We start from the raw sequence: 55,576 nt of genomic DNA on the forward strand, positions 1-55,576 counted from the left end.
TGCGTCGCTGCGCTCGCACGGCGCTGTCGCGGGCGAGCCCAAAGGACTTCTCCCTTCCGCCTGTTTGCTTCCCTCGTCCGCTTGCGGGAGAGGGCCGTGGGAGAGGGCCGGAGCATCCACGAAGTCACCCGCATCAATCCCCACCCCTCACATCCCCCGCCTCCCACCTTCAGGGAAAACGAATGTTGACAATCACAAATCCGTGATCTACAACATCGTCTACACACTCAATCAATTTTGTAGACAATTTAGTAGACACATAAACACCCTCCCGCACAGAGCCCCGAAGGGCCGCGCGTCGCCTATCGTCAAGACACACATCTGCCAGGAGACTCAGATGCTGCAAACCACCGCAACACCCGCCGACGCAGCGCAGGCGCAGGCCGGGCATGCCGCACACGGCAACGCCCTGATCAAGCCCAGCTATGACGAACGCCTGACCAACGAGGACCTGGCGCCGCTGCGCAAGCAGACCTGGGGCACCTACAACATCTTTGCGTTCTGGATGTCCGATGTGCACAGCGTCGGTGGCTATATCACCGCGGGCAGCCTGTTCGCGCTGGGGCTGACCAGCTGGCAGGTGCTGGTGTCGCTGCTGGTGGGCATTGTCATCGTGCAATATTTCTGCAACCTGGTGGCCAAGCCCAGCCAGGTGACCGGCACGCCTTATCCGGTGATCTGCCGGGCCTCCTTCGGCGTGCTCGGCGCCAATATCCCGGCCATCATCCGCGGGCTGATCGCGGTGGCGTGGTACGGCATCCAGACCTACCTGGCATCCAGCGCATTCCTGGTGCTGGCGCTGCACTTCTTCCCGTCGCTGGCGCCGTATGCCGACGTCAAGCTGCACGGCTTCGCCGGGCTGTCGACACTGGGCTGGGCCGCGTTCATGGTGCTGTGGGTGCTGCAGGCGCTGGTGTTCTGGACCGGCATGGAGACCATCCGCAAGTTCATCGACTGGGCCGGCCCGGCGGTGTACGTGGTGATGATCGCGCTGGCGATCTGGCTGGTGAACAAGGCCGGCTGGGAGAACGTCAACTTCACGCTGAGCTTCGTCAAGTACACCGGCTGGGAAGCGGTGCCGGTGATGCTGAGCGCGATCGCGCTGGTGGTGTCGTACTTCTCCGGGCCGATGCTGAACTTCGGCGACTTCTCGCGCTATGCCAAGGATTTCAAGTCGGTCAAGCGCGGCAACTTCTGGGGCCTGCCGGTCAACTTCCTGGGCTTCTCGCTGCTGACCGTGATCACCACCTCGGCCACGCTGCCGGTGTTCGGCAAGCTGATCACCGATCCGGTGGAGACGGTGAGCCATATCGACAGCACCTTCGCCATGCTGCTGGGCGCGTTCACCTTCATGACCGCGACCATCGGCATCAACATCGTCGCCAACTTCGTGTCGCCGGCGTTCGACTTCTCCAACGTGTCGCCCAAGCACATCAGCTGGCGCACCGGCGGCATGATTGCCGCGGTGGCCTCGATCTTCATCACGCCCTGGAACCTGTACAACAACCCGCAGGTGATCCACTACACGCTGGATGTGCTGGGCGCCTTCATCGGCCCGCTGTTCGGCATCCTGATCGCCGACTATTACCTGGTGCGGCGCCAGCACGTGGAAGTCGACGACCTGTACACGCTGAACCCGCGCGGCCGCTACTGGTACCGCAATGGCTTCAACCCGGCGGCGGTGGCCACCATGATTCCCGCGGCCATCATCCCGATCCTGTGCGTGGTGGTGCCGGCCTGGCAGGCAGCGGCGAACTACAGCTGGTTTATCGGCATGGGCATTGCGCTGGTGCTGTACCGGCAGCTGGCGCCGCGCATGATGCCCGGGCACCTGGGCAGCCGCGCCGCCACCCAGGCGTGATGCCGCCCATCCTTGAACCGACCCACGATTCCGACCGCACCGAACCGAGCCGTGTCCATGAAGCTGAAGATTATCAATCCCAATACCACCCAGAGCATGACCGACAAGATCGGGCAGTGCGCCGCCGCCGTGGCGGCCCCCGGCACGCGCATCAGCGCGGTCAGCCCGCGCATGGGCCCGGCTTCGATCGAAAGCCACTATGACGAAGCGCTGTCGGTGCCGGGCATCCTCGACGAGATCCTGGCCGGCGAGCAGGAAGGCGTGGATGGCTACGTCATCGCCTGCTTCGGCGACCCGGGCCTGTACGCCGCGCGCGAAGTGGCGCGCGGGCCGGTGATCGGCATCGCCGAGGCCGCCATGCACATGGCCAGCGTGGTCGGCAGCAGCTTCAGCGTGGTCACCACGCTGGCGCGCACCTGCAATATCGCCTGGCACCTGGCCGAGCGCTACGGCATGAAGCGCTTCTGCAACAACGTGCGCGCCTGCGACCTGCCGGTGCTGGAGCTGGAGCGCCCCGGCTCGGACGCGCGTCGCATCATCACCGAGGCCTGTCGCCGCGCGCTGGTGGAAGACCGCAGCGAATGCATCGTGCTCGGCTGCGCCGGCATGACCGACCTGTGCGACGAGATCGCCGACGCCATCGGCGCGCCGGTGATCGACGGCGTCTCGTGCGCGGTCAAGCTGGCCGAGGCGCTGGTCTCGGTGCGCCTGGGCACCAGCAAGCGCGGCGACTGGGCGCGGCCGCTGCCCAAGGCGTATGCCGGCATGCTGGCGCCCTATGCACTGAACTGAGCACTGAACTGAGCACTGAACTGAGCGCTGAACTGATGTTTCCAGACCCACTTACCTTATCGCGCAACATGCTCCACACACGTTATCCCCGCGACCTGACCGGATACGGTGCCCAGCCGCCCCACGCACGCTGGCCTGGCGGCGCGCGCATCGCCGTGCAGTTCGTCCTCAATTACGAAGAAGGCGGCGAAAACTGCGTGCTGCACGGCGACGCCGGCTCCGAGCAGTTCCTCTCCGAGATCGTCGGCGCCGCGGCCTACCCGGACCGCCACATGAGCATGGAGGGCATCTACGAATACGGCTCGCGCGCCGGCGTCTGGCGCATCCTGCGCGAATTCGAAAAACGCGGCCTGCCGCTGACCATCTTCGGCGTGTCGATGGCGCTGCAGCGCCATCCGGAACTGACCCGGGCCTTCGTCGAACTGGGCCACGAGATCGCCTGCCACGGCTGGCGCTGGATCCACTACCAGAACATCGACGAAGCCACCGAGCGCGAGCACATGCGCATCGGCATGCAGATCATCAAGGACCTGACCGGCGCGCTGCCGCTGGGCTGGTACACCGGCCGCGACAGTCCCAACACGCGCCGGCTGGTGGTCGAGCATGGCGGCTTCCTGTACGACTCGGACTACTACGGCGACGACCTGCCGTTCTGGACCGAGGTCGAAGTCAGCGGCGGCGAGAGGAAGCCGCACCTGGTGGTGCCGTACACGCTGGATTCGAACGACATGCGCTTCGCCACGCCGCAGGGCTTCAACACCGGCGAGCAGTTCTTCCAGTACCTGAAGGATGCGTTCGACGTGCTGTATGAAGAAGGCGATCCCGCGGGACAGGACAGCCCCAAGATGCTGTCGGTCGGCATGCACTGCCGCCTGCTCGGCCGCCCGGGCCGCTTCCGCGCGCTGCAGCGTTTCCTCGATTACGTGCAGGGACACGACAAGGTGTGGATCTGCCGCCGTGTCGATATCGCCCGGCACTGGGCGCAGGTGCATCCGTTCCAGGCGCGGGACGCGGCTGCCCAGGCGCGCACCGCCTGCCAGGAAACCGCCGCCGCCTGACCCCCGCGGCCTCGCTGTCGCCATAGTTGTGTACGATATAGCCGTGTTTCGTCGCCAGTTCCGGCGACGGGCTCAATGTCCGTACCCTGATATGGCAACCACATCGAAAAAGGCGGCGTCCGGCGCCGCCGCCAAAACCCCGCGCCGCGCCGCCGCCAAGGCTGCCCCCGGAGCCTCGCAGAAGACCATGCAAAAGGCCTCGGCCAATACCGCCCCGGACGACGAGAGCGGCCAGGAAGGCGCCGGCAGCGAGGCCTCTGCCACCGAGGCGATCTACCTGAGCCTGCTCTACGCCATCATGGAGCACCGCCTGCTGGCGGGCACCAAGCTGGTCGAGGAGCGGCTGTGCGAAGTGACCGGCGCCAGCCGGGCGCGCATCCGCCAGGTGTTCGCGCGCCTGGCGCACGAGAAGCTGGTCACGCTGGTGCCCAACCGCGGCGCCTTTGTCTCCAGCCCGACTGTGGACGAAGCGCGCGAGGTGTTCCAGGCGCGCCGCGTGGTCGAGCCCGCGCTGGCCGCCGAACTCGCCCAACGCGCCACGCCGGCCAAGGTGCGCAGCCTGCGCCGCCATGCCATGGAAGAAGACAACGCGCGCGCCCGCGGCGACCGCGCGGCGATGATCCGCCTGTCGGGCGAGTTCCATATCCTGCTGGCCGAGATGGCCGGCAACGCCATCCTGGAAAAGCTGATCCGCGAGATGGTGTCGCTGACCTGCCTGATCATCACGCTGTACGACCGCCCCGGCGCCCCCGCCTGCGCCGAGCACGAGCACCGGCAGCTGATCGACGCCATCGAACAGCGCGATGCCGCGCGCGCCAGCGCGCTGATGGCGGAACACCTGGAACACATCGAAGGCTCGCTCGACCTGAGCATGCCGGACAGCGGCGCTCCGGACTTCTACAGCATCTTCAGCAAGGGCTGAAGCGGGCCACGCCAGCCCGGGCCGGCATTGCACTCCGCGTCCGGCAGCCTAGACTGGCTGCATGACAAGGCGGCGCCCCTGCGCCGCAGGGAGGTCCATCATGGACACCATCGAGCCGCCCGCCGCGACCGGGCGAGCGCCGCTGGCGTTTGCGCGGCTGTATGCGGATGCGGCCGGCGAATCGCACTTCGCGCCGCTTGCCGTTGCCGTCACCGAGCGCCTGTTCGCGCCGCCTGCGCGCGCGTTCTGGGTATCGCCGCTGGAGGAAGCCGCCCGGCAAGGCTTCCTGGTCGTGCCCGCTGGCTGGGTCGGCGAACCACACCCGTCGCCACTGCGCATGTGGGTCTTCGTGCTGGGTGGCGCGATGGAATTCGAGGCGAGCGATGGCGAACGCCGCGCGCTGCCGACAGGCAGCGCACTGCTGCTCGAAGACACCACCGGCAAGGGCCACGCCAGCAAGGTGGTCGGCCCCGCCGACGCCACGCTGGCCGTGGTGCAGATGCCGGTGCCGCCGGCCTGAAGCCCATGACCGCGCCCGAGCCAGCGGCACCCTCCAAGCCAGCCCCGCAGGTGGTGCCGACCGGCTACCGCCAGGGCATCATCACCGCGATCACCGTGCTGCTGGGCTTCTCGCTGGGATTCTGGCGCTTCTGGGGCTTCGAAAGCCCGGGCGAATGGGACTGGCGCTCGCTGCTGGCGGCGGTGGCGCTGCTGGCCGCGGTGGTGCTGCAGATCGTCGCGCTGTTCCGCGCGCTGCGCGTCGAGGACGATGCGGTGCCGGAGTATCGCAAGACGGTGCGCTGCTTTATCGCCTCGGCCATTGCGCTGGTGATCGGCCTGGCCGCGGCGATGATCGATGCGGCGCTCGAAACCTAGGGTCCGATGATTTCGATGCTGTCGACACGGTCCGGATAGAACGCCAGGTACGCGCCGATGGCGGCAACGGCGGCATACGGCGCCTCATAGCTCCACACCGCATTGCGCCCGCGCTCGCCGCCGGCCGGAATGGAGAAGTAGCTGCAGTCGCCCTTGTACGGGCAGTAGGTGGCATGCGCGCTGCGCTCGAGCCGCGCCATGTCGACGTGCGCGCGGGGGATGTACTGCACCGGCGCATAGTTTGCCTCCTGCAGGGTCAGCGCCCCATCGCTGTCGGCAATCGTGATGCCGGCCACCTTGACCACCACCCTGCCGGCGGTCGGCGTGATGGAGATGGGATGGTCGGGGCCGGGGATCCTGACGGGCTTGCCTGGCATCATCGTGCTCCTGCATGGCGGGATGCAGGACATTCTAGGCGCTTGCCGGTCAATGTGCCGCGTGTGTCGTCGCCGGCCTATTCGACCTTTACGTTGGCCTTCTTCACCAGCGCGGCGTAGCGTGCGGCTTCGCTGCGGAAGAAGGCGGCGGCGGCCTCGGGCGTGCCGGGCTCGATCACCGTGCCCTGCTTCTTCATCGCTTCCAGCACTTCGGGAGACGTGAAGGCTTTGGCAAAGGCATCGTGCGTGCGTTTGACTTCGGCCGCCGGCATGCCGGCAGGGCCGATGACCGCGAACCAGCCGGCGACGTTGTAGCGCGGCAGGCCCTGTTCGGCGATGGTGGCAATGTCCGGCGCGGCGGCGCTGCGCTGGTCGCCGCACAGGCCGATGGCGCGCAGCGTGCCTGCCTTCAGGTGCGGCGCCACTGCGTTGAGCGCGACCACGCCCATTTCCACCTGTCCGGCCAGCAGGTCGTTGACCATCGGACCGGTGCCCTTGTACGGCACGTGACGTGCCGTCACGCCGGCCTCGTCCAGGAACATCTCGCCCGCCAGGTGGATGATGGTGCCGTTGCCCGACGAGGCGTAGTTGTAGCTGTCGGGCCTGGCCTTGAGCAACGCCACCAGTTCCTTCACGTTCTTCGCCGGCACCTTGGGGTTGACCACCAGCACCAGCGGCGTGGTGCCGATCACGCTGATCGGCGTAATGTCCTTGAGCGCGTCGAACGGCATCGCGCGGAACACGCTGGGGTTGATCACGTGGTTGTTCGATACCAGCCCGAGCGTGCTGCCGTCAGGCTGGGCCTTGACCACCGCGGCGGCTCCGGTGATGCCGCCGGCCCCTGGCAGGTTCTCGATCACCACCGGCTGGCCGAAGGCCTTGCCCAGCGCCGGCCCGGCCGCGCGCGCGATGTTGTCGACGCCGGAGCCGGCGCTGATCGGCAGGATCAGGCGCACGGGCTTGCCCGATCCGCCCTGGGCCAGCGCTTCGAGGCCGGGCACGGCGAGGATGACCGCCAGCATGGCGGGAAGCGCCAGCGCGGACTTGAGCAGGATGCGACGTTGCATGCTTTGTCTCCGTAATCGTTATCGTAGGGCGTGGCGGTTGCCGCTGTGCCGCGGCATACCCCTCAGGCGCTTGCGCGGCGTTCCGTGCAGAGCCGCGCCAGGATTTCTTCGTTGTGCTCGCCGGCGCGGGGCAGCGGGCTGCGCACCCCCGGGCGGCGGCCGCCCATCAGCAGCGGCAGCAGCACCGTGGGCGTGGTCGAGCCGTCGTCGGCCTGCATCGGCACCAGTCCGCCACTGGCGAGCAGGTGCGGATCGTCGAGCAGCTGGTCCGGGCGCACGATCGGCGCATAGGGAATGCCGGCCGCTTCGAGCTTCGGCGCCAGTTCCGCGCAGCGATGGTGGCGCAGGATCGCGCCCAGCTCTTCCAGCAGTTGCGGGCGCACCGCGACGCGCGCCGCGTTGCTGGCGTACTCGGGCTTGCCGATCAGTTCCGGATGCTCGAGCACGTGGCACAGCGTGACGAACTGCTTGTCGCTGACCGCGCCGATAAAGAGCTGCTCGTCCTGTGCCAGCATGAACACGTCATACACGCTCCACGCCGACACGCGCGACGGCATCGGCGGCGGCGGCTCGCCGGTCATCGCGTATTGCTGCATGTGCTGCGAGGCCAGGAACACGCAGTTCTCGAACAGCGCGCTCTGGATCTCCTGTCCCTTGCCGGTGCGGTCGCGTTCGCGCAGCGCGGCCAGCACGCCGATCGCGCCGAACATGCCGCCCATGATGTCGTTGACCGAGGTGCCGGCGCGCAGCGGCCGGCCGCTCGGACCGGTCATGTACGACAGGCCGCCCATCATCTGCACCACTTCATCGAGCGCCAGCCGGTGCTCGTAGGGACCGGGCAGGAAGCCCTTGTGCGACACGTAGATCAGGTGCGGGTAGTCGCGCGACAGCGTGGCGTAGTCCAGCCCCAGCTTCTGCATCAGGCCGGGACGGAAGTTCTCCAGCAGGATGTCGCTCTGGCCCGCCAGTTCGGCAGCGGCGGCGCGGCCTTCATCGGTGGTGATGTCGAGCACCACGCTTTTCTTGTTGCGGTTGAAGGCGCGGAAGAAGCCGATGCCCAGGCCCGGCAGGTTGCGCGTCTTGTCGCCGCCGGGCGGTTCGACCTTGATCACCTCGGCGCCCAGGTCGGCCAGGATCATGCCGCAGGTGGGGCCCATCACCATGTGCGTGAATTCGACCACGCGCACGCCGGCGAGCGGCAGGGAGTTGCTGTTGTCTTGGGTCATCTCTTGTCTCAGGCAGCGATGGCCGCGGGGCGCGCCGCGTAGGTCTTGGGCAGGCCGGCGCGCCACAGCGTGCCGTGCAGGGTCTCGTCGCGCAGCCAGCCGGCCACGTCTTCGCGCAGCGCCAGCAGGCGCCCGATGTCGATACCGGTCTCGATGCCCATGCTGCCGAGCAGGTAGGCCAGGTCTTCGGTGGCCACGTTGCCGCTGGCGCCGGGCGCATGCGGGCAGCCGCCGATGCCGGCCAGGCAGGCGTCGAAGCGGGTCACGCCGGCTTCGAGCGCGGCACAGACATTGGCCAGCCCGAGCCCGCGCGTGTCGTGGAAATGGCCGCACCAGAAGCGCTCGCCGGCGATGGCGATGGCGCGCGCAAACAGCTCGCGCACCATGGCCGGATCGGCATAGCCGACGGTGTCGGCGAGGCTGACGCGGTCGGCGCCGGCATCGAGCAGCGCCTGCATCAGCCGCAGCACTTCATCGGCCTCGACATGGCCCTGCAGCGTGCAGCCGAAGGCCGTGCCGACGCCGCCTTCGATCAGCGTCTTCGCGCCGCTGGCATCGCGCGCGGCGCGGATGCGCGCCACTTCGGCAACCACTTCATCGGGCGTCTTGCGCAGGTTGGCAAGGCTGTGCGCGTGGCTGGCCGAGAGCGGCACGATCATCAGGTCGGCGCCGCATTCCAGCGCGTCCTGCGCGCCGCGCAGGTTGGGCACCAGCACCGACGTGAACAGGCCCGGCAGCGTGCGCGCGAACGCGACCAGTTCGGCGGTATCGGCCAGTTGCGGCAACAGGCGCGCGGGGACGAACGAACCGACCTCCAGTTCGCGCAGCCCGGCAGCGTGGGCGCCGCGGATCCATGCAAGCTTGCTGGCGGTGGGCAGGATGGTGCGGAGGCTTTGCAGGCCATCGCGCAGACCGACTTCGCGGATCACGGCCTGGCTGGGAAAGGAGTGCGTCATGGCGGATTGATGAGGCTGGGGGGCGACCGTCCAACTCTATGAGTTTCTTCGGACAAGCTGAAGCGATGATTTGCGCATCCAGGCATGCCGAAACGGAAAGTCATCCGCGCCCGTCGTTCATGCTCGGGATTTCCCGGATGCGATGTCACCGGCCGACGCTGGCGGGTAACATTCCCGGCAGGAAAGCCAGCCGCCCCCGCCATGCGAGACCTCGACCTCACCACGCTGCGCCTGTTCGTCGCCGTCTGCGAAACCCGCAACATGGCGCGCGCGGGCGAACAGGAACACATCGTCGCTTCGGCCATCAGCAAGCGCCTGGCGCAACTGGAGGAAACCGTCGGCGCCACGCTGCTGGAACGCCGCCGCCACGGCGTCATCCCCACGCCCGCCGGCGAGATCGTGCTGGGGCATGCGCGCGCCATGCTGGCTGCGGCCGACCGCGTGACGCGCGACATGGCCGATTACGGCTCCGGCGTGCGCGGGCAGGTGCGCCTGCTCGCCACGGTGTCGACCATGGCGGAATCGCTGCCTGACGACATCGCCGCCTTCATGCAGTTGCCGGCGCACCGCGACGTGCGCGTGACCATCGAGGAGAGCCTGAGCAGCGAAGTGGTCAGCGCGCTGCGCGACGGCACCGCGCCGCTGGGCATCTGCTGGGACGCGGCCGACCTGGAAGGCTTCCAGACCCGCCCCTACCGCAGCGACCACCTCGCCGCCGTGGTCTACGCGGGGCATCCGCTGGCGCAGTCGGATAGCTGCCTGTTCGAAGACACGCTGGACTACGACCAGATCGCCATGCCGGCGCAGACCGCGGTGCAGATCATGCTGGCACGCTACGCCGCCATCCAGGGGCGGCGCATCGCGCACCGCGCCGTGGTGTCGACCTTCGACGCCGCGCTGCGCTGCGTGCGTGCGCAACTCGGCATCGTCATCATCCCGGCCGAGATCGCCACGCTGATTGCCACGGCCTTCGGCCTGCGCGTGATCCCGCTGCGCGACGACTGGGCGCGGCGGCGCTTTGCCATCTGCTGCCGCGACTTCTCGCTGCTGTCGCCCGCGGCGCAGCTGCTGGTGCAGTTCCTGGAAGACGCCGCGGCGAAGGAAGCGGCGGGTGCCGTGCCTGCGCCGGCCCGGTCACGGCGCAGGCGGTAAGTCGCCGCGCAACTTCCTGTTCGTTTCGAGGGTTAGCCCGAGGCGTTTTCGCAAGCTTATGTTGCGTGCCGTTGCGTAGACTGGCTTGCGTTTTTCGCCGCCGGCCACGATGGTTGGATAGGAAAGGCCGGGCGAAGCCTGAATCACGACAATGCGCGCCGGCACGGCGCAGGAGCACGCAAATGAACTTCAACGGCAAGAACGTACTGGTCACCGGCGCACGCGGCAACCTCGGGCGCGCGGTCGCGCACGCCTTCGCGCAGGCAGGCGCGCGCGTGGTACTGCTGGACCGTCACGACGCACCATTGCCGGAAATCGGCAGCGGCCACCTGGCGCTGCAGGCCGACCTGCTCGACGCGGACAGTCTCGGCAAGGCCATCGACCAGGCCGTGCAGGCATGCGGACGCATCGACGTGGTGTGCAACCTGGCCGGCGGCTTTGCCATGGGCACGGGCATCCACGAGACCAGCGCGGCCGACTGGAACCGCCTGTTCGACATGAACGTGGGCACGGTGCTGAACATGGCGCGCGCGGTGGTGCCGCATATGCTGTCCGCGGGCGGCGGCGCCATCGTCAACATCGGCGCCAATTCGGCGGCGCGCGGCCTGGCGCAGATGGGCGCCTACTGCGCATCGAAGGACGCGCTGGCGCGCGTGACCGAATCGATGTCGGCCGAGCTGCGCGACCAGGGCATCCGCGTCAACGCGGTGCTGCCCAGCATCCTCGACACGCCCGAGAACCGCCAGGCCATGCCGGATGCCGACACCTCCCGCTGGGTCGCCCTCGATGCGCTGGCCGACGTGATCCTGTTCCTCGCCTCCGACGCCGCGCGCGCGGTGCACGGCGCGCTGGTGCCGGTGGTCAACCGCGCCTGACGCGCGGCCGGCGCGCCGCGGGTGCGGCGGCGCCGATGGCGCTGGCCGCTTCCTGGATCTGCTGGCGCAGCCAGCGCCGCAGCCGGTCGGCATCGGTGCGCGCGTGCCAGATCTGCATCATGTCGACCCGCGGCAGCGCGAACGGCACCGGCAGCATCACCAGGTCCGGATCGCGCGCCACCGCTTCCTGCGCGACCGAGCGCAGGCAGGTCAGCAACAGCGCCGAACCGCGCACCAGCCGGCTCGGCGCCAGGAAGCTCGACAAACCCGCCACCACCGTGCGCCGGTGCCCCAGCCGCGCCAGCGCGCGATCGACCACGCCGTTGAGATCGCCGGTCAGCGTGGTCAGCAGGTGCTCGCACGCCAGGAACGCGTCCAGGTCCAGGCCATCCGCGATGCGTCGATTGGTGCGCGAGGCCAGCACCACGAAATCCTCGCTGCCCAGCCGCTGCTGGTGGAAGGTGTCGGGCAGGTTCTCATAGAAGCCGGCGATCGCCAGGTCGCAGGTGCCCTTCTCCAGTTCCTCGCGCGGCAGCTCGCCGCGCGTGTTGTGCGTGACCAGCACCACCCCCGGCGCGTCGCGGCGCAGCCGCGGCAACAGCGCCGGCAGCAGCAGCTGCTCCATGTAGTCGGTGGTGTAGATGTGGACGGCCTCGCTGCGTGCCAGGAAATCGCGGCCGTCGCAGGCGTCGTAGAACGCATCCAGGTCCGCCACCAGCCGCTGCACCTGCGGCGCCAGCACATGCGCGCGCGGCGTCGGCGTCAGGCCGCGCGGCGCGCGCACGAACAGCGGGTCGCCCAGTTCGTCGCGCAGCCGGTTGAGCTTGTGGCTCAGCGCCGGCTGGCTCAGCGCCATGCGCGCCGCCGCGCGCGAGGCGTTGCCTTCCTGGTACAGCACATGGAAGACGTAGAGCAGGTTCAGGTCCTTGCCGGCGATATTCATTTTTTGGATGGCAGGCATCGAAGATTCGAAGTTTTCGAATCATAGCCAGCTGCGTAGGATGTTGCCAATGCCGGGGCTGCCCCGGCCGACCGTGGACGCAAACCGGAGAACCAACATGAAAATCCTGATGGTGCTGACCTCGCACGACCAGCTTGGCAATACGGGCAAGAAGACCGGCTTCTGGCTGGAGGAATTCGCCGCGCCCTACTACGTCTTCAAGGACGCCGGCGTTGACCTGACGCTGGCCTCGCCCAAGGGCGGCCAGCCGCCGATCGATCCCAAGAGCGACGATCCGGATGCGCAGACCGATGCGACCCGCCGCTTCCGCGCCGACACCGCCGCGCAGCAGGCACTGGCCAGCACGCTGACGCTGGACCAGGTGAAGGCCGACGACTTCGACGCCGTGTTCTATCCCGGCGGCCATGGCCCGCTGTGGGACCTGGCGGAAGACAAGCGGTCGATCGCGCTGATCGAGCAGTTCGACCGGCTCGGCAAGCCGGTGGGCGCCGTGTGCCATGCGCCGGGGGTGCTGCGGCACGTCAAGGGCGCGGACGGGCAGCCGCTGGTCAAGGGCAAGGAAGTCACCGGCTTTACCAACAGCGAGGAAGAGGCGGTGCAGCTGACCGAGGTGGTGCCGTTCCTGGTGGAGGATGTGCTGAAGGCCAGCGGCGGGCGGTTTACGCGCGGGGATGACTGGGCCAGCCACGTTGCGGTGGCGGGACGGCTGGTGACGGGGCAGAACCCGGCGTCGTCGGAGGCGGGGGCCGAGGCGGTGTTGAGGTTGTTGAAGTAAGGTCTACGGCGAATCGCGGCGTTCGATCCGCTGCCGGTTTGCTCCCTCTCCCGCGCGCGGGAGAGGGAGTACACCAGCGGGAGTTACGAGGCTAGAGAATCACTGCGGCACCAGCTCCACCCTCTCCCTGCTCGCCTTCTCCACCGCCTTGCGCGTATAAACCAGCGGGAAATACTCCCCCTTGGCCCACAACGGCGCCAGGTCGCGGTAATGCGGGCTGGCCGGATTGCCAGACTGCCCCGGCGTGTTGATCACGCGCGAGGCATCCCAGTTGCCGACGTCCAGCACCATGCGGAACGACGCGCCCGCAGTCAGCCGGAAATCCGTATTGCGGTAGCTGGTGTTCATCGGCGTGAAGGCCGAGCCGCCGATCGGGCCCGCGTTGACGTTGAACTGCTGGCGTTCGGCATCGCTCAGGATCGGGTCCATCGGATGCGTGAACACGGCGGTGTGGAGCTTGCCCCATTGCCAGGCGCGCGGGTCGGGGCCGAGCTTGGCTTCGACCTCGGCCATCGCGGCCTTCAGCGATTCCAGCATGACGGCATTGCGGCGCTCCGGCGGCATCCATGGCCCGGGCTGCTCCAGCACCGCGACCACGCGCGCGGCATCGCCGGCGCCGACCAGGCGCGCGGCTTCGGGCGGCAGCGCGGCACGCACCACGGCCTGGCGCAGGTGCTTGCTGAACCAGACTTCGAACAACGCCGCGGCGGCGCTGTCGGCGCGTTCGTTGCCGTTCCAGCCGCGCAGCAGCTCCAGGCCGCGGGCCAGCTGCGGGTCGTCGCTGCGCAGGTCCTGCAGCAGCGCGACCACGCGCTGCGCCGGCAGCGACACGGTGTCGTTCTGCCACGCCATCGAATCCTGCACCGAGCTGCGCGGATTGGCGCCGACCACCGCCTTCAGCCGGCGCGCGCGCGAACTGTCGCTCCATTCATATCCCACGCCCAGCTTGGCGGCCGGGTGCTCGGGCGGGATGTTGTTTTCATTGGCGGTGACGATATAGCCCGGCGCGGGGTTATAGGCCCACGGCAGCTCGTCCATGTTGCGGTAGCCGGCCCATTCATAGCGGCCGTCGCCGGCCACCGGCGTCAGGCCGTCCCAGTTGGGACGCTTGACGGTCAGCCCGCCCGGGATCCAGCCGATATTGCCGCCGGTGTCGGCATAGACCTGGTTCTCGCCCGGCGCGCCCCAGCGGTTCATGGCGGCGCGGAACTGGTCCCAGTTGCGCGCGCGCATGTAGTCCATCGAACCGAAGTACGGCGCCATGCCGTGGTCCAGCCACGCCGCGCGCAGCGCCCAGGCGTGCCCGGCGCCGGACACCAGCACCGGGCCATGGCGGGTGAAGTCGAGGGTGACCTTGCGCGGCGCGGGCTCGCCCTTGACCGCGATCTCTTCGGTGATGGTCTCCATCGGCTCCCAGCGGCCCTTGTACTTGTACTCGCGCGGGTTGGCCGGGTTCAGCTCGTAGCCGTACAGGTCTTCCTGGTCCATGTAGAAGCGCGTCAGGCCAAAGGCAATGGTGCCGTTATGCCCGATCGAGATGCCCGGCAGGAACGGCTCGCCGGCGCCGATCACCGACATCCCGGGCGCGTTGAGATGGCTGATGTAGCGCAGGCTGGGCGCGCCATGCGAGCGGTGCGGGTCGTTGGCCAGGATCGGGCGGCCGGTGGTGGTGCGCTTGCCGCCGATGACCCAGTTGTTCGAGCCCAGGCTGCGGCCGGTATCACTGTTGGCATCGACCACGGCGTAGAGCTGGTCCAGCGGGATGCCGGCGGCCCGGGCGTCGCCCCAGGCTTCCTTCGGGAAGCGCGCGGGGGCGGTGGCCAGTTCGTAGGCGCGGCGCAGTTCGGCCGCGGGCACGGTGCAGGGGTCGATGCCGGGGTTGAGGCTGGGTTCGACCTGCGGGTCGAGCTCGCGCCGCAGCCAGTCGGCGCGCGCGGCGTGGGTCTTGGCCTCGCAGTAGAGGCGGGCGCGATCGATCTCGCCGGTGAAGTTCAGCGTCAGGCCGTGGTGGCGGATGCGCACGATGTCTTCGGCCTGCCAGCGCGACGGCTTGTAGTCGAGCTTGCGGAATTCAGGCGGCAGCAGCTCGGGCTTCTGCTCGGTCAGCGCGACGTAGGCGTTCACCCCCGCGACAAAGGCCTCGGCCACGCGCTTGGCGTCGGAGCCGTAGGCCAGCCATTCGCGGTACATGTCGCCGCGGAACAGCACCGCGCGCGCCATGCGGTCGCCCTCGGCATAGGCCGGGCCGAAGTCCCTGGCCATCTCGCCGAGCCCGCGCTTGCGCCACAGGTCGATCTGCCACAGGCGGTCACGCGCGGCCATGAAGCCCTGCGCATAGAAGGCGTCGTAGAGCGTGCCGGCATAGATATGCGGCACGCCCCAGCGGTCGACCAGCACGCTGGCGGGTTTTTCCAGGCCGGGCACGGCAAAGAGGTTCTGGCGGGCAGGCGCTTCGGCCATGGCGGCCGGGATGGCGACGGGGCTGGCGGTGGCGAGCAGGGCCAGCGCAGCGGCCAGGCGGCGGGGGGTGCGTAACATCAGGTCTCCTCGTGTTGTGATGGCTGCAGATGTCTTGCAGTTCACACCGAAGATAGTGCATGGCCGGCCCGGGCGCGAGCGTGGCGGCCGATCTCCGCACGCCGCGTGGTGGGCCGCGGGCTCAATAGACGTCGCGCCGGTAGCCGCCGTCGTCGGCCAGGCGGCGCAATGCCTCCTCGCCCAGGATCTCGGCCAGCGCGTCATGGACGCCGCCGGCCATGCCCTGCAGGCTGCCGCAGACATAAATGGCGGCGCCGTCGGCCACCCATTGCCGCACGCCATCCGCCTGCAGGCGCAGCGCGTCCTGCACGTAGCGCGGCGCGCCAACGTCGCGCGACCAGGCGTGGTCCACGCGGGCCAGCGTGCCGTCCGCGCGCCAGCGCGCCAGTTCCCCGGCGAAGAAGGCGTCATGCTGCGCCGAGCGCTCGCCGAACAGCAGCCAGTTGCGCCGCCGCCCGGCCGCAGCGCGGGCCTTGAGCTGGGCCCGCAGCCCGGCCAGCCCGGTGCCGTTGCCGACCAGGATCAGCGGCCGCTCGTCCGCCGGCGGATGGAAACCGCGATTGGCGCGGATGCGCAGCGCGATGCGGTTGCCAAGCGCGGCGTGTTCGGTCAGCCAGCCCGAGGCCAGGCCCAGGCGGCCATCGTCGTGACGGGTCTGGCGCACCAGCAACTCGAGCCGGCCGTCGCGCGGCAGCGAAGCGATCGAATATTCGCGATGCGGCAGCGGCGCCAGCGCATCCACCAGCTGCTGCGGCGCAACGCCCTGCATCGCGGCGAGATGCGGTGCGGGCAGCGGCATGCGCGTGGCCATGGCCGCGGCCAGGGTGGTGTCGGCGCCATCGCAGCGCACCGGGGTAGCGCCGTCCAGGCCAAGCTGCGCCAGCAACCGGTCGACTTCGGCCGGCGCGTGGCACGGGCCGATCTCGGCAATGTCGCCGGCCTGCCAGCCCGGCGCCGCGCCGTCCGGCGGCACCAGCACCAGATGGAAGGCCGGCGCGCCCTGGCTGCCGGGATTCAGGTGATGGCGCTGCGCCAGCCGCCAGTGTTCATAGCGCGGACGTTCCCAGTCGGCGATCTCGGCGCCGCCGCTGAGCGCCGACAGGTGGTTCTGCCAGTGGCGCAGCGCGCCGGCGTCGCCGTTGTCGACTTCGATCAGGTCGAACAGCGGCTGCGCGCGCTGGCGCTGCAGCCAGCCCTCCAGCGCATGGCCGAAGGCGCAGAAGCGCGCGTAGCTGCTGTCGCCGAGCGCGAGGATGCCGTAGCGCAACCGGTGCAGGCCATCGGCGCCCGCCAGCAGGCGGCGGGCGAAGCCCGACGCGCTGTCGGGTGCGTCGCCCTCGCCGGTGGTGCTGACCACGAACAGGGCCTGGCGGCATGCCCGCAGGCGGCGGCCATCGGCCTCGGCCAGCGACAGCAGCTGCACCGGCAGGCCCGCGCCCTGCAGCGCGGTAGCGGTCTGCAGCGCCAGCTGTTCGGCAAACCCGGTCTGGCTGGCATAGACCACCAGCGTCGCGCCGTCTTCCGAGCCGGCCAGCGCCGCCACCCGCGCGCGCCGCTGGCGGTGATGCGCCACCACCGCGCCGCAAAACCCCGCGTACGCGGCGACCACCCCAGCGGCCATGGCCATGCGCGACGGCCCCAGCACGGACAACGCCGCGCCGCCGGCCGCGGCAAGCCAGCCAGCGCCGGCGATGGCCCACGACCTGGTGCGGCCGCTCATGCCAGCATCGCGGCAAACGCCGGTGAAAGATGTTCGAGAAAACCGTTTGCGGTGCGCACCAGGAAGCGCGCGGCAATGCCGTGGCGGCGCGCGTGCGCCATGCCGGCGTCGGGGCCCAGCACGGTCAGCGCGGTGGACAGCGCATCGGCCAGCATGCACTGCGGGTGGATCACCGTGACCGAGGCCAGCGCGTGGCTGGCCGGATAGCCGGTGCGCGGATCGATGGTATGGGCAAAGCGGCGGCCCTCGCTGTCGAAGTAGCGCCGGTAGTCGCCGGAGGTGGCCACCGACAGCCCGTGCAGCGCCACCAGCGTTTGCTGCGCGGCATCGCTGCCAGGCCCCGGCGGCGCTTCCAGCGCGACCCACCACGGCATGCCGTCGGGCTTGACACCATGGCCGCGCAGTTCGCCGCCGATCTCGGTCAGGTGGTGCTCCAGGCCCTGTTCGCACAGGTAGCGCGCCACCGCGTCGACGGCGAAGCCCTTGGCGATGGCGCACAAGTCCAGCGCCACGCCGCCCGGCTGGCGGGCACGCCTGCCGGCTACATCGACTTCGATGCGGGCCCAGCCGCAACGGCCGCGCGCGGCCTGGACCTGGTCTGGCGACGGCGGTGCGCGGCGTGCCGGCCCCGGGGCCGGGCCGAAGCCCCACAGGTCGACCAGCGGCCCCGCGCTTGGGTCATAGGCGCCGCCGCTGTCGCGTGCCACCTGCAGCGCGGTCTGCAGCACCGCAAAGCAATCCCCCGGCAAGGCGTGCCAGCTGCCCGGCGGCGCGCGGTTGAACCGGCTCAGGTCCGAATCCGCGTCCCAGTTGCTCATCTGCGCGATCACGCGCGCGAGCACGGCCCGGATGCCGGCGCCGATGGCACCGATGGCGCCGGCATCCGCTTGCGGCGGCAGCAGCGCCGCCACCGACCAGCTGGTGCCCATGGTGGGCCCGCCCCAGCGCTGCAGGCGCGCCCCGGCGGCGGGCGGACTGGGCGGCGCGCTCAGCGCAACGGGTACCAGGACGCGATTCACCTCGTGCAACCGGCTTATTGCGGCAGCACTTCCACCGTCACCGCATAGACGGCGCGGCGCGACCTGGCCTGCTTGAAGGTGGTCTTGTCGTCCTTGACCTCGGCTTCCATCCAGTACATGCCCGCGGCCGGCCACTTGACGCTGAACTTGCCGTCGGCGTCGGTGGTGGCGCTGAATTCCTGCAGCTGGTCGCGGTAGCGGATGCCGCCCGGCACCACCGCCACCTTCAGGTTGCTGGCGGGCTTGCCGTCGAGCAGCAGGCGGAAGCTGGCGGTGTCGCCGGCGACCAGGTCGTTCGGGTGCGTGATCGGCGCCAGCTCCAGGCCGCGGCCGACGGTGCGCAGGCCCTTGTCGCTGGGCTTGCCGGCGGTGACGAAGGATTCGATGCGGCCCTCGGCCTGCGTGACCTGCAGGTCCTGCGCGTTGGCCGGGACTTCCCTGGCGAAGTTCTCGGCGCTGCCGCGCCAGCGCTTGGCCTGGCCGTCGATCTTGTAGCTGGCGAACAGGCCGTTGTTGACCACCGCCACGCGGTACGTGCCGGGCTGGGTCAGGTGCAGGTCGAAGGTGCTGCGGTACTTGCCGGTGGCCGCGTTCTCGGCCTTGACGGCGCTGCCGTCGGGGGCGGTCACCTGCAGGTTGTCGAGCCGCATCGGCACGTGCTCGAAGTAGAACAGGTCGTTGGAGACTGCGGCGTCGACGGTCACCCACGGATCGCTGCCGGACAGCACGGTCGCCGACGGCAGCAGCCACTGGCGGTGCGCGTGCGCGGCCAGCGGCGCGAGCGCGGCCAGCGCCAGGACAGCGGCGCGCACTGCCAGGCGGGAAGATGCGGCGGACATCAGGGAAGGTTTCATGGTCGGGCTCCGGGAAGGTTAAGGCTTCAGGTCGACGGTGACGCCGCCGAGTTCGTGTTCGCCCTTGGCGCGGGCGGTCTGTGCCGATTGCGGCGGCCACGTGAACGGCACGCGCAGCAGCTCGCGCCCGCCGACTTCACGCGCGGCCTCCACCACCAGCTGGTAGTTGCCCGCGGGCAGCTTGCCCAGCGGGGCCTTGCCGTCGCTGAAGCTGACGCTGTGCTCGCCCGGCGCGCGCGTGGCGCCGGAGATGCCGTCGGCCGGCATGTGCAGGTCGCGGCCGGCCTTGCGCCACCACTGGCGCATGTCCTTGAGCCACTTGGTGCCCTCGCCGTCCTTGAGCTTGCCGTCGTACCAGACCGCCAGCGTCTGCACCGGGCTCTGGTCGGCGCGCTCGACCCACAGCGCCACATAGGGCCGGTGGTATTCGGCCACGCTCAGGCGCGGGATATCGACCTTGACGTTCAGGTCCGCGGCCAGCGCGGGGCCGGCCAGCGGCACGGCGGCCATGCCGGTCAGGGAGACGGAGAGCAGTCGGCGCATATCGGAGAAACCTCGTCAGTGAGATGCAGGAAGAAGATCGGCGCGAGCGCGACCGATCAGTGGATAAACAGGATCGCCAGCAGCACCGGCACTACCAGCCCCAGCCCCACCAGCGGCCAGGTCGCCACGCGCCCGCCGGCATGCAGCTTGAGCAGGAACAGGCCGGTCACGCAGAACACCAGGCACGCCAGCGCGAACGCGTCCAGGAACAGGCTCCACGCCGCGCCGGTGTTGCGGCCCTTGTGCAGGTCGTTCAGGTACGAGATGGCCCCGCGCGAGGTGCTCTCGTACTGCGCCTCACCGCTGTCGAGGGCGATGCTGACCCAGGCGTCGCCGCCCGGGCGCGGCAGCGCCACGTAGATTTCATCGGCGGACCATTCCGCCTCGCGCCCGCTGGCGTCGATATCCAGCGCCTGCGCCAGCCAGTCGGCCAGCACCGCCGGCACCGGCGCCCTGGTCTCGCTTGCCTGGGCGGTCTCAGCCGGGGCCGCGCTCCGGACCTGTTCGAGCACGCGCATGGGCAGCGTCGCGTGACGGGTCTGCACTGCGGGCCTGGCCTCGATCTGGCCCGCGTGGTTCAGCGTGAAGCCGGTGACCGCGAACAGCATCATCCCGACCAGGCAGATCGCGGAACTGATCCAGTGCCACTGATGGAGATGCTTGAGCCAGAAGGCGCGGCGCTGCTGGCCGGCGGCCGGCTGGGTGTCGGTCATTGCGGTGGATGGGCGGCGCTGGCCGCCAAAGGCATTGTGACATTTAAGTCACAATAAGATCAAAAACAAAAGGATAATCGTTCTCATTTGAATTCGCAACGAGACGTCGGTCGCGACTGTTTACAGTCCGTTACAGCCCCCGGCTGAGGCACCGGGCTCGCAAATACTTACGATACGACTCGCACGTAACTCGTTTACCCCAATGCCCATTAACTTGCGGTGCGTACCGCTTGTAAATAGAATGCGCTGCATGATGAAAAAGTTTGCTGCTATCTCTTTGACCCAAGAGGCCGCAAATGCGTCCTCCCAGGCGAAGCGCCCACGTCGAACGCAGGCCGAACGCGTCGCGGAATCTGATCGCCGCCTCCTGGAAGCGGCAACCCGCCTGGTCGCCGAGCGTGGCTACACCCATACAACGCTCGAGGCCACAGGCATTGAAGCGGGCTATAGCCGAGGCCTGGTACAGCACCGCTTCGGTACCAAAGACGGTCTGCTCGAAGAGCTCATCAAGCACATCGCAGACACCCACCGCGAGCGCTTGCTGGCGCGCATGCGCGGGCTCAGGGGTCTGGATGCCATCTTTTGCGAAATCGACTGCTATCTGGAAGGCATGGACAACCCGTCCGTCAATTCCCGCGCGTTCTTTGTGCTGATGCTCGAATCCATCGGGCCGGCGCCACATATCCGACCGACTTTCGCAGCCATCAGTGCACGCTGGCACCGCGCTATCACGCGGCACATCGAAGCCGGCCAGCGAGCCGGCGAGATTCGCCCTGACATCGACGCAGCAAATGAAGCGCAGTTGCTGATCGCCACCGTACGCGGTCTGCGCACGCAATCCATGCTGAGTCCGACGACCAGCAATGTCGCGGTCGCCATCCAGGCGCTGAAGAACAGCCTGAGCGCCCGGCTGCGCGTGCCACTACAACAAGACTAGATCCTACCTTTTTGATTCCGCCCCAACGCCGGCGTTGCAACGCCCGGTGCGGCAGCGCTCGTCCTGAGGCCGCCGGCGAGCCGGCGCCGCGAAATTCATATCAGAAGGAGACAACCGGTGAAGGTCATCGCAACCATGCTGCTTGGGGCGGCAAGTTTGATTGCTTCGGCGACATCTGCACAGCCGGCTTATCCAGCCCGGCCGATCCGTTTGATAGTAGGCTTCGCCGCCGGCAGCATCACTGACATCACGGCGCGGCAGATTGCCGTCGGAATGGGTAAAGAGCTGGGCCAGCCTGTCGTGGTGGACAACCGCACCGGCGCCGGCGGCAATATCGCCAGCGCCGAGCTGGCGCGGGCTCGCCCCGACGGCTACACGCTAATGGCGACTACACCCGGGCAGCTGGTGGTGAATCCGTTGACCCAGAAAGCCATCGGCTTCGACCCTGAGACCAGGTTCACGCTCATCAGCCTCGTCAATGAGGGTCCCTTCGTCTTGGTGGTGCCAGCAAATTCCAGATTCCAAAGCGTGCCGCAGCTGGTAGCGTGGGGCAAGACCAATGGGGGCAAGCTCACCTACGCCTCGGCCGGCATCGGCACAACCTCGCACATCGCTGCCGAGATGTTGCAGGTATTCGGCGGCATCAAGGCCGTGCATGTGCCCTATCGCGGAGGCTCGCAGGCGACCAACGACCTCATTGCGGGGCGTGTCGATTTCATGGTCGACAGTCTCGGCTCCGTCGCGCAGCAAGTGCAGGCAGGTCAGATCCGGGTTCTGGCAACGGGTGGCGCCAGCCGCCTGCCTCAGTTTCCGGACATACCGACGCTATCGGAAACGTACCCGGACTTCATCGCTTCGTCCTGGCTAGGCGTGACAGGGCCGCCAGGTCTTGCGCCGGCTGTCGTCACCGCCCTGGCCAGGGCGGTCGAACGCAGCGCACGCGATCCACATTTCGTGGCAAGCCTCGAGCAGCGCGGCGGCCGTGTCGCCAAGCCGGGACCGGAGGCGTTCTCGGCGCTGGTGGACAAGGAACGCGCTCGCGTCGAGCGCACTATCCTGAGGGCGGGAATCACGCTTGAATGAGCCATCCCGCCACAGCCGCCACCACCACCACCAGCCACGGCGGCAGCTTCCAGCGCATCAGCGCCACCAGTGCCAGCGCCACCAGCACGATGTCCAGCGGGCCCTGCACCGCGCTGGTCCACACCGGATGCCATAGCGCCGCCAGCAGCAGCCCGACCACGCCGGCGTTGATGCCGGCCAGCGCCGCCTGGGCGCGCTGGTTGCGGCGCAGGCTTTCCCAGAAAGGCAGCGCGCCCAGCACCAGCAGCGCGCCGGGCAGGAAGATGGCAAGCGTGCACAGCAGTCCGCCGGCCAGGCCGGTGGGCGGGTTCTGCATGGCCGCTCCGAGGAACGCGGAGAAGGAAAACAGCGGCCCCGGCATCGCCTGTGCCGCGCCGTAGCCGGCCAGGAAGGCTTCCTTCCCGACCCAGCCAGGGGTCACCACGGCCGCATCCAGCAGTGGCAAAACCACGTGTCCGCCGCCGAAGACCAGGGCGCCGGCGCGGTAAAAGGCATCGAACACCCGCACGGCCGGATCGGCGGCCCACTGCGCCAGCAGCGGCAGGCCGGCCAGCAGCGCGGCAAACAGCGCCAGCGCCAGCACGCCGCCGCGATGCGCCACCGGCAGGCGCAGCGGTTCATGCGCGCCGCCCAGCGCCGGTCGCAACAGGGCCATGCCGGCGACCGCGGCGGCGGCCATCAGGGCCACCTGCGCCCACGGCCCCGGCCACGCCAGCACGGTGCCGGCGGCCACCAGCATGATGGCGATGCGCACCGGACCGACGCACAGCGTCCGCGCCATGCCCCACACCGCCTGCGCCACCACCGCCACCGCCACCAGCTTGAGCCCGTGCAGCACGCCCGGCGCCGCCGCCATGCCGTAATGGGTCACCCCCAGCGCGAACACGATCATGGCCAGCGCCGACGGCAGCGTAAAGCCCACCCATGCCGCCAGCGCGCCGCCATAGCCGGCGCGCGCCAGCCCCAGCGCGATGCCGGTCTGGCTGCTGGCCGGTCCGGGCAGGCACTGGCACAGCGCAACCACATCGGCATAGGCGGCCTCGCTGAGCCAGCCGCGCCGGCGCACCAGTTCCTCGCGGAAAAACGCCAGGTGGGCCACCGGGCCGCCGAACGAGGTCAGGCCGAGCCGCAGGAAGATCAGGAACACGGCTAGCGGCCCGTCGTGGCCGCGGGTGTCGTCGGAGGGGCTGGGCAAGGAAGCCATGGGGCGGTTCGGGCGCAAACGGAAACGTGTGGAGGCAGGCGGAGGACAGCGCAGATTCTGACCGATTTTGCCGGTCCGGGGTGACAAAGCGACGGTGGCAGCACGCGCACTATGACGTACGAGGTGAAGAAGCGTTGCATAGCGCACAGCGCCGATCCAAGCTCGTGAAACCAAACAACCACACTGCCTGTGTGGCGGCTCTACCTCAATCAAGTTACGCCCGTTTTGCGCCGTTATGCCGCAGACGCATGCGCCGTTGGCCCTTGTTTCCAGCAGGCGGTCAAGCGCGCCCACCGGCGTGGCACGGCGATGCGCATCACCGATTACAAGCGTAAAGCGCAAAGAAGATGGAGGAGTGGAAGCGATGCTGCACAACCTGAGCCTGAAGAAAAAACTGCTGTTGCCGCTGGTGCTGAGCTGGGTCTGCCTGCTCGGCATCACGCTGTGGAACGCGTGGCACAGCCGCACGCTGCGCATGGACGAGCGCCGGCTCGACCTGGCCCATGTCACCGACACCGCGGTCTCGGTGGTGGCCGAGTACGAGGCGCTGGCCAAGGCCGGCAAGCTGCCCGCCGAGGAAGCGAAGCAGCAGGCGATCGAGCGCGTGCGCGCGATGCGCTTCGGCGCCGACGGCTATTTCACGCTGATGCGCTCCGACACCGTGGTGCTGATGCACCCGTTCAAGCCGGAGATGAACGGCAAGGCGATGGAGGGCATGAAGGACCCTAACGGCGTCTACCTGTTCCGCGACATCGCCGCGATCGGCAAGGGCCCGGGCAAGGGCTTCGTCGAATACCTGTGGCCCAAGCCGGGCGCCGAGGCGCCGCAGCCGAAGCTGAGCTACGTTGCCAACTTCCGTCCCTGGGACTGGAACTTCATCGCCGGGCTGTACCTCGATGACATCGAAGCGGCGTTCCGCCAGGAGCTGTGGAAGGCGCTGGGGCTGCTGCTGGCGGTGGGCGTGCTGATGTCGCTGGTGATGGTGCGGGTCGCGGCCAGCCTGCAGCGCCAGCTGGGCGGCGAGCCGGCCACCACCGCGCAGATCGCCGGGCGCATTGCCGAAGGCGACCTCGCCAGCCAGGTCGAGCTGCGCGCCGGCGACCAGCACAGCGTGCTCCATGCCATGCACCGCATGCAGTCACGCCTGACCGGCGCGATCGGCAGCATCCGCGGCTCGGCCGATTCGATTGCCGGCGCGGCCAAGCAGATTGCAGCGGGCAATGCCGACCTGTCGCGCCGCAGCGAGGAGCAGGCCGCGTCGCTGCAGGAAACCGCCGCCAGCATGGAGCAGCTCACCAGCACCGTGCGCCAGAGCGCCGAGAACGCGCGCCAGGCCAGCCACCTGGCCGAGGGTGCGTCGGACATCGCCGTGCGCGGCGGGGCCATCGTCAGCCAGGTGGTGGACACCATGGGCGAGATCAAGAGCGCCTCGGGCAAGGTGGTCGACATCATCGGCGTGATCGAGGGCATTGCCTTCCAGACCAATATCCTGGCGCTCAACGCGGCGGTCGAGGCGGCTCGCGCCGGCGACCAGGGCCGCGGCTTCGCGGTGGTGGCCGGCGAGGTGCGCACGCTGGCCCAGCGCAGCGCCACCGCGGCCAAGGAGATCAAGGCGCTGATCGGCAACTCGGCACAGCGCGTGGAAGACGGCGCGGTGCTGGTGGAGAACGCCGGCAAGGCGATGGACGAGATCGTCGACGCGGTCAAGCGGGTGACCGACCTGATGGGCGAAATGCGCGCCGCCACCGAGGAGCAGACCGGCGGCATCGAGCAGGTCAACCAGGCGGTGTCGCAGATGGACCAGATGGCGCAGCAGAACGCCGCGCTGGTGGAACAGGCCGCCGCGGCCGCCGCGTCGCTGGAAGACCAGGCCGAGGCGCTGCACCGCGCCGTGGGCCAGTTCCGCCTGGCGGCCTGAGCACGCCCCACTCCCCCCTGCGCGCGCCTTCCGCCCGGCGTGCCTGCGTGTATGATGAAGCGAAGCCGGCCGCACAGGCGGCCGGCTCAGTGCATCAGACCGTTACCGCAGACCCACTGACAGGAGCGCACCATGATGGCATTCATTGGCACCGTGTTCGTTGGCCTTATCGTCGGCCTGATCGCCAGGGCGGTAAAGCCCGGCGACGACAAGCTGGGCTGGATCATGACCATCATCCTGGGCATCCTGGGCTCGGTGGTCGCGGGCTACGTCGGCCGCGCGCTGGGCTGGTACCAGCCTGGCGAACCCGCGGGCTGGGTCGCCTCGGTGCTCGGCGCGATCGTGCTGCTGGTGATCTACGGCATGGTGCGCCGCAAGGCCTGACTGGCGCGGCGCACGCCGGCCGCGTCGTTGTCGGCCAGGCCCGGCGCCTGGGGCGCTGGCGGCGGCGGCATCGCCGCCACCTCCTGCCGCGCCGGCGGCTGCAGCGCGGCTTCCAGTCCCGCGCCCAAGCCATCGGCCAGGACCGTGCCGGGCATGCCGTCGGCGGGTGACGCCATGGTCGGCGCGCGCGGCGTGCGCAGGCCCGGGGCCGCGTCGCGGCAGCGCAGCAGCGCGCGGTCGCCGCCCGGCGCCATCGCCGACACCTGCGGCGCGATCGCGCGCAGTACCCGCACCGCCAGTGCGCTGGTAAAGCTGTAGCGCGCCGCGTACGGTTCGCGCACATTGACCACCACGGTGCCGAAGAAGCGCTCGCCCAGCGTGAACACGAAGGTGGCCGAGCGGTTCACCGAGCGCGACGAGATCAGCCGCCCGCCCGGCCCGTAGACCTGGAAGCGCTGGTCGCCGGTGCCGGTCTTGCCGGCCACGGTCAGGGTGGCGCCATTGCGCCCCGGCACCGTGAACGCGCCGCGGATCGACTTGGCGGTGCCGCGCTCCACCACGTCCAGCATCGACCGGCGCGCCAGCTCGGCTACCTCGGCCGGCAGCACGCGCTTGCCCGGGCCGGGCTGCAGCACGTAGCGGGTGGCGTACGGGGTGCCGTCGGCGAACGCCAGGCTGCGCACCGCCGCGTTCTGCGTGACCACGCCGCCCGACAGCAGGATGCCGGCCAGCTCGGCCAGCGCCGCGGGGCGATCGCCGGCGGCGCCGATGGCGCTGGCATACGACGGCGTCAGCGAGTCGAACGGATAGCCCAGCCGCTGCCAGCGCCGCGCGATGCGCACGAAGGCGTCCTGCTCCAGCAGCGTGCGGATGCGGTTGTCCTGGCCGGCCTTGCTGCGCGTCTTGAACAGCCACTTGTACACCTCCTGGCGCTCGGCGCTGCTGGCGCGCAGGATCTCGGCCAGCGTCGCGTCGGGGTGCTGGTCCAGGTATTCCACCATCCACAGTTCCAGCGGATGCACCCGCGACAGGTAGCCGCGGTCGTTCAGGTTGAACTTGTCCTTGCCGTACTTGCGGTACAGCGCCGGCAGGTCCTCCTTGGCCAGCTGCTTGTCGCCCAGACGCGCGCGCATGATGCGGATATAACTGTCTTCGTCCAGCGCGGGCCGCGCGCTCAGCAGCGTCACCGACATGCGCACCGCGTTCAGGTGCGGCGTGGTCATGCGCACCCGCCCCAGCAGCGTGGCCAGGCGCTGCTCGGAAGTCTTGCCGCGGTAGCGCTGGTAGAAGTTGGTCATGTAGGCGCTGCCTTCCTGGTCGGCAAAGCGCTCCAGGTAGGCGCGCCGGCCGGGCGCATCGCGGTCTTCGAACAGGTTGCCGATATCCGGGCTGGCGTGGAAGGTCTCGTAGCGCACGATGTCGCGCATCATGCGGATGAACACCAGGTTGACCGAGTGCTGGAACGCGGTGCGCACCGTCAGGTTGCGCAGGCCCGACTCGCGCTCGAAGTTGGTGAAGCTCTGCAGCCCGCCGCCGGTGTAGAAGGCTTCGCCGGCACCGCCGGCATACTTGCGCTCCATCGCCGCCTCGAGCATCGCCATCAGCTCGCGCTCGGCCGGCTTGCGCGCCTTGGCCAGGTAGTCGACCGCCCAGCGGCTGAGCGCGTCCTGGCGCGCCAGCGGCACGGCGGCCAGTTCGGCGCTGGTCATGCCGGCATAGCGCGCGTGCAGTTCGCTGATGATCTCGAGGTAGGTCACCAGCGTGCGCAGCTTGGCGGTGGAGCCCAGGTTCAGGCGCGCGCCGCTGTTGATGTCGAACGGCTGGTCGATATTGTCGGCCTGGATCCGCACCACGCTGGCATTGCCGACGCGCTCGTACAGCGTGAAGCTGGCCATCAGCCTGGACGGATCGTCGTTATCGCGCAGCAGGTTGTGGCCATACAGGCCCATGGCGCGCGCGTCGGCCTTGTTGTTCACGCGCTGCAGCGTGTCGACGACGATGCGCTGGGCCTCGCGATTGATGGTGCTGTCCACGGTCAGGTCGAGCCGGTCCATGTCGTAGCGGCTCTCGACTCCGGTCAGCCGGGTGATGTCGGCGCGCACGCGGTTGACGGCCTTGCGCGTGACAAAGGGCTCCTGCGGCGGGCGCTGCGGCGCCGACGCCTTGTCCAGCGGCTGCGCCAGCGCCGCGTCGCGCAGCTCGGCGGTGATGATGTTGTTGGCCGCCATCAGGCGCAGGTAGCTGCCGGTCAGCGCGTCCAGGTTGGTGTCGTCGCGGCGCAGGTGGTACGACGGGCGGCGCTGCGAGATGATCAGCGACAGCGCCCGCTTGAAGGCCTGGGCCTGGCGCGGGTCGGGCGCGCGCTGGTCCATCTCCTTGAGCAGGCGGTTGACGTCGCCGAAATCCTCGCCGTACCAGACCCACAGCGCATCGCCGATGCCGTTGATCTCGCCGAAGCCGGCGCGCGCCGACAGCGGCACCGTGTTCAGGTAGTCGACCACGATGCGCTCGCGCGCGCGCTGGGTATCCGGGCCGTCCAGGTAGGCGCGCAGCGATGCAGACGCCATCTGCCGGAATTTTTCCGGGATCGAGGCGGTACGGCCCTCGGGCGAGTGCCGGTATTTCTCGATCTGCGTCGCCAGCGTGCTGCCGCCGGGCGCGTCGTGCGACTTGTCGGCCAGCCGGATCACCTGGTCCAGCACCGCGCGCGACAGCCGGCGCCAGTCCAGCGCCGGGTTCATGTTGGGGTATTCCGGATTGAGCAGGCCCTGGTTCTCGACGTACAGCAACGCGCTCACCAGCACCGGCGGCACCGCGCCGAAATCGGCGTACTGGCGCTGCGGGTAGCGCTCGAACGCCAGCGTCAGCCCGTTGCAGTCGCGCAGCAGCAGGCCCGCCTGGTTCTTTTCGCGATAGGGCGTGAACAGGCCTTCGTCGATCAGCCGCACCATGTCGGGCGACATGCGCGCCTGTTCGGCCGGCACGTAGCCGCGCTGCTCCAGCCGCTGCGCGAACAGCGGCAGCCTGCCGTAGCCCATGCGGGCGTCATAGGGGCCGGAATGCGGGAAGCGGATGCTGTCGCTGGCACCCGGCTGGATCTCGAACGTCAGCCGCTGGCCCAGGCTGCCGATCAGCCGCGCCTGCCAGTGCGAGTTGCGCACCTCGCTTGCGACAACGCTATACACGACATAGGCGCCGCCCGTCAGGGCGACCGCCAAGCCAGCGAAAATCCAGGCACGACGCGACACGTTTGGGCTTCCTTGGTGGGCCGGCGCAGCGCGCAGAATGGTTCATGCGCCGGCTCGAAGCGCGATGTTTTCGCAGTGCGCGCCGCACGCGCGCCTGCCTGTATTGATATTAGTAGGAGTCGCGCCCGGGTGCATCATGCTCGCGCGCCGGCCGCGTGCCGTTGTGAACGGACGTCACTCCAGGCAGCGCGAGCGCCACTTGCAGTGCGTCCGAAAGGCGGGGCCGAAATTATCGGCCAGCCTCGGCGCGCCTCACGGGCCGTCCGATCAGCGGATACCCCGGATCGTTGTAGCCGGGCGTAGAGGCATGGCCCGGCGACACCAGCGCGTCGATCATGGCCTCTTCCTCGGGCGTGATCGCGGCACCGAGCGCGCCGAAGTAATCCTTGAACTGGGCCAGCGTGCGCGGGCCGGCGATCACCGACGAGACGATCGGGTTGGCCAGCACCCACGCCGTGGCGAACTGGCCGGGAGTCAGCCCGCGCGCCTCGGCATGGGTCTTGAGCTGCTGGGCGATGACCAGCGATTCCTCGCGGAACTCGGTCTCCATCATGCGGCGGTCGGCGCGGCCCGCGCGCGTGCCTTCGGCCGGCGCCTGGCCGGGCGCGTACTTGCCGGTCAGCACGCCGCGCGCGACCGGGCTGTAGGGCACCACACCCAGGCCGTAGTGCTCGCACGCGGGCAGGATCTCTACCTCGGGCAGCCGGTTCAGCAGGTTGTAGTACGGCTGGCACGCCACCGGACGCGGCACGCCCAGCTCACCGCACAGCCGCGCGATCTCGGCGATGCGCCAGCCGCGGAAGTTCGACACCGCCCAGTAGCGGATCTTGCCGCTGCGCACCAGGTCGCCCATGGCGCGCACCGGCTCTTCCAGGTTGGCGCCGGGATAGTCGCGATGCAGGTAGAGGATGTCGATGTAGTCGGTCGCCAGCCGGTGCAGGCTGTCCTCGACCGCGCGCGTGATCCACGTGCGCGAGTAGTGGCCGTGGTTGGGCGCCGCCTGCATGGCGTTGCCAAGCTTGGTGGCCAGCACCCAGTCGTGGCGGTTGGCGGTCAGCAGGCGCCCGACCATCTGCTCGGACGCGCCCTTGCTGTACACGTCGGCGGTATCGATGAAGTTCACGCCGTGGTCGCGCGCGCTGGCGACGATGCGCCCGGCCTCGGCCTCGTCGGTCTGGTCGGCGAACATCATGGTGCCCAGGCACAGCGCCGAGACGCGCAGGTTGCTGGCGCCGAGGCGGCGGTACGGCATGGAGAGGTCTGGCATGGCGGCTCCTTGGTTGGGACAGCCCACATTGTGCCGCCACCCGGCCAGGCTTGCCGGCGCGGTCTCAGGCGCGCGGGCCGGAATGGGCCGCGGTGGCGCGGGCGCGGCGGCGCTTGCGGTATTCCTCGCGCCCCACGTAGGCCGCGGCGGCCGCCACCATCAGCGCCAGCCCGTACCAGGTCAGCGCGTAGCCGAGGTGGTTGTTGGTAAAGGCCGTCACCGTCAGCCCGCCCGCGGGCCAGGCCTTGGGATCCGCCCCGGCCGGCGGCGGCACCGCCGCGGCGTCGATGAAATACGGCGCGACCTCGCCCAGGCCGCGGTGCGCGGCGATCGCCGCGACGTCGCGCGAGAACCACTGGTCGCGCGACGCGTCGTTGTGGCGCAGCAGGCCGGCGCCCGGCTCGCTCATGCGCAGCAGGCCGACCACTTCGCTGGGGCCGCTGCCGGCGGGCGCCACGCGCGCGCGGAACGGCTCGGCGACAAAACCGCGGTTGACCAGCACGGTGCTGCCGTCAGCCAGCCGCAGCGGCGTCATCACCCAGTAGCCGCCGCCCTGCTCGGTCACGGCCTGCACCAGGGTCTGGCGCTCGTCGAGGAAAGTGCCGCTGGCGCGCACGCGCCGGTACTCGGCATTGGCCCTGGTCAGCCCCGCCCATTGCGCGGGCGCGGGCGCCGCCACCGGCGCCGCATGGACGCGCTCGGCCACCTGGGCGATCAGGCCGAGCTTCCAGGCGCGGCGCTCGACCTGCCAGTTGCCCAGCGCCACCAGGCCGGCGATGGCCGCGGCGGCGAACAGGGCCAGTGCGGTCAGCCAGACTGTCGACAGCGGGCGCGGGGATTCAGGGGCGCCTTGGTTGGCGTGGGCGGTGCGCAATTTTTCGACCGGCGCGCGGTCGTCGGTGGAACCGGTCAAGGCAGGGTCTTGGTGGTATGCATGCCCGGCATCATATTGGAATTCAGGTGGAACATCACCCACAGCGTGCCGGTCAGCGTGATCACCACCAGCACCAGCGTGAAGATCAGCGCCAGCATGTTCCAGCCGCCCTCGGACCTGGCGTTCAGGTGCAGGAAGTAGATCATGTGCACCACGATCTGCACCGCGCCCAGCGCCAGCAGCACCATCGCGGTGGTGGAGGACTGCTCGAACACCTTGCCCATCACCAGCCAGAACGGGATCGCGGTCAGGATCACCGACAGCACGAAGCCGGTCACGTAGCCGCCGAGCGAGATGTGGATCTCGCTTTCGCCGTGGCCATGGCCATGTCCGTCTCCATGGCCGTGGGCCAGCGTGTCGTCGTGCGCGCTCATGGCAGCACTCCCATCAGGTAGACAAAGGTAAAGACACCGATCCAGACCACGTCCAGGAAGTGCCAGAACATCGACAGGCACATCAGGCGGCGCTTGTTCTCGGGGATCAGCCCGTGGCGGCGCAACTGCGCCACCAGCGTGACCAGCCACACGATGCCGAAGGTCACATGCAGGCCGTGGGTGCCGACCAGCGCGAAGAACGAGGTCAGGAAGCCGCTGCGCTGCGGCCCGGCGCCCTCGCCCACCAGGTGCGCGAACTCGTAGATCTCGACGGCGAGGAAGGCAGCGCCCAGCAGGCCGGTCACGGCGAGCCAGCCCTGCGTCGGCCCCAGCCGGCCGCGCTGCGTCTCCAGCATGGCAAAGCCATAGGTGATCGACGACAGCAGCAGGAACGAGGTGTTCAGCGCCACCAGCGGCAGGTCGAACAGCTCGGCGCCGGACGGCCCGCCCGCGTAGTTGCGGCCCAGCACGCCGTAGGCGGCGAACAGGCACGCAAAGATCAGGCAGTCGCTCATCAGGTAGAGCCAGAAGCCGAGCAGCGTGCCGTTGGGCGCGTGGTATTCCTCGGTCAGGTAAAAACGCAGCTCGGCCGGCTGCGCGGGCACGGGCGCGCGTTGCGGCGGGGCCTCGTGCGGGCGCGCGCCCTCGGCGGTAAAGGGAGCGACGGTATCAGCCATGGCTCGCCAGCAGCGCGTTGCGCTCTGCCTCGGTGCGGTGGACCGTGTCGGCCGGGATGTAGAAATCCCGCTGGTAATTGAAGGTATGGCCGATCGCCGTGATCAGCGTGGCGGCGAAGGCCAGCGCCGCCAGCCACCAGATATGCCAGATCAGCGCGAAGCCGCACAGCGTGCTGAGCCCGGCCAGGATGATGCCGGCGCCCGTATTCTTTGGCATATGGATCGGGATGAAGCCCTGCGCCGGGCGCTGGTAGCCGTGCGCCTTCATCTGCCACCAGGCGTCGGTGTCATGTACCAGCGGCGTGAAGGCAAAGTTGTACGGCGGCGGCGGCGACGAGGTCGACCACTCCAGCGTGCGGCCGTCCCAGGGGTCGCCGGTGACATCGCGCAGCGACTCGCGGCGCAGGAAGCTCACCACCAGCTGCACCAGGAAGCAGCCGATGCCCAGCGCGATCAGCAGCGCGCCCACGCCCGCCAGCTGGAACCAGATCTGCAGCGAGTGGTCCTCGAAATGGCTGACGCGCCGGGTCACCCCCATCAGCCCCAGCACGTAGAGCGGCATGAACGCCACGTAGAAGCCGACCAGCCAGAACCAGAACGAGCATTTGCCCCAGAACGGCTCCAGCTGGTAGCCGAAGGCCTTGGGGAACCAGTAGGTGATGCCGGCCATCAGCCCGAACAGCACGCCGCCGATGATCACGTTATGGAAATGCGCGACCAGGAACAGGCTGTTGTGCAGCGAGAAGTCCGCCGGCGGCACCGCCAGCAGCACCCCGGTCATGCCGCCGATCACGAACGTCACCATGAAGCCCACGGTCCACAGCATCGGCACCTCGAAGCGGATGCGCCCGTGGTACATGGTGAAGAGCCAGTTGAACAGCTTGGCACCCGTGGGGATCGAGATGATCATGGTGGTGATGCCGAAGAACGAATTCACGCTGGCGCCCGAGCCCATCGTGAAGAAGTGATGCAGCCACACCAGGTACGACAGCACCGTGATCACCACCGTGGCATAGACCATCGAGGCATAACCGAACAGGCGCTTGCGGCAGAAGGTGGCGACCACCTCCGAGAACACGCCGAACACCGGCAGGATCAGGATGTAGACCTCGGGGTGGCCCCAGATCCAGATCAGGTTCACGTACATCATGGCGCTGCCGCCGAGGTCGCTGGTGAAGAAGTTCATGCCCAGGTAGCGATCGACCGCCAGCATCGCCAGCGCCGCGGTCAGTACCGGGAACGCGGCGATGATCAGCACGTTGGTGCACAGCGCGGTCCAGGTGAAGATCGGCATGCGCATCAGTGTCATGCCGGGCGCGCGCATCTTGACGATGGTGACCAGCAGGTTGATGCCGGACAACAGCGTGCCCACCCCCGCCACCTGCAACGACCACAGGTAGTAATCCACGCCCACGTCCGGACTCTGCAGGATGCCGGACAACGGCGGATAGGCCAGCCAGCCGGTGCGCGCGAATTCGCCGACGAACAGCGACATCATCACCAGCACGGCGCCGCCCACCGTCATCCAGAAGCTGAAGTTGTTCAGGAACGGAAACGCCACGTCGCGCGCGCCGATCTGCAGCGGCACGACAAAGTTCATCAGGCCGGTGACCAGCGGCATGGCGACGAAGAAGATCATGATCACGCCGTGCGCGGTGAAGATCTGGTCATAGTGGTGCGGCGGCAGGTAGCCCAGGTTGTCGCCAAAGGCAATGGCCTGCTGGATGCGCATCATGATGGCATCGGCAAAGCCGCGCAGCAGCATCACGATGCCGAGGATCATGTACATGATGCCGATGCGCTTGTGGTCGATGCTGGTGAACCACTCGCGCCACAGGTAGCCCCACTTGCCGTAATACGTGACACCGCCGGCCAGCGCCAGCCCGCCGAGCACCACCACCGCGAAGGTGGCGATCAGGATGGGCTCATGCAGCGGGATGGCCTCCCAGCTCAGGCGGCCGAAGAGTTGCGTGGCGAGTTCGGATCGCTCCGGCATGTGGGTCTCCAGGACAACAACGGCGTACTAGGTCACGGTCTTTCGCACAGTCTTGCGCACGGTCCTGCGCAGCGCCTGCCACCGATGCGGGGCGCTAGCGCAGCACCTGGCCGGGACCGGACGCGCCGGTCCCGAACAGGGGTTCACCCAGCGTGTTGCTGGCCGTGCAGACGGCCGCGCCCAGACCTGCGGCGCGCTGCGCATCGCGGACCATCAGGTCCTTCTGGCAGACCTGCCCGGCCTGCACGCAACGGTTCACGATGGCATCGAACAGGTTCGCGTCGACACTGCCGTAGCGCCGCACCGGCTCGCGTTCGCTGGGCTGCGCCAGCTGCGTATAGGTGGCCCGGCTCAGCGGCGCGCCGGCGGCCCGCACGGTCTGCACCCAGCGGCCGAATTCATCGTCGCTCAGGCCATGGAAGCGGAAGCGCATGTGCGAAAAGCCCGCGCCGCTGTAGTTGGCTGAAAAGCCCTCGTAGACGCCCGCCCGGTTGACCACCGCATGCAGGCGCGTTTCCATGCCGGGCATGGCGTAGACCTGGCCGGCCAGCGCGGGGATGAAGAACGAATTCATCATGGTGGTGGACGTGATCTTGAAGCGGATCGGCCGGTCGACCGGGGCGGCCAGCTCGTTGACGGTGGCGATGCCGTGCTCGGGGTAGACGAACAACCACTTCCAGTCCATCGCCACCACCTCCACCGTCAGGGGCTGCGTGCCCGGCGGCAGCGGGCGGCTTTCGTCGAGCCGGGTCAGCGGCTGGTAGGGATCGAGCTTGTGGGTGCTGACCCAGGTGATGGCCCCGAGCGCGATGATGATCAGCAGCGGCGCCGACCAGATCAGCAGCTCCAGCACCGTGGAGTGGTCCCAGTCGGGGTTGTAGTGCGCATCGGCGTTGGCGGCGCGGTAGCGCCACGCGAACACCAGCGTCAGCACGATCACCGGCACGATGATCAGCAGCATCAGGCCGGTGGAAATGATGATCAGGTCACGTTGCCGGACCGCAAGATCGCCGGCAGGCGACAGCAGCACGGCGCTGCAGCCGGCCAGCGACAGCAGGACTGGCAGCACGACTGGCAGCACGACTGGCAGCAATAACCAGCGCATCGGGCGGTGCATTGACATTGTCTGACCGGAAGATCGCATAGCTTTCGGGCCGCGCCATTTGTACGCCGCGGCGCAAGTGACTTAGACTGGTCTGAGCAACTATGGCAGTGTAGGCGCTCAAGTGCCATTCTTCATGGTGCAATTTGCAGCGCCCTCGCCCACAGACAGGGAGGTATGCCGATGACCACCGCGACCCACCAGCACCGGGCGTCTCCTACAGCACCTCCCGCACCCGGCGCCGCGCATGTCGCGCCCGCGGAAATCGCCACTGGCGTGGTCATCGGCCGCGCCTCGGAGTACTTCGATTTCTTCGTCTACGGCATCGCCTCGGTGCTGGTGTTCCCGGCGGTCTATTTTCCGTTCGCCGACCGGCTCGACGCGCTGCTCTATGCCTTCGCCATCTTCGCGCTGGCCTTTATCGGCCGGCCCTTCGGCACGGCGCTGTTCATGCGCATCCAGCGCCGCTGGGGCCGGGGCGTCAAGCTGACCGCGTCGCTGTTCCTGCTCGGCACCGCCACCGTCGGCATCGCCTTCCTGCCCGGCTATGCCGCGCTCGGCCCGGCCGCCATCGTGCTGCTGGCGGTGTTCCGCACGCTGCAGGGCGTGGCCTTCGGCGGCTCGTGGGACGGGCTGCCCTCGCTGCTGGCGCTGAACGCGCCCGCGCAGCGGCGCGGCTGGTACGCGATGCTGGGGCAGCTGGGCGCGCCCACCGGCTTTATCGTCGCCGGTTCGCTGTTCCTGTTCCTCAACCTCAGCCTCGAGCCGCGCGAGTTCCTGGCCTGGGGCTGGCGCTATCCCTTCTATGTCGCGTTCGCCATCAACGTGGTGGCGCTGTTCGCGCGCCTGCGCCTGGTGGTGACGCACGAATACACGCAGCTGCTCGACGAGGACGAGCTCGAACCCATCAGCACCGCCGAGATCGTCAGGAAACAGGGCTACAACCTGCTGCTGGGCGCGTTCGCCGCGCTGGCGAGCTTTGCGCTGTTCCACCTGGTGACGGTGTTTCCGCTGTCGTGGGTCGCGCTCAACGGCTCGCAACCGGTCACGGACGTGCTTGCGGTGCAGATTGCCGGCGCCTTCATCGGCATCCTCGGCACCATTGCCTCGGGCGTGATCGCGGACCGGATCGGGCGGCGCACCACGCTGGCGCTGATGGCCATCCTGATCGGCATCTTCAGCCTGTTCGCGCCCTGGCTGATGGGCGGCGGCCCGCTCGCGCAGGACCTGTTCATCCTGCTCGGCTTCGGCCTGCTGGGCCTGTCCTACGGGCAGGCCGCCGGTGCCGTCACCTCCAACTTCGAGCGGCGTTTCCGCTACACCGGCGCGGCGCTGACCACCGACATGGCGTGGCTGTTCGGCGCGGGTTTCGCGCCGCTGGTGGCGCTCGGGCTATCGGCGGAATTCGGCCTGGTCGCGGTGAGCGGCTACCTGCTTTCCGGCGTCGCCTGCACGCTGCTGGCGCTGCGGATCAACCGGGCGCTGGGCACGCATGTCTGACGGGCGCGCCGCGCCCGCGCAGCGATCGCCGTGAGTCCCGAACAGTGCCGGGCCGGTTTTGCCGGTGCCAGGCAGTGTTCTGAGTACAATTGACGCCCGCCAAATTCCCGTCGTTCCGGATGTGATTCCGGAGCCGAAGCTTATGAGAACGGAAACCACGGACGTCGTCATCATCGGCGCAGGGCCTGCGGGCTCGGTCGCTGCCGGCCTGCTGCGCAAGCACGGCATTCCGGTGCTGGTGATCGAGAAAGAAACCTTCCCGCGCTTCTCCATCGGCGAAAGCCTGCTGCCGCAAAGCATGGCCTATCTCGAGGAAGCCGGCATGCTGCGCGCGGTGGTGGAAGCCGGCTTCCAGTACAAGAACGGCGCCGCCTTCGCGCGCGGCACGCAGCGCACCGCTTTCGACTTCCGCCAGAAGTATTCGCCCGGCTGGGGCACCACCTACCAGGTGCAGCGCGCGCAGTTCGACCACGTGCTGATCCGCGAGGCCGAGCGCCAGGGCGCCGAGGTGCGTTTCTCGCATGTGGTGGAGAACGTCGATGTCAGCGGCGCGCAGCCAGAAGTCACCGTGCGCGCGCCCGACGGCAGCCAGTACACGGTACGTGCGAAGTTCCTGCTCGATGCCTCCGGCTTCGGCCGCATCCTGCCGCGCCTGCTGCAGCTGGAAACGCCGTCGGGCTTCCCGGTGCGCAGCGCGATCTTCACGCATGTGGAAGACCGCATTCCGACCGGCACCTTCGACCGCAACAAGATCCTGATCAGCGTGCATCCGCATCACCAGGACGTCTGGTACTGGACCATCCCGTTCTCCGACGGGCGCTGCTCGCAGGGCGTGGTGGCCGAGAAGGCGTTCCTGGACCGCTACACCGGCACCGAGACCGAGCGCCTGCAGGCGCTGGTCGCGGAAGAGCCGGGCCTGGCCATGTTGCTGGCCGGCGCGCAATGGGACACCCCGGCGCGCCAGATCGCGGGCTACTCGGCCAACGTGAAGTCGCTGTGGGGCAATGGCTATGCGCTGCTCGGCAATGCCGGCGAGTTCCTCGACCCGGTGTTCTCGTCCGGCGTGACCATCGCGTTCAAGTCGGCCAGCCTGGCGGCGCAGTGCCTGGTGCGCCAGCTGCGCGGCGAGCCGGTGGACTGGGAACACGAGTTCGCGCGGCCGCTCAAGGCCGGCGTCGACTGCTTCCGCGTATTCGTCGAAGCCTGGTATGAAGGCCGCTTCCAGAAGCTGATCTTCCATCCCAACGCCACCTCGGAAATCCGCGACATGATCGCGGCGATCCTGGCCGGCTATGCCTGGGACCGCGACAATCCCTTCGTCACCGAGCCGCGCCGCCGGCTGGCGGTGCTGGAAGAGTTCTGCAAGGTCTGATGCGCCTCACCGTATGCCAGCCTGCCTTGGCGCGGGCGGTTCTGCAAGGACAACAACCATGAGCCATCCGACCGTGCTGATCACGGGTTCGTCGCGCGGCATCGGCCGCGCCATTGCCCTGCGGCTGGCCCGCGACGGCTATGACGTGGTGGTGCACTGCCGCTCGCGCCGCGACGAGGCCGACTCGGTCGCCGACGCCGTGCGCGCGTGCGGACGCAAGTCGCGCGTGCTGTGCTTCGATGTGTCCCGGCGCGAAGACGCCGCCGGCGCGCTGCTGACCGATATCGCCGCGCATGGCTGCTACTACGGCGTGGTCTGCAACGCCGGCCTGGCACGCGATGCCGCCTTCCCCGCCATGACCGGCGCCGAGTGGGACGAGGTGGTGCACACCAACCTCGATGCCTTCTACAACGTGCTCAACCCGGTGGTGATGCCGATGGTGCAGCGCCGCCAGCCGGGCCGCATCGTCACGCTGTCGTCGGTGTCGGGGCTGGTGGGCAACCGCGGCCAGGCCAACTACAGCGCGGCCAAGGCCGGCATCATCGGCGCCACCAAGGCGCTGGCGATCGAACTGGCCAAGCGCGCCATCACCGTCAACTGCGTCGCGCCGGGCCTGATCGACACCGACATGGTCGAGCCGCACGTGCGCGACGAAGCGCTGCGGCTGATTCCGGCGCGGCGCATGGGCACGCCCGAGGAAGTCGCCGCCACCGTGGCCTTCCTGCTGTCGCCGGACGCGGGCTATATCACGCGCCAGGTGATCTCGGTCAACGGGGGCATGTTCGGGTGACCCACGTCGTCATGACCGGGTCCGGCGCCATCAGCGCGCGGGTGGTCCCATGAACGGGGTCAGCATTTTCTTCCTGCAGGCGATGCTGGTGGTGGCGCTGCCCTATCTGCTGTGGCGCGGGGCGGGCCTGCGCTCGGTGTTTCCGCTGGTCGGCGTGCAGGTGCTCGCCGGCATCGTACTGGGGCCATCGGTCTTCGGTACGCTGGCGCCGCAGGGCTGGACCGCGCTGTTCGGGCCCGAGCGCCTGCCGATGCTGTCCGGCCTGCAGTGGCTGGCCGTGACGCTGTTCTGCTTCCTGACCGGGCTGCACCTGCGCGAAGGCGGCATGCCCGCGCAGTGGCGCGCCACCATGCAGATCTCGCTGGGCAGCATTGCGGCGCCGTTCGCGCTAGGCGCCGCCGCGGGCTGGTGGATGGTCACGGTCGGCTGGCCGGTTGCCGGCGAGCTGGCCAGTCCTGGCTGGTTCGCCTGCGCCCTGGGCATCTGTACCGCCGTCACGGCGCTGCCGGTGCTGGGTGCCCTGCTGCGCGAGATGCGCCTGACCGGCACGCCCCTGGGCCAGCTGGCGCTGCGCTGCGCGGCCGTCAACGATGCCTGGGTCTGGCTGTTCCTGACGCTGGTGCTGCTGCAGCATGGCGGCCACGACAGCGCCAGCGCGGTCACGGTGGCGGCCCGTGCCGCCGCCTACCTGGGGCTCATGTTCCTGGCGGTGCGCCCTTCCCTGGCATGGCTGCTGCGCCGGCTTGCGCCGGAGATCGAGCTGCTGCTGGCGATCGCCTTGTGCCTGGTGCTGGTATCGGCATTCCTGGGCGAGCTGGCCGGCCTGCACCATGTGATGGGTGGCTTTGTGGCCGGACTGGTATGGCCCGCGCGCGAAGCGCAGCGCGTGCGCGGGCAGCTCGAACCGGTCACGGTGGTAGCACTGCTGCCCTTCTTCTTCCTGGCCGCCGGACTTCGCACCGAAATCTCGCTGAATCACCCCATGACGCTCTGGATCGCCGCGCTGTCGTTAGCGGTCGCCATCGCCGGCAAGATGGCCGGCGTCGTGCTGCCGGCACGCCGCGCCGGCCTGGACTGGCGCGATGCGCTGGCACTGGGCACGCTGCTGCAGACCAAGGGCCTGGTCGAGGTGGTGGTCCTCACCGTACTGCTGGACGCGCGCATCATCAGCACCGCGGCGTTTTCCGGCCTGCTGCTGATGGCGCTGGCCAGTACCCTGCTGGCGCGGCCGTTGACGATGCTGGTGGCGCGGGACCGGCTGCCCTGACCGCCGGGCCGCCGGGCCGCTGGGGCATCACACCCGCGCAAATCCCGGCAGCTCCGCAATCGCCTGCGCCAGGAACTCCAGCAGCACCCGCACCGGCGCCGGCTGGTAGCGCCGCGTCGGGCAGACCAGGAACGCTTCCTGCGCCGGGCCCTGCCAGCGCGGCAGCACCCGCCGCAGCGCGCCGCTGTCGAGCAGGTCCTGCACCAGCCACGCCGGCGTCATGCCGAAGCCGGCACCGGCCAGGAAGCTCTCGCGCATCGCCAGCGAGTTGTTGACGCGGTAGCGGCACGGCGCATTCACCAGCGCCTGCCCGCCCGGCCCGTCGAGCACGATGTCGTCGCCGCTGGCGAGCCAGGTAAAGCGCAGGATCTGATGGCGCGCCAGGTCCGCCGGCTGCCGGATCCTCGGATGCCGCGCCAGGTAGTCCGGCGCGGCCACCAGCAGTCGCGGCGACACCGCGATACGGCGTGCCACCACATGCGGCGGCAGCGTGGCGCCCAGGCGCACCGCCACGTCGACCCCGGCTTCGACCAGGTCGACGAAGCGGTCGTCGAACAGCAATTCCACCTCGACCTCCGGATAGCGCTGCTGGAACGCCAGCACCAGCGCGTTGAGCCGCAGCACGCCGAAGCTGGCGGGCGCGCTCATGCGCACGCGGCCCGCCGGCTGGCCGGTCTTGCCGCGCGCGTCGCTGACGGCCTCGCCGTATTCGTCCAGCACCCGCCGCGCGCGCTCGTAGAAGCGCCGCCCGGCCTCGGTCGGCAACAGGCTGGTAGTGCTGCGCGCCAGCAGCCGCACGCCCAGCTCGCGCTCCAGCGCGGCCACGATCTTGCTGACGGTCGGCTGCGTCGACTGCTGCTCGCGCGCCACTGCCGACAGGCTGCCAAGCTCCACCGCGCGCACGAAAACCTGCATTGCCCGAATGGTGTCCATGCTTCTCCCTTGCCTTACGTCATTCCCTTCATTCCGGATTGGAATGAGCAATATGCCATTTTGCCTGCTACCTGGCATGAGTGGAATGGCCTAACTTTGGCCCCATGCCGGCAACGTTGCCGGTCCACCTGACAGGACCCATCCATGTTTTCCGATCTTCGTTTCCTGCGCCGCGTCGCGGCATTGACCCTTGCCGGCGCCATCGCCGGCAGCGCAGCGCTCGCCAGCCCCGTGCAGGACCGGGCCTGGCTGACCAGCTGGATGGCCAGCCAGCAGCCGGTGTGGCAACCGGATGCGCTGCCGCTGCCGACCGGCATGCCCGCGGTGCTGGCGGACCAGACGGTGCGCCAGGTGGTGCGGCTGAGCGTGGGCGGTCAACGGCTGCGCGTGGTGCTGTCGAACCCCTATGGCCGGCAACCACTCGTGGTGGGCGCGACGCAACTGGCACCCCATGCCGGCGGTGGCCGCATCGACCTCGCTGACAGCCGCGCCGTGACCTTCGGGGGCAGCGCAACGGTGACCATTCCGGCTGGCCAGTCGGTGGCCAGCGATGCGGTCGTCCTCGATGCGCCGGCACTCGGTGAACTCGCGCTCAGCCTCTACCTGCCGCAGCGCACCGCGATCGAATCGTTCCATTGGGATGGCCGCCAGACCGCGTGGCTGGCTGCGGGCAACGCGATCGCGCAGGCCATGCTGGCTGCGCCGCAGGCGTTCAGCGCGCGGGTCCTGCTGAGCGAGGTGCAGGTCGAAGCCGCGACGGGGGCCGGTGCCGTAGTCGCGATCGGCGATTCGATCACCGAAGGCAACGGCTCCACGCCCGACACCAACCGGCGCTGGCCGGACTTGCTGGCGCAGCGGCTGGCCGGCGACGGTGTGGCCGTGCTCAACGCCGGCATCTCCGGCGGCCGGCTGCTGCGCGACGGCATGGGCGTGTCCGCGCTGGCGCGGCTGGACCGCGACGTGCTGAGCCAGCCGCATGTCCGCACCGTGATCGCGGCCATCGGCATCAACGATATCGCCTGGCCGGGCTCGACCTTCGCGCCACACGACGCCGTGCCGCAGGCCGGCGAACTGATCGAGGGCTACCGGCGCCTGATCGCCCGCGCGCATGCGCGCGGCGTGCGCGTGATCGGCGCCACCATCACGCCGTTTGCCGGCGCGTTACGCGACACGCCGATCCGCGGCTATGACAGCGCGGGCAAGGAAGCCGTGCGGCTGGCGGTCAACCACTGGATCCGCCATGGCGGCGCGTTCGACGCGGTGGTGGATTTCGACGCGGCCGTGCGCGACCCTGCCCGCCCGCAGGCGCTGCTGCCGACCTTCGACAGCGGCGACCACCTGCATCCCGGCGACGCCGGCTATCGCGCCATGGCGGCGCAGTTCGACCTGAGCCTGCCCGCGCTTGCCGGTCAGTCGCGCTCCGGCGCGCCCGGCGGGAACAGCGGGCGATAGGGCCGCGCCTCGTCCACCGCGCGCGCAAACGACGGCCGCGCCAGCAGCCGTTGGCGATAGGCGCGCACGTTGCCGCATGACGGCGGAATCGGCTGCACCCAGTCCGCATAGAACAGCGATGGCGCAGCGGCGCAGTCCGCCAGCGTGAAGGCATCGCCCGCGGCCCATTGCCGCGCCGCCAGTTCGGTCTCCAGCCACGCATAGGCCGAGTCCAGCAGCTTGCGGTACTCGGCCACGCCATAGGGATCGCGGTTCGCTTCGGGACGCAAGTAATCGGCCACGATACGCTGCATCGGCGTCATCACGTACTGGTCGAAGAAGCGGTCGAGCAGGCGCACCCGCAGCGCGGCGTCGGGCGACTCCGGCAGCCAGCGCACCGGGCCGCGGTGATGCTGGTCCAGGTATTCGATGATGATGCTGGACTCGAACACCGCGCGGCCGTCATCGACCAGCATCGGCATGCGCCGCAGCGGCCAGTGCCTGCCGAGCTCGTCCATGTGCTGCGCGTGGTCGGGCGACAGCATGCGGAATTCGAAAGGAATCGCGTTCTCGTACAACGCCACGATAACCTTCTGGCAATAGGACGAAAACGGGTGCGCGTACAGCTCCATCGTGATCTCCGGTGGTGAACATGTGCGGTAAGGCTGGAGCCCCGGCGAGCGGGGCTAGCGCTGCGCGGCGAAGCGATCGGTTGCGGCAAGCAGCTGGTCCATGATGCCCGGCTCGGTCCATGCATGGCCGGCGCCTTCGATCAGGTGGAACTCCGCCTGCGGCCACGCCTGGTGCAGCGCGTAGGCATAGCGCGCCGGGCACGGCATGTCATAGCGGCCATGCACGATCACGCCCGGGATTTCGGCCAGCTTGTGCGCGTCGCGCAGCAGCTGCCCCTCCTCCAGCCAGCAACGGTGCGTGAAGTAGTGGTTCTCCAGCCTGGCGAAGGCCAGCGCGAAGTGCCCGTCGTCATGCCTGGCGCTGTTCCCTGCATCCGGCAGCAAGGTAATGGTCTCGCCTTCCCACACGCTCCAGGCGCGGGCCGCCTCCACCTGCTTGTCGGGGTCGGGGCCGGTCAGCAGCTTGCGGTAGGCCGCCATCATGTTGCCGCGCTCGGCCTCGGGCACCGGCGCCTGGAAGCGCGCCCACTTGTCGGGGAACATCTCGGACACGCCGTACTGGTAGTACCAGTCCAGTTCCGCCTGCGACACCGTGTAGATGCCGCGCAGCACCAGCTCGCTCACGCGCTGCGGGTGCTTCTGCGCATAGGCCAGCGCCAGCGTCGAGCCCCACGAGCCGCCGAACACCAGCCAGCGCTCCACGCCCGCCAGCACGCGCAGCCGCTCGATATCGTCGACCAGGTGCCAGGTCGTGTTGGCCTCCAGCCCCGCATGCGGCGTAGAGCACCCGCAGCCACGCTGGTCGAACAGCAGCACGTCGTAGCGCGCCGGATCGAACAGCCGCCGGTGGTCCGGCGCAATGCCGCCGCCGGGCCCGCCATGCAGGAACACCGCGGGCTTGGCGCCCGGCGTGCCCACGCGCTCGTAGTAGACGACATGCCCGTCGCCAACATCCAGCGTGCCGGTTTCATAGGGCTCGATTTCGGGATAGAGGGTGCGCAAGGCGGGCATGGGCGGGTCTCCGGATTCGGGAGGCACAGTGTACGCCGGCGGTGGACACCCTGGTCTGTGCCAAGGCTAGCGCGCAAACACCCCCATCACCCAATCCCGCAGCAACCGCGTAGCCGGACGCTGCGCCGCCCGCTCGCTGTAGACCAGGTCATAGCGAAAGCTCTCCAGCGACAGTTCAAAAGGCTGCACCAGCGCGCCGGACGCCAGTTCCTCGGCCACCAGCGTAAGGCTGAGCAGGCCCACGCCCTGTCCGGCGATGGTGGCCTGCACGGCGTGGATCTCGTCGGTAAAGCGCAGGCCGGCCTGCGAATCGGCCACGTCGACGCCGGCCTGCGCCAGCCACCGGTGCCATACCGGCGCGCGCGCGTCATCGCGCGCGGCGGCGCCCCATTCGAAGTGGATCAGCGTGGCGTGCTCCAGGTCATGCATGGATGCCAGTTTCAGGGCGGGGCTGCAAACCGGCGCAAAGCGGTCGCGGAACAGCGGCTCGACCACCAGGCCCGGATAGCTGCCGCTGCCGTAGCGGATCGCCGCGTCCGCATCGTGGTCCAGGTCGACGATCTGGTCCGAGGCATCGAGGCGCAGCGTCCAGTCCGGATGCGCTGTGCGGAACTGGCCGGCAAGCGGTGCCAGCCGCCTGGCCATGAACGCCACTGTCGACGTCAGCGTCGCCACGTGCGGGCGGCCGCTGCGCTGCACCGCCTGCACGGCGCGCTCCATGCCATCGAGGCCGTCCCGCACCGCGGGGAACAGCTGGTGCCCGGCCGCCGTCAGCCGCACCTTGCGGGTCTGGCGCTCGAACAGACGCACGCCCAGGCTCTCTTCCAGCGCGCGCATCTGGTGGCTGATGGCCGTCGGCGTGACGTGCAGTTCGTCGGCGGCGTGCTTGAAGCTGGCGCGGCGGGCGGCGGCTTCGAAGGCGCGCAGGGCGCCGAGCGGAGGCAGTTTGCGCAAGGGTTCTCCATGGATGAATCCATCTCATGCATCGACTGAAAAGCGACCATTTGTCGCGGTCGATGCCGGCTCCGATACTTGGCATGCCGGCTGACCCGAAAGACGATCAGCCGAAAACAAGGTGAATTTTACTAAATCACTACCGGAGTCCGCGATGCACCTGCAACAAGTCCACACCCAACCCGATCCCTATGCCCCCTACCTGCTGTCGCAAGCCATCCGGGCTGGCAACCTGCTGTTCGTATCCGGCCAGGCCGGGGTTGGCGACGACGGCGCCATCGTCGGCCGCTGCGACTTCGACGCGCAGGCCGAGCAGGCGTTCAGCAACCTCAGGCGTGCCCTGCAGGCGGGCGGCTCGGGGCTGGACCGCGTAGCCAAGGTCACGATCTTCCTGACGTCGATGGAATACTTCCCGAAGATCGTCGCGCTGCGGCGCAAGTGGTTTTCCGCGCCCTATCCGGCCGATACCATCGTCGAGGTCTCGGCCCTGTATTCGCCGGACGCGATGATCGAGATCGAAGCCATCGCGCTGACGGCGGAGGGCGCGCAATGACCACGCCCGCCGCGTCTTCGCTGTTCGATACGCCGGCGCTGAACGGCGTGCCGCTGCGCAACCGCCTGGTGGTGGCGCCGATGACGCGCATCAGCGCAACCGATGGCGGCGTCCCCACCGGGGCCATGTGCCGCTACTACGAGGGCTTTGCCCGCGGCGGCTTTGGCCTGATCGTCAGCGAGGGCATCTATACCGACCGCGCCTATGCGCAGGGCTATGCCGGCCAGCCGGGGCTGACCGACGCGCAGCAGGCGCAGGGCTGGCGCGGGATCGTGGCCGCGGTCCACCAGGCCGGCGGGCGCATGGTCGCGCAACTGATGCATGCGGGGGCGCTGTCGCAGGCCAACCGCTTCCGCGACGATACGGTGGGGCCCTCGGCCGTGCAGCCCAGGGGCCGGCAGCTGACAGCGTATGGCGGCACGGGCGCCTTCCGCGTGCCGCGCGCGATGGACGAGTCAGAGATCCTGCAGGCCATCGACGGCTTTGCGCAAGCGGCGCGGCGCGCGCGCGAGGCCGGCTTCGACGGCGTGGAGATCCACGGCGCCAACGGCTACCTGCTCGACCAGTTCCTCAACGGCCATACCAACCAGCGCCAGGATGCCTGGGGCGGCGGCATCGCGCAGCGCATGCGCCTGCTGCTGGAAACGATCCGCGCGGTGCGCGCGGCGGTGGGGAGCGATGTCGTCGTCGGCGTGCGCATCTCGCAGGCCAAGGTCAATGACTTCACCTACCAGTGGCCCGAAAGCACAGAGGGTGCGGCCGCGGTGTTTGCCGGCATTGCGGCCAGCGGCGTCGACTACCTTCATGTGACCGAGCATGAAGCCTGGCAGCCTGCCTTCGCTGACGGCGACGCGTCGCTGGTGCAGCACGCCCGGCGCGCGGCGCCGGGCCTGGCCATCGTCGCCAACGGCGGCCTGGCGGATCCGGTGCGCGCGGCCGGCATGCTCGAACAAGGCGCGACGCTGGTCGCGCTCGGACGCGGGGCGCTGGCGAATCCGGACTGGCCGGCGCGGGTGCGTGCGGGAGAACCGGTGCGGCCGTTCGATGCCGCGGTACTGGCGCCGCTGGCCGGCATCAAGGACGCGGAACTGGCGCTGCGCGAAGCACCGGCAGCGTTGGCGGGGCTGACGCCTGACCGCCCTACCGCCCCGCGTGGTCCCGGCGCCAGTTGGCCGGCGCGGTGCCGAACTGCGCCGAGAACCAGCGCGTGAAGGCACTGGCCGAGCCATAGCCGAGCAGCTGCGACACGCGCAGCAGTGAGTAGCGCGGATTCTCGACATAGCGTCGCGCCAGCTCGCGCCGCACGTCGTTGAGGATGCCCGTGAAGGTCTCGCCCGCGTCGTCGAGCTGGCGCTGCATGGTGCGCAGGCTCAGGCCCAGGCCCTCGGCCACGGCATCGCAGGTGGCGCGGCCCATCGGCAGCATCAGGTAGATGGCGGCGCGCACTTCGTGGCCGATGGATTGGGGGTTGGCGCGCGGCAGGGTATCGATGAACTGCTGCGCATAACGCGCCATGACGGGATCCGCGCCCGGGTTGGGCGCGTCGAGGTCGGCGGCGCGGCAGACGATGCCATTGCAGTCCGCATTGAACTCCAGCGGGCAGCCGAACAGCCGGCGATGGACGCGCAGGTCGGCCGGCGCCGCATGCGTGAAGCTCACCCCGATCGGCTGCCAGCGCGGCCCCAGCAGCAGCGCGCACATGCGGAACACGACACCGATGGCCAGCTCGGTGGCCTGCCGCGAGGGCGCATCGCTCAGCACCTCCTGGCGGATCAGCACCGCGCTGCCGGCATCTTCGAGCAGCAGCGCCACCGAATCATTGACCAGGTGGCGATAGCGGATGGTGGTGGCCAGCGCGGCGCGCAGCGTGGGCTGCTGGCTGATCAGCAGGCTCATCACGCCAAAATCCGACAGCTGGCGCGACTCCGCCATGCGCAGCCCGAACGTCTCGCAGTCCGAGGCGTGCGCGGCGGCTTCCAGCAGCGCCACGCAGGCGCGCAGCGGCACCCGCTGGTCGGGATCGCCCAGCCAGGCGCGGCGCAACCGCGCCTGGCGCAGCAGCGGCAGCGGGTCCAGGCCGAGGTCGCGCGATACCTCCAGGAAGTTGGTCAGTGCGGCGGCACGTATGAGCGTTTCCAAACCGGTCTTGCCTTGCGATGCGTTGGGATGTCCTGCGCCGTGGCGGGTAACCGACGGCCCGCCGCAGCAGGATCATAGGCCTCCTGGCATGAAATGCAAAGTCGTCGGTGGCCAATGCAAAGCCGGTCGGGGCCGCGCTCCCTACAGTAGCAGGCATGTGCAGCGCACTCTGCACCAACGCACATTCCAAGGAGAACAGAATCATGGCAAATGTCGTCCGCATGTATGAGACCGGCGGCCCCGAAGTCCTGCGCTACGAACCGATGGAAGTCGGCGAGCCCGGGCCGGGACAGGTCCGCATCCGCCACGTCGCGGTGGGCCTGAACTACGCCGACACCTATTTCCGCAACGGCACCTATTCCGTGCCGCTGCCCAGCGGCATGGGCGTGGAAGCCGCCGGCGTGGTGGTGTCCGTCGGCCCGGGCGTGACCAACGTGGCGCCGGGCGACCGCGTCACCTACACCGGCTTCGTCAACACGCTGGGCGCGTACAGCACCGAGCGCCTGGTACCCGCCGCGCCGCTGATCCGCCTGCCCGACAGCATCGCCTTCGAAACCGCGGCGGCGATGACCATGCGCGGGCTGACCTCGGCCTACCTGATGCGCCGCATCCATCCGTTCCAGGCGGGCGACACCATCCTGCTGCACGCGGCGGCGGGCGGGGTCGGGCTGATCGTGTCGCAGTGGGCCAAGCTGCTGGGCCTGACCGTGATCGGCACAGTGTCGACCGAGGCCAAGGCCGAGGTGGCGCGCGCGCACGGCTGCGACCACATCATCTACTACACCCGCGAGGACGTGGCCAAATGCGTGCGCGAGCTGACCGATGGCGTGGGCGTGGCGGTGGTGTTCGACAGCGTCGGCAAGACCACCTTCATGGGCTCGCTGGATTCGCTGCGCCGCCGCGGCACCATGGTGTGCGTGGGCACCGCCTCGGGCCCGGTGCCGCCGTTCGACCCGGCGCTGCTGGCGCGGAAGGGCTCGCTGTTCCTGACCCGCCCCGCGCTGGCCGACTACATCGCCGATCCGGCGGAAAAGCAGGCGCTGGCCGACGAAGTCTTCGGCCACGTCGCCGCGGGCCGCATCCATATCGGCATCAACCAGCGCTATGCGCTGGAAGACGCGGTGCAGGCGCACCAGGACCTGGAAGCGCGCCGCACCACCGGATCATCGATCTTCGTCATCTGAAACAACCAGGAAGGAGGAGACACCTCATGCATGCGGAACCACTAACCTGCACCATCGGCGCCGAGCTGACCGGCGTCAGCCTGGCCGATGCCTCGCGCGACGCCGGCCTGTTCGCCGAGATCAAGGCGCTGCTGCTGCAGTACAAGGTCCTGTTCCTGCGCGACCAGGACATCACCCGCGCCGAACACGTTGCCTTTGCCCGCCGCTTCGGCGAACTGGAAGACCACCCGGTGGTGGGCAGCGACCCGGAGCATCCGGGGCTGGTGCAGATCTACAAGTCGCCCGACAGCAAGGTCGAGCACTACGAGAATTCTTTCCATTGCGACGCCACCTGGCGCCAGGCGCCGCCGATGGGCTGCGTGCTGCGCTGCGTGGAAACCCCGGCGGTCGGCGGCGACACCATCTGGGTCAACATGGGCGAAGCCTACCGGCGCCTGCCGCAGGACATCAAGGCGCGCATCGAAGGGCTGCGCGCCAAGCACAGCATCGAACACACCTTCGGCGCCAACATGGCGCCGGAGAAGCGCGCGGCGCTGGCGGCGCAATTCCCGATGGTCGAGCACCCGGTGGTGCGCACCCATCCGGAAACGGGCGAGAAGATCCTGTTCGTCAACGCCTTCACCTCGCACTTCGCCAACTACCACCGCGGCGACGTGATCCGCTTCGGCAAGGACTTCATGCCCGGCGCGGGAGACCTGCTGCACTACCTGTGCGCGCAGGCCGAGATCCCGGAGTACCAGGTGCGCTGGCGCTGGAAGAAGCACAGCGTGGCGATCTGGGACAACCGCTGCACGCAGCACTACGCGGTGCAGGACTATGCGCCCACGGTACGCAAGATGGAGCGTGCCGGCATCATCGGCGACGTGCCGTTCTGACGGAGGAAGACACAAATGCAATCACACCTTGTGCCTGCGGCCCCGCAGGCCTATGCCTATCCCCTGCTGGTCCGCCAGCTGCTGCTCAATTCGCTGTCGCTGTACGGCGACCAGCAGATCACGTACCGCGGACAACTGCGCCACAGCTATCGCGAGTTCCGCCAGCGCGTTGGCCGGCTGGCTTCCGCGCTGGCTGCGCAGGGCGTGGCGCACGGCACCACCGTGGCGGTGATGGACTGGGACAGCCATCGCTACCTGGAGTGCTATTTCGGCGTGCCGATGATGGGCGCGACGCTGTTCACGGTCAACGTGCGGCTGTCGGCGCAGCAGATCCTGTACACGCTGAACGATTCCGGCGCCGAGGTGGTGCTGCTCCATCCGGACTTCCTGCCCGTGGTGGAAGAGATCCGCGACCAGCTGACCAGCGTGCGCGGTTTTGTCCTGCTGGCCGACGGCCAGCCGATGCCGCCGACCTCGCTGCCGCTGCGCGGCGAGTACGAGGCGCTGCTGCAAGCGGCCTCGCCCGACTTCGATTTCCCCGAGTTCGACGAGAACACCCGCGCCGCCACCTTCTACACCACCGGCACCACCGGCGACCCCAAGGGCGTGTGCTACAGCCATCGCGACATCGTGCTGCATGCGCTGGCCTCGGCCACCAGCCTGTGCGCGCCGCGCGAAGGGCAGCGCCTGCACCGGGAAGACGTCTACATGCCGATCACGCCGATGTTCCACGTGCTGGCCTGGGGCATCCCCTATGTCGCGGTCATGCTCGGGCTGCGCATCGTGCTGCCGGGACGCTACGCGCCGGATGTCTTGCTGCAGTTGCGCGAGACCGAGGGGGTCACGTTCTCGCACTGCGTGCCGACCTTGCTGCAGATGCTGCTGCAGGCGGCGCAGGCAAGCGGCCAGGACTTGTCGGGCTGGAAGCTCATCATCGGCGGCTCGGCGCTGCCGCCGGCGTTGTGCGAGGCCGCGCTCGAGCGCGGCATGGACGTGTTTGCCGGCTATGGCATGTCGGAGACCGGCCCCATCGTCGCGCTGGCGCAGTTGCCCCCGGGGCACGCCAATGCCGATCGCGAGACCGAGGTGCGCATGCGCTGCTCGACGGGCCGTCCGGTGGCGATGGTGGACTTCCGCCTGGTGGACGAGTCCATGCACGACGTGCCACGCGACGGCACGGCGCGCGGCGAGATCGTGCTGCGCGCGCCGTTCCTGACCCGCGCCTACCACGGCAAACCCGAGGCATCGGCCGAGCTGTGGGCCGGCGGCTACCTGCATACGCAGGACATCGCGGTGATGGGCGCCGACGGCTTCGTGCAGATCGTCGACCGGATCAAGGACGTGATCAAGACCGGCGGCGAGTGGGTCTCGTCGATCGAGGTCGAGGGCCTGGTCACCCAGGTGCCGGGCGTGCAGGAGTGCGCGGTCATCGGCGTGCCGGACGCCCGCTGGGGCGAGCGGCCGGTGGCATACGTGGTGCGCAAGCCTGGCGCCACCGTCACCGCGGAAGCGATTCGCGCGTCGCTGCTGGCGCGCGTCGAGGCCAACCGGCTCAGCAAGTATGCGGTGCCGGAACCTGAGCGCATCCTGTTTGTCGACGGGATCCCGAAGACCAGCGTCGGCAAGATCGACAAGAAGCGCTTGCGCGCCACCGGCGCCTGAACGGGCGGCAGGAAAGCGAAAGGGCAGCCTCTTCCGAGGCTGCCCTTTTGCATTGCCAGGCAGGGCTTTACTGCTGGATATTGAACGCCTTGACAATGCCGGCATTGCGCTCGAACTCCGTGCGCACGGATTCGCTCAGTTGCGGCAGGGGCTGCGCCGGCAGCGGCTCATAGCCGAGCGCCTCCATCCGGTCACGCACCTTGGCAGAAGCCGCAGCCTTGTAGGCCGCCGCGTGGATCTTCTCGGCCAGTTCGGGCGACAGCTTCGACGACGCAATCACGCCCACCCAGTTGCTGAACTCCATGTCGGGGTAACCCATTTCCGCGAACGTCGGCACCTGCGGCAGCAGCGCCGAGCGGCTCTTCGATGCCACGGCATAGACCTGCACCTTGCCGGCGCGGATCATCGGCAGCGAGGTCACCATGCCGTCGTACATCACCGCGATCTGGTTGCCCATCACCTGCGCCAGCGCCGGCGCCGAGCCGGCGAAGGGCACATGCTGCAGGTCCAGCCCGGCCTTCTGGTTCATGATCATGCCGGCGTAGTGCGAGGCGGTGCCGGCGCTGTACGAGGCAAAGCTGAGCTTGCCCGGATTGGCCCGGGCATAGCTGACCAGGCCCTTCAGGTCCTTGGCCGGCAGGCCAGGCGCGCCAATCATCACCATGCGCGAACGCGCCACGGCGGCGACGGGCCTGACGTCTTTCAGCGGGTCGAACGGCTGCTTGAGCACATGCGGGATCTCGGTCAACACATTGCTGGCGGTGACCATGATGGTCTGGCCATCAGCGGGCGCGGCCAGCATGTTGGTGATGGCAATGCCACCGCCGGCGCCAGGCTTGTTGTCGACCACCACGGGGTGGCCAAGGTCCGCGGACAGCTGGTCCGCCAGCAGCCGCGCTAGCACGTCCATGGTGCCGCCGGCCGGAGCCGGCACCAGCATGCGGACCGGCTTGCTGGTCCAGGCCATGGCAGAGGGCGCGGCCAGCGCGAGGGTGGCCGCCGCGGCGGCGATGCGCAGCAGGAAGGCGGGTCGGGTGGTCATGTTGTCTCCGTTATCTAGTATGGCTGCTGCTTGCGCGGCGTGCCGGCAGCGCGGCCAGCACTTGCGCGCGTTCGGCCTCGCTCATGCGCAGCCAGCGGCCGATTTCCAGCCGGGTCCGGCCGCAGCCCTGGCAATAGCGGTTGGCCAGGTCCATCCTGCAGATGTTGATGCAGGGATTGGCGAGGGCGTCGTGGTGATGCATCGGCGGCTCCGGGTGGCTGGCGCGGGCCGGCCGCGTGGCCGGCCCCGCCCACGGCCGTCAGGCGGCCGCGCGCAGCGGCAGGTTCTTCTGCCCCGACTTGCGGTTGGGGGCCATGCCGTTGGCCTGCAGCGTGGCCTCGGCGCTGTCGTACCAGGTGCCGATGCGGTAGATCTCGCGCGCTTCCTGGCCCGAGGCAATCTCGCGGCCCAGCTCGCGCGCCACGCGCACGCACTGCTCGATCTGCTGCACCGAGGTCATGCGCTTGCCGTGCTGGTCGATGATGGTGTCCTCGATGCCGCAGCGCGGATGCAGGCCCATCGCCATCGCCATCATGTTGAACGGCAGCACGTTCTTCAGCAGCGACTCGGCGGTCAGCGTGCAGCCGTCCGGGGCGCGGTGCACGAAGTTGAAGAAGTTGAACGGGTTGGGGCCGTCAAAGCCGCCGCCGATGCCGATCCAGGTCAGGTTCAGCGGACCGGTGTAGACGCCCGCGCGCACCAGCCGCTCGAGCGTTTCCAGCGCATGCATGCCGGTCAGCTGGAAATGCGGCTGGATGCCCGACGCCTGCAGCCGGCGCAGGTGCTCTTCCACCCAGCCCGGGCCGGCCGGCACCGTCATCTCGCGGTAGGCGGCCTGGTAGGCCGGGTGCTCCAGCGAAGTCCCCTTCAGGTACTCCGGATAGAGCAGCTCCATGATGTTCATCTGCGTGGTGTTGATGGCCACGGTGACCTGGTCGGGCTTGGGCTGCAGCTCCGCCAGCATGTGCCGGGTGTCGTCGGACAGCCACTTGGCCTCCTGGCCGTCATCCTCCGGCGCGAACGAGATCGAGCCGCCGACCTGGATGATCATGTCCGGCACCGCGGCGCGCACGCCGGCGATCAGCTCGTTGAACTTGGACAGGCGCTTGGAGCCCTTGCCGTCGAGTTCGCGCACATGCAGGTGCAGCACCGTGGCGCCGGCGTTGTAGCAATCGACCGCCTTCTGCACCTGTTCCTCCATGGTCACCGGGATGTCCTCGGGGAAGTCCTGCGGCATCCACTCGGGGCCATACGGGGCCACGGTGATCACCACCTTGTCCATGTTCTCGGGGTGCAGGGAATCGTCGAGGAATTGCATAGATCGCTCCGGTTGGTTGGTGACTGGAGTATCGGTCAACGGACCGCCGCGATTTGACGATCCGGGACAACCGATTTACATTTCGGGACACTCAGGGAAAGCCCGGAAGCCGCTGTCATGTCCTACTACCTGCGCAGTGCCAGCCTGACCAACTACGTCGAAGTCGCGCGTGCGCTGGGGCTGGACCCGTACCAGCAGCTCAGGGCCGCGAAGATCAACCGCTCGGTGCTGCTCGACCCCGACATCCGCATCCCGGCGACCTCGGTGGGTCGCTTGCTGGATGCGTCGGCGCGCGCCGCCGGGGCCGAGGATTTCGGCCTGCGCATGGCCGAGCTGCGCGAGTTCTCCAATCTCGGCCCGCTGGCTTTCGTGGTGCGCGAGGAACCGACGCTGCGCCGGGCGCTGGAGTCGATGGTCCGCTACATGGGGCTGCAGAATGAAGCGCTGGCGATGCGCGTCGAAGACAGCGACGACCTGGTGATGATCCGGCTGCAGGTCCTCAGCGAAGCGCCGGGCACGTTGCGGCAGGCGACCGACCTGGCGGTGGGCGTGATGTTCCGCATGCTGAAGCTGTTCCTGGGGCCATCCTGGCGGCCGCGCAGCATCTGCTTCACGCACCCGGCGCCGGCCAGCACGGCGACGTACACGCGCGTGTTCGGCATGGCCGGCTCGTTCAACCAGGATTTCGACGGCATCGTCTGCCAGGCGGCGGACCTGGAAGCGCCCTTGCCGTCGTACGACCCGGTGATGGCGCAGCAGGTGAAGCAATATCTCGGCACGCTGCTGGCGCAGTCGACCGCGGCCACCATGCCGGACATGGTGCGCAAGCTGGTGTACGCGCTGCTGCCGACCGGGCTGTGCTCGGTGGAACGCGTGGCCCAGCATCTCAGCGTCGACCGCCGCACCGTGCACCGGCGCCTGGAGCAGGCGCACACCAGCTACTCCGACATCCTCGCCGAAGCCCGCGCCGACCTGGTGATCCGTTACCTGGAGAACCGCGAGCGGCCGCTTTCAGAAGTAGCGGCGCTGCTCGGCTTTTCGTCGCTGAGCGCGTTCTCGCGCTGGTTCAGCGCACGCTTCGGGCGCAGCGTGTCGGCTTGGCGGGCGCAGTCCGGACAGTAAAAAAAGCCGCCTGCGCAACCACGCGCGGCGGCCATAACGAGCCCCGTCTGGCAGCAAGGCCCGGATCAGAACTTGTGCCGGATCCCCAGCGCCACGCCCACCATGCTGCGTTGCCCGTTGGCCGCGGCATAGCTGTTGCTCAGCGACAGGCTGTTGGCATAGACCGTGGCCAGCGATTCCAGCATCAGCCCGGCATTGCGCGCATAGGCGGTGGACACGTACACGTCGGTGCGTTTCGAGAATGCATAGTTGGCGATAAAGGCCAGCTGCCACGGATTGGCCACGTGCGTGTCGCCGAACAGGCTCCTGACGTTGTCGTAGTTGTATTCGAGCGTCAGCCCCACGGCCGGAGTGACCTGGTAGTTGGCACCGATCCAGTAAA

52 protein-coding genes (1 of these 52 cut by a window edge) are annotated in these 55,576 nt (G+C 68.9%); 24 read left to right on the top strand and 28 right to left on the bottom strand.

The window, feature by feature from the left end; genetic code table 11:
• Positions 1-337: 337 nt before the first annotated feature.
• The 6 genes from CBM2588_RS19030 to CBM2588_RS19055 all read left to right on the top strand — a co-directional run bounded on the left by CBM2588_RS19030 (position 338) and on the right by CBM2588_RS19055 (position 5,509).
• Positions 338-1,861 (top strand): NCS1 family nucleobase:cation symporter-1, encoded by a 1,524-nt coding sequence (locus tag CBM2588_RS19030; RefSeq protein WP_115681977.1) that lies wholly within the window; start codon positions 338-340, stop codon positions 1,859-1,861.
• Positions 1,862-1,918: 57 nt separating this feature from the next.
• Positions 1,919-2,653, top strand: coding sequence for an aspartate/glutamate racemase family protein (locus CBM2588_RS19035; RefSeq protein ID WP_115681978.1), 735 nt, complete (start codon positions 1,919-1,921; stop codon positions 2,651-2,653).
• Between the two features lie 68 nt (positions 2,654-2,721).
• Positions 2,722-3,711, top strand: coding sequence for an allantoinase PuuE (gene puuE / locus CBM2588_RS19040; RefSeq protein ID WP_115681979.1), 990 nt, complete (start codon positions 2,722-2,724; stop codon positions 3,709-3,711).
• Positions 3,712-3,802: 91 nt separating this feature from the next.
• Complete coding sequence (locus CBM2588_RS19045; RefSeq protein WP_115681980.1) at positions 3,803-4,633, top strand: GntR family transcriptional regulator; 831 nt, start codon at positions 3,803-3,805, stop codon at positions 4,631-4,633.
• A gap of 100 nt (positions 4,634-4,733) precedes the next feature.
• On the top strand, positions 4,734-5,153 hold the full coding sequence (locus tag CBM2588_RS19050; protein ID WP_115681981.1) for a cupin domain-containing protein: 420 nt from the start codon (positions 4,734-4,736) through the stop codon (positions 5,151-5,153).
• A 5-nt stretch (positions 5,154-5,158) separates the two neighbouring features.
• Positions 5,159-5,509 (top strand): hypothetical protein, encoded by a 351-nt coding sequence (locus CBM2588_RS19055; protein WP_115681982.1) that lies wholly within the window; start codon positions 5,159-5,161, stop codon positions 5,507-5,509.
• On the opposite strand, the gene CBM2588_RS19060 is transcribed toward CBM2588_RS19055, so the two are convergent.
• From CBM2588_RS19060 to CBM2588_RS19075, 4 genes are all read right to left on the bottom strand, one after another.
• Positions 5,506-5,886: a DUF427 domain-containing protein gene (locus CBM2588_RS19060; RefSeq protein ID WP_115683655.1), complete on the bottom strand. Its 381-nt coding sequence runs from the start codon at positions 5,884-5,886 to the stop codon at positions 5,506-5,508. The genes CBM2588_RS19055 and CBM2588_RS19060 overlap by 4 nt on opposite strands.
• Positions 5,887-5,963: 77 nt before the next feature.
• Positions 5,964-6,953: a tripartite tricarboxylate transporter substrate binding protein gene (locus CBM2588_RS19065; protein ID WP_115681983.1), complete on the bottom strand. Its 990-nt coding sequence runs from the start codon at positions 6,951-6,953 to the stop codon at positions 5,964-5,966.
• A 62-nt stretch (positions 6,954-7,015) separates the two neighbouring features.
• Positions 7,016-8,179, bottom strand: a complete 1,164-nt coding sequence (locus CBM2588_RS19070; protein ID WP_115681984.1) for a CaiB/BaiF CoA transferase family protein — start codon at positions 8,177-8,179, stop codon at positions 7,016-7,018.
• 8 nt (positions 8,180-8,187) lie between these two features.
• Positions 8,188-9,135 (bottom strand): hydroxymethylglutaryl-CoA lyase, encoded by a 948-nt coding sequence (locus tag CBM2588_RS19075; protein WP_115681985.1) that lies wholly within the window; start codon positions 9,133-9,135, stop codon positions 8,188-8,190.
• A 201-nt stretch (positions 9,136-9,336) separates the two neighbouring features.
• Here CBM2588_RS19075 and CBM2588_RS19080 point away from each other — a divergent pair, with 201 nt between their 5' ends.
• Positions 9,337-10,287, top strand: coding sequence for a LysR family transcriptional regulator (locus CBM2588_RS19080; RefSeq protein WP_115681986.1), 951 nt, complete (start codon positions 9,337-9,339; stop codon positions 10,285-10,287).
• Positions 10,288-10,469: 182 nt separating this feature from the next.
• A complete protein-coding gene (locus CBM2588_RS19085) occupies positions 10,470-11,162 on the top strand; it encodes an SDR family NAD(P)-dependent oxidoreductase (protein WP_115681987.1) in 693 nt (230 codons plus the stop codon).
• Here the strand turns inward: CBM2588_RS19085 and CBM2588_RS19090 are convergent.
• Positions 11,149-12,123 (bottom strand): LysR family transcriptional regulator, encoded by a 975-nt coding sequence (locus CBM2588_RS19090; protein WP_231942204.1) that lies wholly within the window; start codon positions 12,121-12,123, stop codon positions 11,149-11,151. The two genes, CBM2588_RS19085 and CBM2588_RS19090, sit on opposite strands and share 14 nt — an antisense overlap.
• A gap of 97 nt (positions 12,124-12,220) precedes the next feature.
• Here CBM2588_RS19090 and CBM2588_RS19095 point away from each other — a divergent pair, with 97 nt between their 5' ends.
• Positions 12,221-12,898, top strand: coding sequence for a type 1 glutamine amidotransferase domain-containing protein (locus CBM2588_RS19095; protein WP_115681989.1), 678 nt, complete (start codon positions 12,221-12,223; stop codon positions 12,896-12,898).
• 99 nt (positions 12,899-12,997) lie between these two features.
• Here CBM2588_RS19095 and CBM2588_RS19100 read toward each other — a convergent pair whose 3' ends face one another.
• From CBM2588_RS19100 to CBM2588_RS19125, 6 genes are all read right to left on the bottom strand, one after another.
• Positions 12,998-15,436, bottom strand: a complete 2,439-nt coding sequence (locus tag CBM2588_RS19100; RefSeq protein WP_115681990.1) for a penicillin acylase family protein — start codon at positions 15,434-15,436, stop codon at positions 12,998-13,000.
• Between the two features lie 121 nt (positions 15,437-15,557).
• A complete protein-coding gene (locus CBM2588_RS19105) occupies positions 15,558-17,156 on the bottom strand; it encodes a sulfite reductase subunit alpha (RefSeq protein ID WP_115681991.1) in 1,599 nt (532 codons plus the stop codon).
• The gene (locus CBM2588_RS19110) at positions 17,153-18,175 is read right to left on the bottom strand and encodes an FAD:protein FMN transferase (protein ID WP_231942205.1); all 1,023 of its coding nucleotides are present in this window, start codon (positions 18,173-18,175) and stop codon (positions 17,153-17,155) included. The genes CBM2588_RS19105 and CBM2588_RS19110 overlap by 4 nt, the downstream gene beginning before the upstream one ends.
• Positions 18,176-18,189: 14 nt before the next feature.
• A complete protein-coding gene (locus CBM2588_RS19115) occupies positions 18,190-19,029 on the bottom strand; it encodes a DUF4198 domain-containing protein (RefSeq protein WP_115681993.1) in 840 nt (279 codons plus the stop codon).
• An 18-nt stretch (positions 19,030-19,047) separates the two neighbouring features.
• Positions 19,048-19,572 (bottom strand): DUF2271 domain-containing protein, encoded by a 525-nt coding sequence (locus CBM2588_RS19120; RefSeq protein ID WP_115681994.1) that lies wholly within the window; start codon positions 19,570-19,572, stop codon positions 19,048-19,050.
• Between the two features lie 56 nt (positions 19,573-19,628).
• A complete protein-coding gene (locus CBM2588_RS19125; protein ID WP_115681995.1) occupies positions 19,629-20,285 on the bottom strand; it encodes a PepSY-associated TM helix domain-containing protein in 657 nt (218 codons plus the stop codon).
• 250 nt (positions 20,286-20,535) lie between these two features.
• Here CBM2588_RS19125 and CBM2588_RS19130 point away from each other — a divergent pair, with 250 nt between their 5' ends.
• Positions 20,536-21,222: a TetR/AcrR family transcriptional regulator gene (locus tag CBM2588_RS19130; RefSeq protein WP_115681996.1), complete on the top strand. Its 687-nt coding sequence runs from the start codon at positions 20,536-20,538 to the stop codon at positions 21,220-21,222.
• Between the two features lie 117 nt (positions 21,223-21,339).
• Positions 21,340-22,305, top strand: coding sequence for a Bug family tripartite tricarboxylate transporter substrate binding protein (locus CBM2588_RS19135; protein WP_115681997.1), 966 nt, complete (start codon positions 21,340-21,342; stop codon positions 22,303-22,305).
• Here the strand turns inward: CBM2588_RS19135 and chrA are convergent.
• Positions 22,292-23,509 carry a chromate efflux transporter gene (gene chrA / locus CBM2588_RS19140; protein WP_115681998.1) on the bottom strand — a complete coding sequence of 406 codons (1,218 nt, stop codon included), beginning with the start codon at positions 23,507-23,509 and terminating at the stop codon, positions 22,292-22,294. The two genes, CBM2588_RS19135 and chrA, sit on opposite strands and share 14 nt — an antisense overlap.
• A 364-nt stretch (positions 23,510-23,873) precedes the next feature.
• Here chrA and CBM2588_RS19145 point away from each other — a divergent pair, with 364 nt between their 5' ends.
• Together CBM2588_RS19145 and CBM2588_RS19150 are read left to right on the top strand one after the other, a co-directional pair.
• Complete coding sequence (locus CBM2588_RS19145) at positions 23,874-25,427, top strand: methyl-accepting chemotaxis protein (protein ID WP_115681999.1); 1,554 nt, start codon at positions 23,874-23,876, stop codon at positions 25,425-25,427.
• A gap of 132 nt (positions 25,428-25,559) precedes the next feature.
• Complete coding sequence (locus CBM2588_RS19150) at positions 25,560-25,811, top strand: GlsB/YeaQ/YmgE family stress response membrane protein (RefSeq protein WP_092315066.1); 252 nt, start codon at positions 25,560-25,562, stop codon at positions 25,809-25,811.
• Here the strand turns inward: CBM2588_RS19150 and CBM2588_RS19155 are convergent.
• The 7 genes from CBM2588_RS19155 to cyoA form a co-directional block, all read right to left on the bottom strand.
• On the bottom strand, positions 25,784-29,059 hold the full coding sequence (locus CBM2588_RS19155; RefSeq protein ID WP_115682000.1) for a transglycosylase domain-containing protein: 3,276 nt from the start codon (positions 29,057-29,059) through the stop codon (positions 25,784-25,786). The genes CBM2588_RS19150 and CBM2588_RS19155 overlap by 28 nt on opposite strands.
• A gap of 229 nt (positions 29,060-29,288) precedes the next feature.
• A complete protein-coding gene (locus CBM2588_RS19160) occupies positions 29,289-30,326 on the bottom strand; it encodes an aldo/keto reductase (RefSeq protein ID WP_115682001.1) in 1,038 nt (345 codons plus the stop codon).
• Between the two features lie 64 nt (positions 30,327-30,390).
• Complete coding sequence (locus tag CBM2588_RS19165) at positions 30,391-31,239, bottom strand: SURF1 family protein (RefSeq protein ID WP_115682002.1); 849 nt, start codon at positions 31,237-31,239, stop codon at positions 30,391-30,393.
• Positions 31,236-31,634 (bottom strand): cytochrome o ubiquinol oxidase subunit IV, encoded by a 399-nt coding sequence (gene cyoD / locus CBM2588_RS19170; RefSeq protein ID WP_115682003.1) that lies wholly within the window; start codon positions 31,632-31,634, stop codon positions 31,236-31,238. The genes CBM2588_RS19165 and cyoD overlap by 4 nt, the downstream gene beginning before the upstream one ends.
• Entirely contained in the window at positions 31,631-32,311 is a 681-nt protein-coding gene (gene cyoC, locus CBM2588_RS19175; RefSeq protein WP_231942206.1) for a cytochrome o ubiquinol oxidase subunit III, read from the bottom strand. The genes cyoD and cyoC overlap by 4 nt, the downstream gene beginning before the upstream one ends.
• The gene (gene cyoB, locus CBM2588_RS19180; RefSeq protein ID WP_115682004.1) at positions 32,304-34,307 is read right to left on the bottom strand and encodes a cytochrome o ubiquinol oxidase subunit I; all 2,004 of its coding nucleotides are present in this window, start codon (positions 34,305-34,307) and stop codon (positions 32,304-32,306) included. The genes cyoC and cyoB overlap by 8 nt, the downstream gene beginning before the upstream one ends.
• A 94-nt stretch (positions 34,308-34,401) precedes the next feature.
• The gene (gene cyoA, locus CBM2588_RS19185) at positions 34,402-35,424 is read right to left on the bottom strand and encodes a ubiquinol oxidase subunit II (protein ID WP_231942316.1); all 1,023 of its coding nucleotides are present in this window, start codon (positions 35,422-35,424) and stop codon (positions 34,402-34,404) included.
• 168 nt (positions 35,425-35,592) lie between these two features.
• Here cyoA and CBM2588_RS19190 point away from each other — a divergent pair, with 168 nt between their 5' ends.
• From CBM2588_RS19190 to CBM2588_RS19205, 4 genes are all read left to right on the top strand, one after another.
• Entirely contained in the window at positions 35,593-36,909 is a 1,317-nt protein-coding gene (locus CBM2588_RS19190; protein WP_115683657.1) for an MFS transporter, read from the top strand.
• Between the two features lie 142 nt (positions 36,910-37,051).
• Entirely contained in the window at positions 37,052-38,281 is a 1,230-nt protein-coding gene (locus CBM2588_RS19195; protein ID WP_115682006.1) for an NAD(P)/FAD-dependent oxidoreductase, read from the top strand.
• Positions 38,282-38,339: 58 nt separating this feature from the next.
• Positions 38,340-39,071, top strand: coding sequence for a 3-oxoacyl-ACP reductase FabG (fabG, locus tag CBM2588_RS19200; protein WP_115682007.1), 732 nt, complete (start codon positions 38,340-38,342; stop codon positions 39,069-39,071).
• Positions 39,072-39,120: 49 nt separating this feature from the next.
• A complete protein-coding gene (locus CBM2588_RS19205; protein ID WP_115682008.1) occupies positions 39,121-40,338 on the top strand; it encodes a cation:proton antiporter in 1,218 nt (405 codons plus the stop codon).
• A 27-nt stretch (positions 40,339-40,365) separates the two neighbouring features.
• Here the strand turns inward: CBM2588_RS19205 and CBM2588_RS19210 are convergent, their stop codons facing one another.
• Complete coding sequence (locus CBM2588_RS19210) at positions 40,366-41,271, bottom strand: LysR family transcriptional regulator (protein ID WP_115682009.1); 906 nt, start codon at positions 41,269-41,271, stop codon at positions 40,366-40,368.
• A gap of 144 nt (positions 41,272-41,415) precedes the next feature.
• On the opposite strand from CBM2588_RS19210, the gene CBM2588_RS19215 reads away from it, so the two are divergent.
• Positions 41,416-42,723, top strand: a complete 1,308-nt coding sequence (locus CBM2588_RS19215; RefSeq protein WP_115682010.1) for an SGNH/GDSL hydrolase family protein — start codon at positions 41,416-41,418, stop codon at positions 42,721-42,723.
• On the opposite strand, the gene CBM2588_RS19220 is transcribed toward CBM2588_RS19215, so the two are convergent.
• The 3 genes from CBM2588_RS19220 to CBM2588_RS19230 all read right to left on the bottom strand — a co-directional run bounded on the left by CBM2588_RS19220 (position 42,681) and on the right by CBM2588_RS19230 (position 45,299).
• Entirely contained in the window at positions 42,681-43,334 is a 654-nt protein-coding gene (locus CBM2588_RS19220; RefSeq protein WP_115682011.1) for a glutathione S-transferase family protein, read from the bottom strand. The two genes, CBM2588_RS19215 and CBM2588_RS19220, sit on opposite strands and share 43 nt — an antisense overlap.
• Positions 43,335-43,388: 54 nt before the next feature.
• A complete protein-coding gene (pip, locus tag CBM2588_RS19225; protein ID WP_115682012.1) occupies positions 43,389-44,345 on the bottom strand; it encodes a prolyl aminopeptidase in 957 nt (318 codons plus the stop codon).
• 66 nt (positions 44,346-44,411) lie between these two features.
• Positions 44,412-45,299, bottom strand: a complete 888-nt coding sequence (locus CBM2588_RS19230; RefSeq protein WP_115682013.1) for a LysR substrate-binding domain-containing protein — start codon at positions 45,297-45,299, stop codon at positions 44,412-44,414.
• Positions 45,300-45,453: 154 nt separating this feature from the next.
• On the opposite strand from CBM2588_RS19230, the gene CBM2588_RS19235 reads away from it, so the two are divergent.
• Positions 45,454-45,852, top strand: a complete 399-nt coding sequence (locus CBM2588_RS19235) for a RidA family protein (RefSeq protein ID WP_115682014.1) — start codon at positions 45,454-45,456, stop codon at positions 45,850-45,852.
• Positions 45,849-47,063: an oxidoreductase gene (locus CBM2588_RS19240; protein ID WP_231942207.1), complete on the top strand. Its 1,215-nt coding sequence runs from the start codon at positions 45,849-45,851 to the stop codon at positions 47,061-47,063. Before CBM2588_RS19235 ends, CBM2588_RS19240 begins: the two co-directional genes overlap by 4 nt.
• Here the strand turns inward: CBM2588_RS19240 and CBM2588_RS19245 are convergent.
• Positions 46,993-47,991 (bottom strand): AraC family transcriptional regulator, encoded by a 999-nt coding sequence (locus CBM2588_RS19245; RefSeq protein ID WP_115682015.1) that lies wholly within the window; start codon positions 47,989-47,991, stop codon positions 46,993-46,995. The genes CBM2588_RS19240 and CBM2588_RS19245 overlap by 71 nt on opposite strands.
• Before the next feature lie 203 nt (positions 47,992-48,194).
• Here CBM2588_RS19245 and CBM2588_RS19250 point away from each other — a divergent pair, with 203 nt between their 5' ends.
• From CBM2588_RS19250 to CBM2588_RS19260, 3 genes are read left to right on the top strand one after another with little or no spacing between them, the layout of a single operon-like run.
• The gene (locus CBM2588_RS19250) at positions 48,195-49,175 is read left to right on the top strand and encodes a quinone oxidoreductase family protein (RefSeq protein ID WP_115682016.1); all 981 of its coding nucleotides are present in this window, start codon (positions 48,195-48,197) and stop codon (positions 49,173-49,175) included.
• Between the two features lie 26 nt (positions 49,176-49,201).
• Complete coding sequence (locus tag CBM2588_RS19255; RefSeq protein WP_115682017.1) at positions 49,202-50,050, top strand: TauD/TfdA dioxygenase family protein; 849 nt, start codon at positions 49,202-49,204, stop codon at positions 50,048-50,050.
• 15 nt (positions 50,051-50,065) lie between these two features.
• Entirely contained in the window at positions 50,066-51,712 is a 1,647-nt protein-coding gene (locus CBM2588_RS19260) for a fatty acid--CoA ligase (protein WP_115682018.1), read from the top strand.
• Between the two features lie 67 nt (positions 51,713-51,779).
• On the opposite strand, the gene CBM2588_RS19265 is transcribed toward CBM2588_RS19260, so the two are convergent.
• From CBM2588_RS19265 to CBM2588_RS19275, 3 genes are read right to left on the bottom strand one after another with little or no spacing between them, the layout of a single operon-like run.
• On the bottom strand, positions 51,780-52,754 hold the full coding sequence (locus CBM2588_RS19265; protein WP_115682019.1) for a Bug family tripartite tricarboxylate transporter substrate binding protein: 975 nt from the start codon (positions 52,752-52,754) through the stop codon (positions 51,780-51,782).
• 10 nt (positions 52,755-52,764) lie between these two features.
• Positions 52,765-52,956: a DUF1289 domain-containing protein gene (locus CBM2588_RS19270; RefSeq protein WP_115682020.1), complete on the bottom strand. Its 192-nt coding sequence runs from the start codon at positions 52,954-52,956 to the stop codon at positions 52,765-52,767.
• Between the two features lie 57 nt (positions 52,957-53,013).
• Positions 53,014-54,072, bottom strand: a complete 1,059-nt coding sequence (locus CBM2588_RS19275; RefSeq protein WP_092315018.1) for a 3-keto-5-aminohexanoate cleavage protein — start codon at positions 54,070-54,072, stop codon at positions 53,014-53,016.
• A 117-nt stretch (positions 54,073-54,189) separates the two neighbouring features.
• Here CBM2588_RS19275 and CBM2588_RS19280 point away from each other — a divergent pair, with 117 nt between their 5' ends.
• A complete protein-coding gene (locus CBM2588_RS19280) occupies positions 54,190-55,194 on the top strand; it encodes an AraC family transcriptional regulator (protein WP_115682021.1) in 1,005 nt (334 codons plus the stop codon).
• Positions 55,195-55,259: 65 nt separating this feature from the next.
• Here CBM2588_RS19280 and CBM2588_RS19285 read toward each other — a convergent pair whose 3' ends face one another.
• Positions 55,260-55,576, bottom strand: partial view of a porin gene (locus CBM2588_RS19285; protein ID WP_115682022.1) — the 3' end only. The gene runs 847 nt beyond the window's last position; 317 of the gene's 1,164 nt are visible here — the last part of the coding sequence; its start codon lies off the right edge, out of view; its stop codon occupies positions 55,260-55,262.

The sequence above is a fragment of the Cupriavidus taiwanensis genome (assembly GCF_900250075.1).
Classification (GTDB): Bacteria; Pseudomonadota; Gammaproteobacteria; order Burkholderiales; family Burkholderiaceae; genus Cupriavidus; species Cupriavidus taiwanensis_C.

Coding starts and splice junctions, on each gene's coding strand:
- CBM2588_RS19145 (WP_115681999.1), top strand. CDS start 23,874: ATGCTGCACAACCTGAGCCTGAAGAAAAAACTGCTGTTGCCGCTGGTG.
- CBM2588_RS19030 (WP_115681977.1), top strand. CDS start 338: ATGCTGCAAACCACCGCAACACCCGCCGACGCAGCGCAGGCGCAGGCC.
- CBM2588_RS19095 (WP_115681989.1), top strand. CDS start 12,221: ATGAAAATCCTGATGGTGCTGACCTCGCACGACCAGCTTGGCAATACG.
- pip (WP_115682012.1), bottom strand. CDS start 44,345: ATGCCCGCCTTGCGCACCCTCTATCCCGAAATCGAGCCCTATGAAACC.
- CBM2588_RS19190 (WP_115683657.1), top strand. CDS start 35,593: ATGACCACCGCGACCCACCAGCACCGGGCGTCTCCTACAGCACCTCCC.
- CBM2588_RS19045 (WP_115681980.1), top strand. CDS start 3,803: ATGGCAACCACATCGAAAAAGGCGGCGTCCGGCGCCGCCGCCAAAACC.
- CBM2588_RS19120 (WP_115681994.1), bottom strand. CDS start 19,572: ATGCGCCGACTGCTCTCCGTCTCCCTGACCGGCATGGCCGCCGTGCCG.
- CBM2588_RS19205 (WP_115682008.1), top strand. CDS start 39,121: ATGAACGGGGTCAGCATTTTCTTCCTGCAGGCGATGCTGGTGGTGGCG.
- CBM2588_RS19210 (WP_115682009.1), bottom strand. CDS start 41,271: ATGGACACCATTCGGGCAATGCAGGTTTTCGTGCGCGCGGTGGAGCTT.
- CBM2588_RS19150 (WP_092315066.1), top strand. CDS start 25,560: ATGATGGCATTCATTGGCACCGTGTTCGTTGGCCTTATCGTCGGCCTG.
- CBM2588_RS19265 (WP_115682019.1), bottom strand. CDS start 52,754: ATGACCACCCGACCCGCCTTCCTGCTGCGCATCGCCGCCGCGGCGGCC.
- CBM2588_RS19130 (WP_115681996.1), top strand. CDS start 20,536: ATGATGAAAAAGTTTGCTGCTATCTCTTTGACCCAAGAGGCCGCAAAT.
- CBM2588_RS19160 (WP_115682001.1), bottom strand. CDS start 30,326: ATGCCAGACCTCTCCATGCCGTACCGCCGCCTCGGCGCCAGCAACCTG.
- CBM2588_RS19195 (WP_115682006.1), top strand. CDS start 37,052: ATGAGAACGGAAACCACGGACGTCGTCATCATCGGCGCAGGGCCTGCG.
- CBM2588_RS19240 (WP_231942207.1), top strand. CDS start 45,849: ATGACCACGCCCGCCGCGTCTTCGCTGTTCGATACGCCGGCGCTGAAC.
- CBM2588_RS19055 (WP_115681982.1), top strand. CDS start 5,159: ATGACCGCGCCCGAGCCAGCGGCACCCTCCAAGCCAGCCCCGCAGGTG.
- chrA (WP_115681998.1), bottom strand. CDS start 23,509: ATGGCTTCCTTGCCCAGCCCCTCCGACGACACCCGCGGCCACGACGGG.
- CBM2588_RS19250 (WP_115682016.1), top strand. CDS start 48,195: ATGGCAAATGTCGTCCGCATGTATGAGACCGGCGGCCCCGAAGTCCTG.
- CBM2588_RS19035 (WP_115681978.1), top strand. CDS start 1,919: ATGAAGCTGAAGATTATCAATCCCAATACCACCCAGAGCATGACCGAC.
- CBM2588_RS19215 (WP_115682010.1), top strand. CDS start 41,416: ATGTTTTCCGATCTTCGTTTCCTGCGCCGCGTCGCGGCATTGACCCTT.
- fabG (WP_115682007.1), top strand. CDS start 38,340: ATGAGCCATCCGACCGTGCTGATCACGGGTTCGTCGCGCGGCATCGGC.
- CBM2588_RS19090 (WP_231942204.1), bottom strand. CDS start 12,123: ATGCCTGCCATCCAAAAAATGAATATCGCCGGCAAGGACCTGAACCTG.
- CBM2588_RS19065 (WP_115681983.1), bottom strand. CDS start 6,953: ATGCAACGTCGCATCCTGCTCAAGTCCGCGCTGGCGCTTCCCGCCATG.
- cyoA (WP_231942316.1), bottom strand. CDS start 35,424: ATGCACCGCCCGATGCGCTGGTTATTGCTGCCAGTCGTGCTGCCAGTC.
- CBM2588_RS19080 (WP_115681986.1), top strand. CDS start 9,337: ATGCGAGACCTCGACCTCACCACGCTGCGCCTGTTCGTCGCCGTCTGC.
- CBM2588_RS19220 (WP_115682011.1), bottom strand. CDS start 43,334: ATGGAGCTGTACGCGCACCCGTTTTCGTCCTATTGCCAGAAGGTTATC.
- CBM2588_RS19260 (WP_115682018.1), top strand. CDS start 50,066: ATGCAATCACACCTTGTGCCTGCGGCCCCGCAGGCCTATGCCTATCCC.
- CBM2588_RS19060 (WP_115683655.1), bottom strand. CDS start 5,886: ATGCCAGGCAAGCCCGTCAGGATCCCCGGCCCCGACCATCCCATCTCC.
- CBM2588_RS19070 (WP_115681984.1), bottom strand. CDS start 8,179: ATGACCCAAGACAACAGCAACTCCCTGCCGCTCGCCGGCGTGCGCGTG.
- CBM2588_RS19235 (WP_115682014.1), top strand. CDS start 45,454: ATGCACCTGCAACAAGTCCACACCCAACCCGATCCCTATGCCCCCTAC.
- CBM2588_RS19270 (WP_115682020.1), bottom strand. CDS start 52,956: ATGCATCACCACGACGCCCTCGCCAATCCCTGCATCAACATCTGCAGG.
- CBM2588_RS19085 (WP_115681987.1), top strand. CDS start 10,470: ATGAACTTCAACGGCAAGAACGTACTGGTCACCGGCGCACGCGGCAAC.
- CBM2588_RS19280 (WP_115682021.1), top strand. CDS start 54,190: ATGTCCTACTACCTGCGCAGTGCCAGCCTGACCAACTACGTCGAAGTC.
- CBM2588_RS19115 (WP_115681993.1), bottom strand. CDS start 19,029: ATGAAACCTTCCCTGATGTCCGCCGCATCTTCCCGCCTGGCAGTGCGC.
- cyoB (WP_115682004.1), bottom strand. CDS start 34,307: ATGCCGGAGCGATCCGAACTCGCCACGCAACTCTTCGGCCGCCTGAGC.
- CBM2588_RS19105 (WP_115681991.1), bottom strand. CDS start 17,156: ATGAGCGGCCGCACCAGGTCGTGGGCCATCGCCGGCGCTGGCTGGCTT.
- cyoD (WP_115682003.1), bottom strand. CDS start 31,634: ATGAGCGCGCACGACGACACGCTGGCCCACGGCCATGGAGACGGACAT.
- cyoC (WP_231942206.1), bottom strand. CDS start 32,311: ATGGCTGATACCGTCGCTCCCTTTACCGCCGAGGGCGCGCGCCCGCAC.
- CBM2588_RS19255 (WP_115682017.1), top strand. CDS start 49,202: ATGCATGCGGAACCACTAACCTGCACCATCGGCGCCGAGCTGACCGGC.
- CBM2588_RS19125 (WP_115681995.1), bottom strand. CDS start 20,285: ATGACCGACACCCAGCCGGCCGCCGGCCAGCAGCGCCGCGCCTTCTGG.
- CBM2588_RS19275 (WP_092315018.1), bottom strand. CDS start 54,072: ATGCAATTCCTCGACGATTCCCTGCACCCCGAGAACATGGACAAGGTG.
- CBM2588_RS19100 (WP_115681990.1), bottom strand. CDS start 15,436: ATGTTACGCACCCCCCGCCGCCTGGCCGCTGCGCTGGCCCTGCTCGCC.
- CBM2588_RS19075 (WP_115681985.1), bottom strand. CDS start 9,135: ATGACGCACTCCTTTCCCAGCCAGGCCGTGATCCGCGAAGTCGGTCTG.
- CBM2588_RS19050 (WP_115681981.1), top strand. CDS start 4,734: ATGGACACCATCGAGCCGCCCGCCGCGACCGGGCGAGCGCCGCTGGCG.
- puuE (WP_115681979.1), top strand. CDS start 2,722: ATGCTCCACACACGTTATCCCCGCGACCTGACCGGATACGGTGCCCAG.